Origin of the sequence: Flavobacterium gelidicaeli, from assembly GCF_013294005.1 — a bacterium.
GTDB lineage: Bacteria > Bacteroidota > Bacteroidia > Flavobacteriales > Flavobacteriaceae > Flavobacterium.
On record NZ_JABSNK010000010.1, the window covers coordinates 1 to 57,671 of the forward strand.

Annotated in this window: 41 protein-coding genes (1 of these 41 running past the window's edge); 31 read left to right on the forward strand and 10 right to left on the reverse strand. The window is 33.6% G+C overall.

What is annotated here, in order from left to right; translation table 11 throughout:
- Positions 1 to 381 precede the first annotated feature (381 nt).
- The 20 genes from HNP99_RS13750 to HNP99_RS13840 all read left to right on the forward strand — a co-directional run bounded on the left by HNP99_RS13750 (position 382) and on the right by HNP99_RS13840 (position 24,525).
- Positions 382 to 3,009, forward strand: coding sequence for a glycoside hydrolase family 3 C-terminal domain-containing protein (locus HNP99_RS13750; RefSeq protein WP_173853960.1), 2,628 nt, complete (start codon positions 382 to 384; stop codon positions 3,007 to 3,009).
- 10 nt (positions 3,010 to 3,019) lie between these two features.
- Complete coding sequence (locus HNP99_RS13755; RefSeq protein ID WP_217424422.1) at positions 3,020 to 4,135, forward strand: hypothetical protein; 1,116 nt, start codon at positions 3,020 to 3,022, stop codon at positions 4,133 to 4,135.
- 39 nt (positions 4,136 to 4,174) lie between these two features.
- A complete protein-coding gene (locus HNP99_RS13760) occupies positions 4,175 to 5,296 on the forward strand; it encodes an endo-1,4-beta-xylanase (RefSeq protein WP_173853962.1) in 1,122 nt (373 codons plus the stop codon).
- Between the two features lie 59 nt (positions 5,297 to 5,355).
- Positions 5,356 to 6,363, forward strand: a complete 1,008-nt coding sequence (locus HNP99_RS13765; protein ID WP_173853964.1) for a Kelch repeat-containing protein — start codon at positions 5,356 to 5,358, stop codon at positions 6,361 to 6,363.
- Positions 6,364 to 6,405: 42 nt separating this feature from the next.
- Positions 6,406 to 7,881 carry an MFS transporter gene (locus HNP99_RS13770; RefSeq protein ID WP_173853965.1) on the forward strand — a complete coding sequence of 492 codons (1,476 nt, stop codon included), beginning with the start codon at positions 6,406 to 6,408 and terminating at the stop codon, positions 7,879 to 7,881.
- Between the two features lie 6 nt (positions 7,882 to 7,887).
- Complete coding sequence (locus tag HNP99_RS13775; protein WP_173853967.1) at positions 7,888 to 8,907, forward strand: glycoside hydrolase family 43 protein; 1,020 nt, start codon at positions 7,888 to 7,890, stop codon at positions 8,905 to 8,907.
- Positions 8,908 to 9,333: 426 nt separating this feature from the next.
- Complete coding sequence (locus HNP99_RS13780; RefSeq protein ID WP_173853968.1) at positions 9,334 to 10,455, forward strand: alkaline phosphatase; 1,122 nt, start codon at positions 9,334 to 9,336, stop codon at positions 10,453 to 10,455.
- A gap of 118 nt (positions 10,456 to 10,573) precedes the next feature.
- Positions 10,574 to 10,996, forward strand: coding sequence for an SdiA-regulated/phytase-like domain-containing protein (locus tag HNP99_RS17640; protein ID WP_217424423.1), 423 nt, complete (start codon positions 10,574 to 10,576; stop codon positions 10,994 to 10,996).
- A 24-nt stretch (positions 10,997 to 11,020) separates the two neighbouring features.
- Positions 11,021 to 11,509 carry an NHL repeat-containing protein gene (locus HNP99_RS17645; RefSeq protein WP_217424424.1) on the forward strand — a complete coding sequence of 163 codons (489 nt, stop codon included), beginning with the start codon at positions 11,021 to 11,023 and terminating at the stop codon, positions 11,507 to 11,509.
- A gap of 65 nt (positions 11,510 to 11,574) precedes the next feature.
- Positions 11,575 to 12,828 (forward strand): hypothetical protein, encoded by a 1,254-nt coding sequence (locus HNP99_RS13790; protein WP_173853970.1) that lies wholly within the window; start codon positions 11,575 to 11,577, stop codon positions 12,826 to 12,828.
- A 5-nt stretch (positions 12,829 to 12,833) separates the two neighbouring features.
- Positions 12,834 to 13,949: an endo-1,4-beta-xylanase gene (locus tag HNP99_RS13795; RefSeq protein WP_173853972.1), complete on the forward strand. Its 1,116-nt coding sequence runs from the start codon at positions 12,834 to 12,836 to the stop codon at positions 13,947 to 13,949.
- A 1-nt stretch (position 13,950) separates the two neighbouring features.
- A complete protein-coding gene (locus HNP99_RS13800) occupies positions 13,951 to 14,964 on the forward strand; it encodes a glycoside hydrolase family 26 protein (RefSeq protein ID WP_173853973.1) in 1,014 nt (337 codons plus the stop codon).
- A 5-nt stretch (positions 14,965 to 14,969) separates the two neighbouring features.
- Complete coding sequence (locus HNP99_RS13805; RefSeq protein ID WP_173853974.1) at positions 14,970 to 16,250, forward strand: sugar phosphate isomerase/epimerase family protein; 1,281 nt, start codon at positions 14,970 to 14,972, stop codon at positions 16,248 to 16,250.
- 10 nt (positions 16,251 to 16,260) lie between these two features.
- A complete protein-coding gene (locus HNP99_RS13810) occupies positions 16,261 to 17,025 on the forward strand; it encodes a ThuA domain-containing protein (RefSeq protein WP_173853975.1) in 765 nt (254 codons plus the stop codon).
- A 14-nt stretch (positions 17,026 to 17,039) separates the two neighbouring features.
- Positions 17,040 to 17,978, forward strand: a complete 939-nt coding sequence (locus HNP99_RS13815) for an SMP-30/gluconolactonase/LRE family protein (RefSeq protein ID WP_173853976.1) — start codon at positions 17,040 to 17,042, stop codon at positions 17,976 to 17,978.
- A gap of 70 nt (positions 17,979 to 18,048) precedes the next feature.
- Positions 18,049 to 19,245 (forward strand): endo-1,4-beta-xylanase, encoded by a 1,197-nt coding sequence (locus HNP99_RS13820; protein WP_173853977.1) that lies wholly within the window; start codon positions 18,049 to 18,051, stop codon positions 19,243 to 19,245.
- A gap of 334 nt (positions 19,246 to 19,579) precedes the next feature.
- Positions 19,580 to 20,677 carry a Fic family protein gene (locus tag HNP99_RS13825; RefSeq protein ID WP_173853978.1) on the forward strand — a complete coding sequence of 366 codons (1,098 nt, stop codon included), beginning with the start codon at positions 19,580 to 19,582 and terminating at the stop codon, positions 20,675 to 20,677.
- Positions 20,678 to 20,744: 67 nt separating this feature from the next.
- On the forward strand, positions 20,745 to 21,131 hold the full coding sequence (locus HNP99_RS13830; protein WP_173853979.1) for a hypothetical protein: 387 nt from the start codon (positions 20,745 to 20,747) through the stop codon (positions 21,129 to 21,131).
- On the forward strand, positions 21,121 to 23,727 hold the full coding sequence (locus tag HNP99_RS13835) for a hypothetical protein (protein ID WP_173853980.1): 2,607 nt from the start codon (positions 21,121 to 21,123) through the stop codon (positions 23,725 to 23,727). The genes HNP99_RS13830 and HNP99_RS13835 overlap by 11 nt, the downstream gene beginning before the upstream one ends.
- Before the next feature lie 21 nt (positions 23,728 to 23,748).
- The gene (locus tag HNP99_RS13840; protein WP_371810475.1) at positions 23,749 to 24,525 is read left to right on the forward strand and encodes a PIN domain-containing protein; all 777 of its coding nucleotides are present in this window, start codon (positions 23,749 to 23,751) and stop codon (positions 24,523 to 24,525) included.
- 413 nt (positions 24,526 to 24,938) lie between these two features.
- Here HNP99_RS13840 and HNP99_RS13845 read toward each other — a convergent pair whose 3' ends face one another.
- The 5 genes from HNP99_RS13845 to HNP99_RS13865 form a co-directional block, all read right to left on the reverse strand.
- Entirely contained in the window at positions 24,939 to 25,493 is a 555-nt protein-coding gene (locus HNP99_RS13845) for a porin family protein (protein ID WP_173853983.1), read from the reverse strand.
- 87 nt (positions 25,494 to 25,580) lie between these two features.
- The gene (locus HNP99_RS13850; protein ID WP_173853984.1) at positions 25,581 to 26,717 is read right to left on the reverse strand and encodes a helix-turn-helix domain-containing protein; all 1,137 of its coding nucleotides are present in this window, start codon (positions 26,715 to 26,717) and stop codon (positions 25,581 to 25,583) included.
- A gap of 1,291 nt (positions 26,718 to 28,008) precedes the next feature.
- Positions 28,009 to 29,697 (reverse strand): hypothetical protein, encoded by a 1,689-nt coding sequence (locus HNP99_RS13855; RefSeq protein ID WP_254596865.1) that lies wholly within the window; start codon positions 29,695 to 29,697, stop codon positions 28,009 to 28,011.
- A 468-nt stretch (positions 29,698 to 30,165) separates the two neighbouring features.
- The gene (locus HNP99_RS13860; RefSeq protein WP_217424425.1) at positions 30,166 to 30,570 is read right to left on the reverse strand and encodes a hypothetical protein; all 405 of its coding nucleotides are present in this window, start codon (positions 30,568 to 30,570) and stop codon (positions 30,166 to 30,168) included.
- A 236-nt stretch (positions 30,571 to 30,806) separates the two neighbouring features.
- Positions 30,807 to 31,502 (reverse strand): hypothetical protein, encoded by a 696-nt coding sequence (locus HNP99_RS13865; protein WP_173853985.1) that lies wholly within the window; start codon positions 31,500 to 31,502, stop codon positions 30,807 to 30,809.
- Between the two features lie 89 nt (positions 31,503 to 31,591).
- On the opposite strand from HNP99_RS13865, the gene HNP99_RS13870 reads away from it, so the two are divergent.
- On the forward strand, positions 31,592 to 32,011 hold the full coding sequence (locus HNP99_RS13870; protein WP_173853987.1) for a winged helix-turn-helix transcriptional regulator: 420 nt from the start codon (positions 31,592 to 31,594) through the stop codon (positions 32,009 to 32,011).
- A gap of 397 nt (positions 32,012 to 32,408) precedes the next feature.
- On the opposite strand, the gene HNP99_RS13875 is transcribed toward HNP99_RS13870, so the two are convergent.
- The 5 genes from HNP99_RS13875 to HNP99_RS13895 form a co-directional block, all read right to left on the reverse strand.
- Positions 32,409 to 34,580: a TonB-dependent receptor gene (locus HNP99_RS13875; protein ID WP_173853988.1), complete on the reverse strand. Its 2,172-nt coding sequence runs from the start codon at positions 34,578 to 34,580 to the stop codon at positions 32,409 to 32,411.
- A 697-nt stretch (positions 34,581 to 35,277) separates the two neighbouring features.
- On the reverse strand, positions 35,278 to 35,658 hold the full coding sequence (locus HNP99_RS13880) for a MerC domain-containing protein (RefSeq protein ID WP_254596866.1): 381 nt from the start codon (positions 35,656 to 35,658) through the stop codon (positions 35,278 to 35,280).
- 339 nt (positions 35,659 to 35,997) lie between these two features.
- Positions 35,998 to 36,594, reverse strand: a complete 597-nt coding sequence (locus HNP99_RS13885) for a type 1 periplasmic binding fold superfamily protein (RefSeq protein WP_225738154.1) — start codon at positions 36,592 to 36,594, stop codon at positions 35,998 to 36,000.
- A 32-nt stretch (positions 36,595 to 36,626) separates the two neighbouring features.
- Positions 36,627 to 39,011: a TonB-dependent receptor gene (locus tag HNP99_RS13890; protein ID WP_173853990.1), complete on the reverse strand. Its 2,385-nt coding sequence runs from the start codon at positions 39,009 to 39,011 to the stop codon at positions 36,627 to 36,629.
- A gap of 65 nt (positions 39,012 to 39,076) precedes the next feature.
- Complete coding sequence (locus HNP99_RS13895; protein WP_173853991.1) at positions 39,077 to 39,424, reverse strand: hypothetical protein; 348 nt, start codon at positions 39,422 to 39,424, stop codon at positions 39,077 to 39,079.
- Positions 39,425 to 39,574: 150 nt separating this feature from the next.
- Here HNP99_RS13895 and HNP99_RS13900 point away from each other — a divergent pair, with 150 nt between their 5' ends.
- The 10 genes from HNP99_RS13900 to HNP99_RS13945 all read left to right on the forward strand — a co-directional run.
- Positions 39,575 to 39,973, forward strand: coding sequence for a Fur family transcriptional regulator (locus tag HNP99_RS13900; protein WP_173853993.1), 399 nt, complete (start codon positions 39,575 to 39,577; stop codon positions 39,971 to 39,973).
- A gap of 375 nt (positions 39,974 to 40,348) precedes the next feature.
- The gene (locus HNP99_RS13905) at positions 40,349 to 42,391 is read left to right on the forward strand and encodes a fibronectin type III domain-containing protein (protein WP_173853994.1); all 2,043 of its coding nucleotides are present in this window, start codon (positions 40,349 to 40,351) and stop codon (positions 42,389 to 42,391) included.
- Positions 42,392 to 42,394: 3 nt separating this feature from the next.
- The gene (locus HNP99_RS13910) at positions 42,395 to 47,572 is read left to right on the forward strand and encodes a T9SS type A sorting domain-containing protein (protein WP_173853995.1); all 5,178 of its coding nucleotides are present in this window, start codon (positions 42,395 to 42,397) and stop codon (positions 47,570 to 47,572) included.
- Position 47,573: 1 nt separating this feature from the next.
- Positions 47,574 to 52,247, forward strand: coding sequence for an AHH domain-containing protein (locus HNP99_RS13915; RefSeq protein WP_173853996.1), 4,674 nt, complete (start codon positions 47,574 to 47,576; stop codon positions 52,245 to 52,247).
- 5 nt (positions 52,248 to 52,252) lie between these two features.
- Positions 52,253 to 52,927 carry a hypothetical protein gene (locus HNP99_RS13920; protein ID WP_173853997.1) on the forward strand — a complete coding sequence of 225 codons (675 nt, stop codon included), beginning with the start codon at positions 52,253 to 52,255 and terminating at the stop codon, positions 52,925 to 52,927.
- 125 nt (positions 52,928 to 53,052) lie between these two features.
- Positions 53,053 to 53,601 (forward strand): REP-associated tyrosine transposase, encoded by a 549-nt coding sequence (locus HNP99_RS13925; RefSeq protein WP_173853998.1) that lies wholly within the window; start codon positions 53,053 to 53,055, stop codon positions 53,599 to 53,601.
- 186 nt (positions 53,602 to 53,787) lie between these two features.
- Entirely contained in the window at positions 53,788 to 54,246 is a 459-nt protein-coding gene (locus HNP99_RS13930; RefSeq protein ID WP_173853999.1) for a lipocalin family protein, read from the forward strand.
- A gap of 122 nt (positions 54,247 to 54,368) precedes the next feature.
- Entirely contained in the window at positions 54,369 to 55,211 is an 843-nt protein-coding gene (locus tag HNP99_RS13935) for a hypothetical protein (RefSeq protein WP_173854000.1), read from the forward strand.
- Between the two features lie 54 nt (positions 55,212 to 55,265).
- The gene (locus tag HNP99_RS13940) at positions 55,266 to 56,609 is read left to right on the forward strand and encodes a PKD domain-containing protein (protein ID WP_173854001.1); all 1,344 of its coding nucleotides are present in this window, start codon (positions 55,266 to 55,268) and stop codon (positions 56,607 to 56,609) included.
- 13 nt (positions 56,610 to 56,622) lie between these two features.
- Positions 56,623 to 57,671 carry the 5' portion of a TonB-dependent receptor gene (locus HNP99_RS13945; RefSeq protein ID WP_173854002.1) on the forward strand. Its footprint extends 1,411 nt past the window's final position, so 1,049 of the gene's 2,460 nt are visible here — the first part of the coding sequence; the start codon lies at positions 56,623 to 56,625; its stop codon lies off the right edge, out of view.

Below are 57,671 nucleotides of genomic sequence, written 5' to 3' on the forward strand. Positions count from 1 at the left end.
TCGAAAACAAGCTGAACTAGGTTAAAACCTCGTCAAGCCTTGCAAAATAAAGAAAAAATAACTTTCAAATTATTTTTACCGGACAACAATGATTTTTATTTTAAAACCACTCATTAACGCCTACAAATAGTGAAATACGCACGATTTGTTGTAGTTATAGCTTCAAAAGTGTCATTTGGCAACGGAACATCCTACTACTTTTACCAAACAGTTTTTACAATTACTAGTCAGTTTTATAACAGCTAATAATTTAAGAATAGTAAGTTCAAAATTGTATTGAAAATTCAGTTTTATACCCAAAAAAAACGGACTGTTTTCGAAATAAAAACAACTCCAAATAGTCAAACAAGATTTACCCAATTATAAATTAAAAAATACAATATGTCTCCATTAAAACAGATTTGTCTTTTCTTTTTACTTGCCATTACAACTTGTGGTGCACAGGTAGTAGTGCATAAAGATGCCTCAAAAACTTTTGAAGAACGCGCTTCTTTTTTGGTTTCGAAAATGACATTGGAAGAGAAGGTTTCTCAAATGACCTACAACTCTGTTGCAATAGATAGATTAGAAATTCCTGAAATGAACTGGTGGAACGAATGCTTACACGGAGTAGCTCGTGCAGGAATCGCCACTGTTTTTCCGCAAGGAATCGGAATGAGTGCCATGTTTGATAGAAAGCAAATGTTCGAAAATGCCAATGCAATCTCAGATGAAGCGAGAGCCAAACACCATGATTTTGTATCTAAAAACAAAAGAGGTATTCACCAAGGATTGACTTTCTGGACACCCAACATTAATATTTTTAGAGATCCAAGATGGGGTCGCGGAATGGAAACCTACGGAGAAGATCCTTATTTAACGGGAGAACTTGGGGTACAATTTATAAAAGGCCTACAAGGAAACGATCCTAAGTACTATAAACTGATTGCTACAGCCAAACATTTTGTGGTACACAGCGGACCAGAAGCGAGTCGTCATAGTTTTAATGTAGATCCTTCTGCTTTTGATATGTTGAATACGTACAGTCCACAATTCGAAAAAGTTGTGAAGGAATCGGGCGTATATTCTGTGATGTGTGCCTACAATAGTTACAAAGGCGTGCCTTGTTGTGGTAATAAGGAATTGAGTAGTTTATTGAGAAAAGATTGGGGCTTCAAAGGATATATCGTTTCTGACTGTTGGGCAGTAAAAGATTTTTATGACAAAGGAGCTCATGAAGTAGTACAAACTAAGGAAGAAGCATCGGCTATGGCTGTACAAGCGGGAACCGACTTGAATTGTGGGGATTCTTACCCTTCATTGGTGAAAGCCGTAGAACAAGGTTTGATTTCTGAAGATGAACTAACCGTTTCAGTAGAAAGATTGGTAGAAGCACGTTTAAAACTTGGCTTGTTTGCACCAAAAGGAGATGTGAAATATGAGGACATTCCGTATAGCGTAGTAGATTCAGAGGTACACCGTTTACTAGCATTACAATCCGCTAGGAAATCGATGGTTTTATTAAAAAACAACAACCAATTACCATTAAGCAAAAACTTGAAAAAAGTAGCTGTTATTGGTCCGAATGCAAATGATGTGGATGTGTTACTTGGCAATTACAACGGTTTTCCGTCACAACCAGTTACGCCTCTGCAAGGAATAAAAAATAAGTTGCCAAATGCTCAAGTGAGTTTTGCACAAGGGTGCAGGCTGGCTGATGGCTTACCAATATTAGAAGCGGTTCCTACTGCTGTCTTGTATTCGGATAGTAAATTAAAAAACAAGGGGTTAAAAGCGGAGTATTTTTCGAATACCACATTAAAAGGTAACCCATCACACAAGCAAATCGATGCAAATGTTGACTTTTTATGGGCAACAACGCCACCATTCTCAGTTATGAGTTATGATAAATATTCAGTTCGCTGGACGGGATATCTTTCGGTTCCCAAAGCAGGTCGCTATGCGATAGGAGGGCAATCTTATTCTGGAATGAAATTGTATGTTGATGATAAATTAATTGTCGAAAGTGATAATGTTTATGAGCCTAAAACAGAATACGAGTATTTAGACTTAGAAGCAAACAAAGCCTATAAAATTAAATTAGAATACAAGCAAGACAATTCAGAGCATGCTATAATGCGTTTTTTATGGGAAGCACCTAATGAAAATCTTGAAAAAGAAGCAATGGCGTTGGCTGAAGCATCTGATGTTGTCGTGTTTTGTATGGGATTGAGTCCGCTTTTAGAAGGGGAAGAAATGAAAGTGAAAGTAGACGGTTTTGCAGGTGGTGATCGTGTGGATATAAAACTACCAGCTTCTCAAACCAATTTAATGAAAAAAATAAGCACCCTAGGAAAACCAATGGTTTTGGTTTTGTTAAACGGTAGTGCGCTTGCCATCAATTGGGAAAATGACAATATTCCTGCTATTCTTGAAGCTTGGTATCCTGGACAAGCGGGAGGTACTGCAATTGCCGATATTTTATTTGGTGATTACAATCCGTCTGGGCGTTTGCCACTTACTTTTTATAAAGACATTAATGACATTCCAGCCTTTGATGATTACAACATGAAAGGCAAAACCTATCGTTATTTTCAAGGGAAGCCCTTGTATGAATTTGGTTTTGGTTTGAGTTATACCACATTTAAATACAGCAATCTGGTTTTAGACAAAGAACAAGCAACGAATAAAGAAATTCTACTTTCAATTGATGTTACCAATACTGGTAAAGTAGATGGTGACGAAGTAACGGAATTGTATATGAAAAGTGCCAAAGACGATTTTCAAAACACCATAAGGACATTGGTTGGTTTTGAAAGAACTTTTCTAAAAGCAGGTGAAACAAAGACTATTTCGTTTAAAGTGCAACCAAAACAATTGGCACAAATCAATGCTGATGTAAAAATGGAAGTAAGTCCAGGCGATTATATTTTTTCTGTAGGAGGTGCACAACCAAATGAGGAAAGAATAAAAGAAGCCAATGTAGTTGTTAGCACAGTTACTTTAAAAGGAAACCCATTCAAAATTTAATTAAAACATTATGAAAATAGTTTATAGTCTATCAATTACGGCATTATTTCTTTTTAGTATAGCGACCAATGGTCAAGTTAGTACTAAAAACACTAATGGACATACCGTTGTTTCTATCGAAAAAGATAATTTTTTAATCAATGGAAAAATAATTAATAAGGGCAAAACTTGGAAAGGGAAACCTATCGAAGGATTGTTGTTTAATTCCAGAATGGTGCAAGCGACTTTTGATGATGAGAATCCAGAAACAGCTGTTTTATGGAAATATCCCGACACTCAAAAATGGAGTGCCGATCGCAATACAGACGAGTTTGTTGCTGCCATGGCAGAATGGAAATCGTATGGATTAAATGCGATTACCGTGAATTTACAAGGCGGTAGTCCAACAGGCTATGGTAATAAAAACTGGATCAATTCGGCTTTTACTGCTGATGGTTCGATTAAACCAGCGTATTGGAACCGATTGACAAAAGTGCTTAAAAAGGCCGATGAATTAGAAATGGTCGTAATCATAGGATTATTTTATTTTGGACAAGACCAACTTTTAGCAGATGAAAATGCAGTAATCAATGCTGTTGATAATACTATAAACGGACTTCATGATAGTGGCTATAAAAACATCCTTATCGAAGTTGTGAATGAATGTGACTTACCGTATTACGACCACAAAATCTTAACGGAAAGTGGTATGGCAACATTGATTAATAGAGTAAAAAACAATAAAAGAGGAAACTTCAGGTATTTAGTATCCACTAGTTTTCAAGGTGCTTCGATTCCAACTTCAAGTGTCATAGAAGCGTCTGATTATATTCTACTTCATGCGAACGCTGTTGAAGATCCAAAAGGGGTGGCAATGATGATTGAAAAAACAAAACAAGTACCAGGTTACAGTCTAAAACCAATTGTTTTTAATGAAGATGATCATTATGAATTTGATAAAGAAGAAAACAATTTCAGAACAGCAATCGAAAATAAAGCTTCATGGGGTTTCTTTGATTTTAGAAGAGAAGGAGAAACAAATATTGAAGAAGGGTTTCAAAGTGTACCTGTAGATTGGAAAGTGAGTTCAGCTCGAAAGAAAGCATTTTTTGAGTACGTGAAAACCATTGTAAATAGTGCAGAATAAGTAGATAATAAAACTAAAAATTGATTTAAAAAACAGAATATGAAAATAGTAAATAGCAAAACGGCTACAATTATATTGGCAGGGGTTTTAATGATGAGTTGTCAGGCTAAAAAGGAAGCTGTAAGTACTGCACCAACATTAAAAAGCGCCTATAAACAAGATTTTTACATAGGTACCGCTCTTAGTGCGGACCAAATCAATGAAAAAGATGCTGATGTAAATAACTTGATCAAATCACAATTTAGTGCTATCTCTCCAGAGAATAATTTGAAATGCGAAATGATTCATCCAAAATGGGATGAGTACACTTTTGATGTAGCTGACAAATATGTGGCATATGGAAAAAAGAATAACATGTTTGTTGTAGGTCATGCACTTATTTGGCATGAGCAATTGTCTCCCTTTGTACTTGCAATAAAAAGCAAAGATTCATTGAGCATGTTTATGCAAAATCACATTAGTACTGTTGCCGGAAGATACAAAGGTAAAATTGATGGATGGGATGTTGTTAACGAGGCTTTAAACGAAGATGGAACATATAGAAAATCTATATTTTTCGAAAAATTAGGCGATGATTTCTTAGTAACCGCTTTCAAATTAGCCGAAAAAGCAGCTCCAAATACGGAATTGTATTATAATGATTTTAATATCGAGCAACCGGTAAAAAGAGAAGGTGCTATTCGATTATTAAAGAAAATAAAAGATAGTGGTGCTCGCATTGACGGAGTTGGAATTCAAGGGCACTGGAGCCTTGATGGTTTGCCATTAAAAGATATTGAAGAAAGTATAATTGCTTATTCTAAATTAGGATTGAAAGTGATGATTACGGAACTAGATATATCTGTTTTACCAGTTCCGGAGAAGTTAGTAGGTGCCAATGTAGATCAGAATTTTGAAGAAGATGCCAAAATGAATCCGTACACTAATGGAGTTCCAGACAGTATCCAAGTGAAACTTGCGCAACGATATGAAGATTTATTCAAAGTTTTCTTGAAGCATAAAGACAAAATTAGTCGTGTTACTTTCTGGGGAGTAAATGACAGTCAGTCGTGGTTAAACAATTGGCCTATCAAAAACAGAACAAACTATCCATTGCTTTTCGATCGAAATAATAAGACCAACAAAGCATACGATCAAGTAATGGCTTTGAAGAAAAAATAGCACTATTGTAAACTCTAGTACTGCAAACGGCTAAAAATTAAATAAAATTAAAAGAGATTATGATACGACTTTCTAGACTTTCGAAAATATTGGTTTTATCGTTGTTCACTTTATTTTGTCAACAAGGTATTGCACAATCTTTCGATAATTATAAATGGGAAACCTTGGCCTGTACAGGAGAACCTGCAGCACGACATGAAGCAGCATTTGCAGAAGTTGGCGGTAAATTTTACCTGCTTGGCGGTCGACGTATTCAAGAAGTGTCCATTTTTAATCCTGAAACAAATACATGGACCTCAGGTGCCAAACCGCCAATTGAATTGCACCATTTTCAAAGTTTTTCTTACAAAGGGAAAATTTATATCGTTGGCGCTGCTACTGGGCAATTCCCACACGAAACTCCAGTAGCTACAGCTTATGTTTATGATCCTGAAAAGGACAGTTGGGAAAAAGGATTTTCGATGCCAGAGAATAGATTAAGATCCTCTACAACCACCAATGTTTATAAGGACAAACTTTATATTTCGGGTGGTATTATTGACGGTCACTGGGATGGACACGTAAGCTGGTTTGATGTTTACGATTTCAAAACAGGAAAATGGGATAAACTTACTGATACACCTCGAGCTCGTGATCATGCTACCTCAGTAGTTTGTAAAGAAAAATTATATGTATTGGGAGGAAGGGTTTCATCAGGCGCTATCGACAAGGTTTTTGAATTAACAATTCCAGAGGTGGATGTCTTTGATTTCAAAACTGGACAATGGAGCACACTTGCCAATCCTGTTCCTACGCAGCGTGCTGGTATTGCATCAATTTGTATTGGTGATAAAATTTTAGTTACTGGTGGCGAAAATGCAGATCAATTACTAGCATATAATGAAGTTGAAGTTTTAGATACAAAAACCGGAATTTGGAGTACGCTACCCTCTTTGGAGCGAGGTAGACATGGTACTCAATTTATTTGGTACAAAAAAGAATTGTATATCGCTTCGGGCTGTGGCCAAAGAGGTGGCGAACCGGAGTTGAAAACGATCGAACGCTTTAGTGATAAAACGATTAAATAATAGGAAACGTTTAGAAAGAATAACCATAAATAAAATTACAAAATGAATAACACATCCCAAAAACTTTCGGTTTTAGAGAAAGTAGGTTACAGTTTAGGCGACTTTGCAGCCAATTTAATTTTCCAAACTTTGATGACCTTTTTGGCGTTTTTCTACACAGATGTGTATAAAATTCCAGCAGGTACAGCAAGTGCGATTATCTTTTTTGGAGGTTTTATTGGTGCCTTTTTTAATATTATAATGGGTGCTGTTGCCGATAGAACAAGAACCCGTTGGGGAAAATTTAGACCTTGGATTTTATGGACTTCTCTGCCATTTGGAATCATCGCTATTTTGGCTTTCTCAACACCAGATTTTGGTCCAGACGGAAAAGTAATTTACGCCTTAGTGACTTATTTCTTGTTGATATTAGTGTACTCGGCCAATAATTTACCATATTCAGCTCTAAGCGGAGTTTTGACAGGAGATATGGGACAACGTAACAGTTTGTCTTCGTATCGTTTTGTGGCGGTAATGTTTGCACAATTTATCATTCAAGGATTGTTATTGCCTTTGGTTTTAATATTGGGTCATGGCGACAAAGCAGCTGGTTTTAAAACAACTATGATGATTTTTGCAATAGCAGGAGTTATATGTTTTATAATCACATTTTTGACTACAAAAGAACGTATTGTTCCCAAGAAAGAACAAGAATCATCAGTAAAACAAGATTTACTCGATTTGTCTAAAAACAAGCCTTGGGTCATCATGCTTTTTGTTACTATTTTGATTTTTGTTACGCTTTCGCTAAAAGGCGGAATGTATATTTATTACTTTAAATATTACTTAGATCCTGTTGCTCAAGCGACGTTCTTGCAAGATATTGGATTCAATAATATGATTGCTGGATTAAATGATTCATTAATCGGAATGGGACTTACCGAGTTTCAGTGGCCAAAAGATGCCCCTACATCTGCCTTTAGTTTGTTTAATTCTGGTGGGATTTTGTTCATGATTTTCGGAATTATGTTTTCAAAAGGATTGGCTGATAAATTTGGAAAAAGAAACATTTTTATTGCCTTTATATTCCTATCTGCTTTAAGCTTAGTGCAGTTCAATTTTTATGCGCCTACTTCCATAACGTTAGTTTTTGTTACGCAGATCGTACATGGATTTTTGTACGGAATTACGATTCCGTTACTATGGGCAATGATTGCAGATGTAGCTGATTATAGCGAATGGAAAAACAACCGACGCGCTACTGCGATCATCTTTTCGGCTATGATATTTGGTCTAAAAGTAGGTTTGAGTATTGGTGGTGCACTAGGTGCTTTTTTATTGTCGAGATACGGCTATGTGGCTGAAGCAGCGAACCAAGCGCAATCAGCAATTGCTGGAATTAAATTAGCCGTAAGTGTTTATCCAGGATTATTTTTTATCGCAAGTGCCGGTTTGGTATGTTTTTATATGATCGATAAAAAAATGGAAGTACAGCTAGAAAGTGAATTAAAAGAAAGAAGAAGTAAAAATATAAATTAAATTATTATGCCAGAAGAAAATATCAGTCATATCAATTTTGACGAAATAAACAAAAAAGCAATTTCGCAACCGCTAATCAAACACATGTACACCGCAGATCCTTCGGCGCATGTTTTTAACGGAAAAATATATATTTATCCTTCACATGACATCGAAGCGGGAATTCCGTTTAATGACAACGGAGACCATTTTGGGATGGAAGATTACCACGTTATTTCTATGGATAGCCCAACAGGGGAAGCAAAAGATAACGGTTTAGCACTACACGTAAAAGATGTGCCTTGGGCCGAAAGACAAATGTGGGCACCAGATGCTGCTACTAAAGGTGGAAAATATTATTTGTATTTCCCAGCCAAAAGAGCCAACGGAATTTTCCAGATTGGTGTTGCGATTAGTGATTCTCCAGTAGGGCCATTTATTGCTGAACCAGAAGCAATTGAAGGAAGTTATTCTATCGATCCAGCTGTTTTTTGTGATGATGACGGTAGTTATTATATGTATTTTGGTGGAATTTGGGGTGGTCAATTGCAAAGCTATAGAAACAATAGTTATGATGTAAACCACAAAGAACCAGTAGGAGATGAGTTGGCTTTAAATCCAATTATGGCAAAGCTTTCTGCTGATATGAAAAGTTTTGACGAATCGGTAAAAGAGCTCGTAATCCTAGATGAAAACGGAAAACCGCTTTTAGCAGGAGACAATGATCGTCGCTTTTTTGAAGCTTCGTGGATGCACAAGTACAATGGTAAATATTATTTCTCATATTCAACAGGAGATACGCATTTTATCTGCTACGCTACGGGAGATAATCCTTATGGACCGTTTACGTATCAAGGTCGTATTTTAAATCCAGTAATTGGTTGGACTTCACACCATTCTATTTGTGAGTTCGAAGATAAATGGTATTTATTCTACCACGATTCTAGTTTATCTGAAGGAGTTACCCACTTAAGATCGGTAAAAGTAGCGGAAATCACTTATGATGAAAATGGTAAAATCCAGACTTTAGATCCATATTTGGAATAAAAGGTAAATATTAATGTTTCAACTTTTTAAGTTGGTCAATTTTTCAAACCTAGTTGCTGTACGCATCTTTTGGTTCGAATAAAACAATTTGGTTGGTACTGTCAGTATGCGTTGGGTTTTAATTCAGCAATACTGACAGTTTTTAATACGAAAGCTCAGGGCAAACCCATGAGTTTTAAAAAATAAAACAGCCAAGATCCTAGCGAAAGCGATGAGGATAAGCAACTACATAAATTTGGGCAAGTATACAATTGCACAAATCATCAAATTACTAAAAAATTAGTGTATTTGTAATTTAGATCCTCAATAATTGGGACTAATTAATGTAATTCGTAGCCAAAAATAACTACTGTTTTTGCTTATATGAAAGCTATTATAACTTGAATAGTTATTAAAAGGAGTACTAACCATAATAATTACAACGTTATGAATTATAAAAATATCTCGGCAGTTTTTATAGCATTTACACTATTTTCTTGCTCTACTACCAAAAAAACTACGCAGTCTCCAAAACCCAAAAATGTAATTCTACTAATTAGTGACGGAACAGGATTGTCGCAAATTTCGTCCGCATTTTTCTTCAAAGATTCAAAACCCAATTACACTCGATTTAAAAATATTGGACTGATAAAAACATCTTCTGCAGGTCAGGAGATAACCGATTCGGCCGCTGGTGCAACTGCATTTAGTTGTGGTGTCAAAACTTTTAATAGCGCGATAGGAGTTGCAAATGATTCTACAGCAGTACAAACAATTGTTGAATTGGCTTCGTCAAAAAATGTGAAGACGGGTTTAATAGCCTCTTCGGCAATTACGCATGCAACACCAGGAAGTTTTTTTGGTCACCAAATTAATCGCGGTATGGGGGACGAAATAGCAGTAGACTTATTAGGTGGTAAAGTTGACTTTTTTGCGGCAGGCGGATTAAAATATTTTACACAGCGAAAAGACAAACGAAATTTAGTAACCGAATTAACAGCGCTAAACTATAGAATTGACACTACAGCTTTAGGGAATTTTGCTCAAATTAAATCAAGACAAAAAGCGGGTTTTCTTTTAGCTAAAGATCAGTTGCCAAAAATGTCTCAAGGTAGAGGCGATTTTCTTTCGAATGCAACCGAATTGGGAATCCAATTTTTAAGTAAAGACAATGCACCCTTTTTTATAATGACAGAAGGTTCTCAAATTGATTGGGGCGGGCACGATAACGATGCTCCTTATTTGATTGCTGAATTATTAGACTTTGACAATCTAATTGGTAAAGTATTGGATTACGCCGAGAAAGAGGGTAATACTTTAGTCGTGGTTACTTCTGACCATGAAACAGGTGGGTTCACACTATCTGCAAAAAGAAAAAGGAAAGCAGACGGAACGGAATATGATGATTATAGCAAGGTAGGAACTTCATTTTCTACAGGCGGACACTCTGCTACTTTAATTCCGGTTTTTGCTTTTGGACCAGGATCAGAAGAGTTTAATGGTATTTATGAAAACAATGAAATTTTTTCGAAAATAGTAAAACTTACAGGTTGGAATTCTAAAAAGTAAACTAATAATACCAGTTATAATTAAGACGGTATAATAGGCATACGCTTGAATTCTTATTTTTCATTAAGCAATTTTGTTTAATAAAATGTTCACAAGGATTAATTTCAAAACACATAAAATGAAAAAATCTACAATTTTTATTAAACAAAGGGTAAAGCAAATTGTTATCTGTATATGTATAACGGCCATGTTTTCATTGTCTGGATATGCGCAACAAGCTGAAATTAAATTCCCTCTAAAAGTGGGGGTAAAACCAGAAAGTATTACAAAAGGTTTTAATGATAATTACTATGTTACCCTTATGAACGGGGCAGAGCAAGGTGATGGCGAAATAGTTGAAATCTCTAAAAATGGCGTAAAAGTTTTTGCAAAAGGTTTTGATGATCCCAAAGGTATTGTCTTTCTAAAAGGTCATTTGTATTTATCGGACCTAACTCGAATTTGGAAAGTCGATAGTGCTGGTCATGTAACTGTCTTTGTAAAAAAAGAGGATTTCCCCGAAGTAGTTTTGTATTTAAATGATGTTGCAGTTGATGCTTAAAGTAGAGGGGTTTACGTGGCTGACATGGGAGCAGTAAAATACATGCGTGACGAAAATAAAGTGCTTTGGCCGCTTGATAGTGAACAGGCAAAGCTGATTCCGCAATTGGGTCGAATTTATCATGTTGATTTGGATGGACATATATCCATAACGCAAGATACGTCTCCCTTGATGTTGAACCCAAATGGAGTAGGCGTGGACAACAAGGGCAATATTATGGTAGGTGCTTTTTTTCTTGGTAATTTTTTAGTGAAACGTGAGGGTAAATTAACTCCATTGAAAGGGCAATTCCGAGGTGCTGATGGAGTCGAACAAGATAGTAAAGGCAATTATTATGTTAGTAGTTGGACGTCAGGAACAGTTTGGAAAATTGATGGAAAAACCGAAAAAGCAACGGTATTAATTGAGGGTTTAAAATCGGCTGCAGACTTTTATTTAGAAGAGGACAAAGGGCGACTATTAGTTCCTGATATGCTAGCAGGGATTATATATGCCGTTAGTATTGAGAAATAAAAACTAATTATTTGGCTTTTTAATATCCGAATTGATTAATAAATCTAGTAACTAAACCGAATAATATGAAGTTGAAAAATAGTATTCTGATGGCGGGATTCCTGTCAATTTCTTTAAGTAGTACAGCACAGCAGTTCGAAAAAGCAACTGTAAACGAAAAAACGGTTTTCGAAGGAAATAAGGAAACAATTGCGGTAGAAGCAGAGCATTTTTATAAACAAAGCAAAAACGAAATCAGGCAGTGGTATCGAACATCATCAACAGAAGCTCCGAAAGTAGGTAGAGATGAAGATGAAAATCACAACCTTGGGGCGAGTAACAACGCTTATTTAGAAATCCTACCCGACACAAGAGTAACTGCTGAAGATGAACTTATTGTAGGCGAAAATTTTTCGAATGAAGCCGGTCAGATGGGGATTCTTCATTATAAAGTGAATATCAGTAGTCCCGGACGCTATTATGTTTGGGCGCGAATATTTAGTATGGGTGCAGAAGACAATGGACTACACGTAGGCATTGATGGTACTTGGCCAGAACACGGACAACGCATGCAATGGTGCGAAGGGAAGAATGAGTGGACTTGGGGAAGCGCACAACGTAAAGAGTTGATTCATTGTGGTGTTGCCAAAGAAATTTATTTGGATATCGAAAAGGCAGGGATACACGATATCCAGTTTAGTATGCGCGAAGATGGCGTCGAACTGGATAAATTTCTCCTAACGAAAGACATTGATTTTGTTCCAAATGGAGAAGGTCCCATAGAAATAAAAAAACAAATTACAGCTCTTTCTTATATTGACGAAATTGGAAAAACTGTGAATGGAACGAAAATCATGAAAGCTATTGATTTTCCTATTGAAAACACCAGTTTTTATGTCGATAATGCATGGCTGGCAATAAATCCTGAAAAACATAAAGAGGCTACGGTCACAACAGATTTTCCTTATGAAAATGGGGTATACGATATCATTTTTATAGGTGTTGGAGAAAATGATGGACAATCAGGTTTTCAAATGTTAGTAAACGGAAAAGAAGTGGGTAAGTATTCTGCTCCTTTGAGTAAGAATTCCTTCGAAGAAAGCATTGAATACAACAAATTATGGAAAAACATTGAACTCAAAAAAAGCGATAAAATAGCTGTAATTGCTACTGTAGGAACTGATGGTACAGAATTTACTCGTGGACGTTGGGGAGGAATTGTATTTGCTCCAAAGTCAAAGGGAAAAGATGTTCTTAAAAATTCAAAAGCATTTTCTATAAAGAAAAACGTCGGATCGGAAACTATTGTGAGTGGATCTGTAACTAATGTCAAAAAATAAAAAACATGGTACATAAAAAACAACGTTATCCTCAAATTGCTACGATTCTTTTCGTTTCAACGGTGTTTGCCTTTACAAGTTGTAAAAGTGTAAGCCAAAAAACTACGTCTGAGGCAGGTCTAAAAAATGTTTCAGAATTTCCAATTGGTACGGCAATTAATGTCAATAAGTTGATCAATGACCAAGCATTAATGGCTTTGCAAATTTCAAATTTCAATAGTATCACCGCTACTAGCGATATGAAAATGCAGTCGATTTTGCCTGCTGAAAACCAGTTTAATTGGAAAAAGGCCGATACTTTATTGTATTACGCTACCAAGCACAACCAACGTCTTTTTGGTCATAACCTTATTTGGCACAGCAGTACACCTAAATGGGTAGAAGAAAAAGGAGCCAAAGACAACATCTGGTTGGGTAAATTTATGAAAGAGTATATTCAAAAATATGTCGGCCGATACAAAGGAAAAGTAGCTGGATGGGATGTTGTTAACGAAGCTTTTGAATCTGCAGGAGGTGAGTATAGAAAAACGTTCTGGTACAACAATTTGGGTAAAGAATATATAGCAAATGCCTTTCGATATGCCCATGAAGCGGATCCTAATGCCGTGTTGTTTTATAATGATTTCAATATTGAGCGTGATACTACAAAATTAGATGCCGTTTTAAAAATGGTCGAAGATTTCAAAAAAGAAGGTGTACCCATTCATGGAATTGGTTTTCAAATGCACATTCGTATGGATACGCCAGATGAAGCTATTGCCTATTCTTTGAAAAAAGCGGCAGCAACAGGTTTGCAAATTCACTTATCGGAGGTCGATATTATTTTTAATTCGCACAATGACGAAAGATTGGGGGGTATCGAAAAATATACTTCGGTAACCGATGAAATGAAGCAAGCACAGGCTGAAAAATATAAAAATCTAGTTTTAATGTATCGTAGCATTGTTCCAAAAGAACAGCAATTCGGAATTACAGTTTGGGATTTTACAGATAGAGATTCTTGGATTAAAGGATTTTTCAATATGAAAGATTGGCCTACTATTTATGACGATAATTTAAAGCCAAAACCTGCTTATTATGGTTTTCTAGAAGGACTAAAAATGAAAATAGAAAACAAATAATATGACGTATATCAAAAATAATATTGTGAAGTTTTCGGCCCTAGTTTTTTTGCTATTGGTTGTAAAGTCTTATGGCCAAGAAAAAAAAGGTAACCGTGAGTTTTACCATGCCAAATACGAACCCGAAAACGGAATTTATCACGGTGCTGGTCAGGATAAAAAGGGTTTTAATGATTATGTAAATGCTGTTGGACACCATAAAACGCCAGCAATTTACATGACGTATGTCAATATAACGTCACCAGTAAAAAGGATTGAAAGTTGGGGGAAAGGTTTGAAACAAGTTTTAGATAGCTTGCCCAAAGGAATGATTCCTCAAATTGGTTTAGGATTTACGGGTGGAAAAGATACAGGAGCAGGTTTGGACAAAGAAGTTGCCAGCGGAAAATATGACAAACAATTACAAGCATTCTATAAAGTGCTTTTGGAACTAGACAGACCGTCTTTTACCAGAATCGGCTACGAGTTCGAAGGCGATTGGAATGGCTATTCACCTGAGAGTTATAAAAAAGTATTCATAACTATTTCAAAGGCATTTAAAGAAAAAAATATAAAATCGGCTACGGTTTGGTGCTCAGGCGGTGGCTCCGCAGATTTTATAAGTACAAAAAAGTTGATGGAATATTATCCTGGTGACCAATATGTAGATTGGTGGTGTATTGATATTTTTAGCCCTGAAGAATTTGATAACATTGGTTTGCAAAACTTTTTTGATGGTGCTCATAAACATAAAAAACCAGTGATGATAGGCGATTGTACACCACGTTTTGTGGGTGTAATGGATGGTGAAGTTTCTTGGGATAAATGGTTCAAACCTTTCTTCAAGATGCTATATGACAATCCAGGAATAAAAGCATTTTGCTACATCAATTGGGATTGGGAATATTGGTCGAATAGAAATGGTTTTCCGTGGCACGATTGGAAAGATGCCCGTATAGAAAAAAATCCTTTTGTATTAGAAGCGTATAAAAAAGAAATGGAAAGTCCCTTATTTATTCACCTTGATAAAAAATAAGAAAAATGAAAAGAGTTCTTTTTTTAGTTATTTTTCTAAAGTCATTCGTCAGTTTTGCTCAAGAAAACTACAGTATTTCTTCTCAAAAAGATAGACTCAGGCAATATTCGGGCCAATGGGTAAGTGCTATAAATCCTAGTTCTGATAGTGTTGCAAAACTTCCTGAGATAAAAATGAGTAGTTTGACTAATTTCAATAATCATTCGCTCACGGTTGAAGTTTTTCAAAAAGATAATACCAATCAATACAACCCAATATTGTTAGAAATTATTGGTTATGATTCGGTTACCGATGCTATTTTTGCTGCAGGTCATAATGCAAAAGGCGTATTTTTCACAGGAAAAGGCATGTTTTCTTCAGAAAACCTTTGGACGATGCAAGACAAAGACCTCAATGGGAATAAGACAATGAAGGTTGATTTTAACTTTCAAAATTTTACAGATGTTATATTGGAAGGATTTGATACTAATGAAAAGAGTTTATGGAAAACAAGATACATTAAAAACAATCCTAAAGATAAAAATATTGGTATTCAGCTCGTTTCTGTTCACAAAGAAATGCTTAAAAACCCAAAACAAACCTTAATTCAGTTAGGCAGAATGGGATATAGTTATGTGGAAACCTTTGTATATAAAGACGGAGGTTTTTACGGTCAAAGTCCAACGCAGTTTAAGGCTATGGTTGAAAAAGCAGGCATGAAATTTTTGGGTTCCATGACCTTTTTCGATCCCGAAGACAAAAATGATGATGCCGCAATCAATGCGTGGTGGAACAAAACGATACAAGACCATAAAATAGCTGGTGTTGAATACCTATCGACTTCAAATAGTAAATTAAAAGGAATTAAGACGATCAAAGAATTGCAAGAGTATTGCAATTATTATAATAAAGTTGGAAAACTCTGCAAGGAGAACGGACTCAAGTTTGTGTACCACAACCATGCAGATGAATTTTTAAAGGTCGAAGGCGAATCCATTTATGATTATTTTCTTAAAAACACCAATCCGGATTATGTCTATTTTCAATCTGATTTGTATTGGATGCATCGGGGAGGAGTTAATCCTATCGATTATTTCAAAACCTATCCCAACCGATTCATTAGTTGGCATGTAAAAGATTATAAAGAATTAGGCGAAAGTGGAAAAATAGATTTCAAGGATATTTTCAACTATCAAAAAATAGCTGGAGTGCAGTACATCTTGTCTGAAGTGGAGGACTATAACTTTCCACCTTTGTATAGTGTGGATTTGGCTTGGGAATATATTTATTATGAACTATTAAAATAAACGTTTGATTATGAGACTATTTAAAATGAAGTATCTTTTATTAACCCTATGCATTCTTACAATGATGAAAGCAAATGCGCAAGATCAGTTTCGTGTTTTATTGTTTACCCAGCATGATACCTGGCATTATAACACCATTCCTGTCGCTGTCGAAGCATTCAAAGAAATGGCAGCCGAAAACCAGTTTAAGTTTGATTGGACCCAACGTCCAGATGATCTTATAACAAAATTACCAGAATATGATGTCGTGATATTCATGAACGCCAATGCCAATTTTTTACTGCCAAAACATATGGATGCTTTAAAAGCATTTATGAAACGAGGCGGTGGCTTTGTAGGCATACACGGAACGGCAGATGGTGAAAACGATAACGCTTGGTTTGATGGTCTAGTAGGAGCGAAATTCGTAAATCATCCAAAATTACAAGCAGCCATTGTAAACGTTGCCAATCATGATTTTCCAGCAACATGGCATTTACCCAATAAATGGCTTCGTTCTGATGAATGGTATAACTTTAAAAATATGAATTTCGATAAACTACATATTCTATTGACGGTTGATGAAGCTTCTTATGATTTTACTGCCGGTTATGATGCGATCCCGTTAAAAGGCATGGGAAAGGCACATCCTATTGCATGGTATCAAGAGTATGAAGGAGGAAGATCGTTTTATACGGCTTTGGGTCATAAACCAGAATCGTTTAAAGACAAAAACTTTTTAAACCATATTTTTGGAGCTATTTATTGGGCTAAAGGCGATTCAATTAAAAAATAAACTAACAATACGATATGAATACTAAATCAAAAAAACAGATTTACAGCAATTGCCTAAATTTACTGAGCATCAGCTTGCTTTTGACCGTAAATATAGCTTGCAAGGCGCAGAAAGATTTAAACAAAACTATAATTGCCGATGGTGCGCAGCTTACTTTGGTTGCTGATGGATTCGAATTTACCGAAGGTCCTGCTGCAGACAAAAATGGCGATGTCTATTTTACAGATCAGCCCAATGACCGTATCCTGAAATGGAATGCCAGTGACAATACCGTTTCAGATTATATGAAACCATCTGGTCGTTCTAACGGATTGTATGTTGACAACCAAGGGAATTTGTTGGCCATTGCCGATGAAAAAAATGAGATTTGGTCTATTGATGCCAATAAAAAAGTGACCGTGATAGTTGCGAATTTTGAGGGTAAAAAATTTAATGGTCCCAATGATCTTTGGGTAGATGCCAAAGGGGGTATTTATTTTACGGATCCTTATTACCAACGTACGTGGTGGCAACATCAAGAGCCACAGCAAGCATCAAAAAGGGTGTATTATTTAGCACCAAACACAAAAATACCAACAATAGTAGCCGACGACAACTTCAATCAACCCAACGGAATTATAGGTACTCCCGATGGCAAAACCCTATATGTTGCAGACGAATCAGGTAAAAAAACCTACTCCTATACAATTGGTAAAAACGGCCAACTTTCCAATAAAAAATTGTTTGCCAATATGGGTTCGGATGGGATGACGATTGACAACCTAGGGAATGTGTATCTCACAGGAAAAGGCGTTACTGTGTTCAATAAAAAAGGAGAACAAATAGAACATATTGCCGTGCCTAAAGACTGGACTGCCAATGTCACTTTTGGCGGTAAAAAGCAAACCACACTTTTTATTACTGCCTTGGATTCGGTATATACCTTAGCCATGGCAGTACACGGAGTGCGATAAGTACAAATAAGTAACCAAAAATTTGAAGTATTTATTACAATACATTTTTCTATTAATAAACAAAAAAACCATGAAAAAACCAAAGTTCACAATAAATAAAATGGCCACAATTATGGGTGTTTTATCATTATCATTCACAGCTTGTACCGCTCAAAAAGTGAAAACTACCGCTGTTTCGAAAACAGTAACAACTACTGAAAATGTAACATTAAAAGACGCCTTTAAAAACTACTTTTTATTAGGTAGTGCTATAAATGATGATATCGTTTCGGGTAAGGATAACGCCTCACAAACTATTATAAAAAGGGAATTTAATACCGTAACCCCCGAAAACTGCATGAAAGCGGAAGTAGTATGTCCGTCACCAGGAGTTTATGATTTTACATTGGCTGATGCCTATGTTGCTTTCGCCAAAGAAAACAAGATGTTCGTTATGGGGCACACCTTGATATGGCACAATCAAACGCCTGCATGGTTTTTTACGAATGATAAAGGAGCGCCAAATTCGCAAGAAGAACAAAAAGAGCAATTACGTACCCACATCAAAGCGGTTGCTGGTCGCTATGCTGGAAAAGTACAAGCATGGGATGTAGTAAATGAGGTTATAGATGATAATGGCAAATACCGACCTACAACATGGGTAAACGGTATTGGCGATGGCGACGAAATGGTTCGATTGGCCTTCAAATATGCAAGTGAATATGCCCCTAACACCGAATTGTATTATAATGATTTCAATGCTTGGCGTCCAGAAAAAAGAGACGGAATAGTTCGCATGATCAAGATGCTTCAAGATGCAGGAATCAGAATTGATGGTGTTGGGATTCAAGCACATTGGGGTTTAAATTTCCCTAAGACGGAATACATTCAAGAAGCGATTGATGCTTATGCGGCATTAGGAATTAAAGTAATGATTACAGAATTGGATGTAGATGTATTGCCAATTACCAAAGAAGGTCAAATAACAGGTAAAAGTATGATGGAGCCTCAGTATCAATTAGAGGAGTTCGAAACCTTTTTAGATCCTTACAAAAGTGGTTTGCCACAATCTGTAGAAGTGCAATTAGCAAACCGTTACAAAGAATTCTTTGAAATTTTTGTAAAGAACAAAGATAAAATAAGCAGAGTCACTTTGTGGGGACTGCAAGATGGTATGTCTTGGAAAAATGACTACCCAATTCCTAATAGAACAAATTACCCACTTTTGTACAACAGAAATTTCGAACCTAAATTGGCGAGACAAGCTGTATTGGAGACTGTGAAATAAAATTTGATTGCTAGTTATAATTTTATAAAAAGTAATAAACGCTTCCTGAAAAGGGAGCGTTTTTTGTTTTGGGTGATTTTTGAAATCGAGTTAAAGTTTGAGAATTAGATGAACTACCACTGTTTTTAATTTAAAAATGTTTCTTCGTCTGTTCGAGTGTTTTATTGAAAAATGCTTGTTTGCCGACAGGCGGGTATCGAGAACTTTCCTCATAAAAGGATAAATAAACGAGGGTAAATTTTACCTTCATTAGTAAAACGAGAGTAAATTTTCACTATATTTACACTTGAATGATAAACAGAGGTAAAAAGTGCCCTTGTTCAAAAGTAGTAGGATGAACAGCAAAAAAAATTACAGTCCCGAAATACCGTATAATAATTTGCCTCCATTACCACCTCAGGCGGAAATGGAGAATATAGTAATTCTAAAAAAAACTATCAGTGCTAGTAGAGCGTTGTCTGAGCTTAAGGGAGCAATAACTAATCTACCAAATCCAACCCTTTTTATTGACACCATCAACTTACAAGAAGCACAAGCGAGTTCGGCAATTGAAAATATTATCACTACTCAAGACGAACTATTCAAAGCTTCTATTGCTGATAAAAAAAATGATAATCCAGCCACCAAAGAAGTAATGCATTATAAAGATGCCTTATGGTATGGTGTAGAGCAAATTGAAAAAAGACCTATTCTGACCACTAATTTGTTTATCTCCTTAGTGCAAATTATAAAAGAAAATCAAGCTGGTATTCGAAATGCACCAGGAACACAATTAAAAAATCCTCTAAGTAATACAGTTGTGTATACACCACCTGAAGGAGAGAATGTGATTAGAGAAAAACTAAAAAATTTAGAAGAATTCATTCATGCAGAAGACACAATAGATCCATTGGTAAAAATGGCAATTATTCATTATCAGTTCGAAGCGATTCACCCCTTTTTTGATGGGAATGGACGTGCCGGAAGAATTATCTTGTTGTTATACCTCAAAATGACAGGTCTATTAGATTTGCCAGCTTTATTTTTAAGCAATTATATTATAGAACACAAAGCAGAATATTATACCAATCTAAGAAAAGTAACCGAAGATGGCAATTGGGAAGACTGGATTATGTACATGCTAGATATGATAGAGCAAACGGCATTAAAAGGCAGAGATCAGATTGCAGCAATAGAAAAATTGATGAATGAGATGGCAACTGAAATACAACAAAAATTGCCCAAAATATATTCCAAAGATTTAATGGAAGAATTGTTTAGGTTACCCTATACCAAAAGAAACCAATTAGAAAAAGCAGGTTTAGGAACTATAAAAACAGTGGGGAACTACCTCAAAGAATTAGAAAATCAAGGCTTATTAAAAAGTGAACAACTAGGCAAAGAAAAACTATACCTAAATTTTAGATTGTTGGAAGTTTTGAAAAGGAAATAAATGAGTTACCAAGAAGTTTTTACAATAGGTTAATATCTCAATTTAAAAAATTAAAATAAAATTTAATATGCCAATAATTACAACCGTAGCAATAACATCTTTACTTTCTTCATTAGCTCAAAAAGGATTAGATAAAGCTTTTGAATCTGGAGTTGATAATATTTCAGGAGATGCTTATAATTGGATAAAATCATTATTTTACAATAATAATGAACCGAAGAAAATTTTGAAAGAATTACAGGGAGACCCTCAAAACTTAGAAAAATTTGGTAATGCTGTCGCAATTATTAATAATTCTATTGAAGACGATCCAAAATTCGAGGGTTATTTGAAAGAAATTCTTTTAAAACTGCCAAATATTGAAAATACTATTTCTAATAGTAAAAACGTGAATACAGGAAATGTGAACACAGAAGGAGGAGATTTTAGAATTGGAGATAATTATGGAAACTAAAAATTCAAATACTGGAACTATTCATGCTAATAATGTTGGCATTGGCGATCAATATGTAACAAACTTATTTGAAGGTTTATCTTTTCTTTTATCTGATTATCATGCACAGATAAAAACCATCTATAACTTGATTTTGGAATTCAAACCCAAAACAGCACTCCACTTACTTATTGATTTGGAAAAGCGTGTGAAGGAAAGTAATATTCCTAAGAACGACAAAATAGAAAGTAAAATACTCTTCTTTAAAGCGCTTTGTAAAAGAGAATTGGAAAATTTCACTAAAGAAGAATCTGCATTAGATTTCATTAAAGCTTTCAACTTAAACAATAAAGATGAGGAGTTAAAAATTAGAGCATGTATTGAATATCTCAATATTGCTGATAAAAGTAAAGCAATAGAATTAGCAGATGAAATTTTAACTTTAGATAATTATAATGCAACCGCTTGGTTTGTAAAATCAATATCATCTGATGATATTAAGTCTTTTTTTCTATCCATTCCTAAGATTTTTTTTGAAAGTTGCAATTTCCAGCACAGTATAATTTATAACCTATTTGGTAAACAATTAAAAAATCTAAACGATTTACAGCATTACAACCTTAAATTATCATTTGATTTTGATAAATATAAAGAAGTTACTTTTCAAAACAAACAAGCATGGATAATAGATCTCGATCTATTAATAAATACGATTATCAATAAAGCTACTGTTAAATTTATTTCGGGAAAAAACTTCATTATTGAAAATGACCCTGAATTAATTAAAGCAATAAGTCTATTGGAAGTTTATATAAAAAGTTTAGAATCAACAGAAATTTCGCATAGTACATTACATCAAAAATTTTATTTGAATTATCTGAAATATTTAAATTCAAATGATGAAGTAGCTTATAAATCTTTGGAGCAGCAGTACAATGAATTGGCTAAACCTTATTGGTTTTACACACTTTTTTATTGTCAATTAGCAAATCACAAAGAAGAGTTTCAAATATCATTAGATTGTCTATTGGAATACGAACAATTGAAAGGTGAATTGCATTCAGAATTCTATCTTTTTAAATCAGTTGTTCTTCATTTCCTTTCAAGGAACGATGAAATCGATACTCTTTTTGATGATTACCTAAAGTCAATTGATATAATCGATGAAAAACACTTGTTTAATTTGATAAATGCTTTTTTTAATATTCAGCAACATTTTAATGATGAAGATAAGTTTGTAATTCAACTTGGAAAAGTTTTAGATAAAAAATTTTCTTTTGATGATTTAAAAGTATTATTTAAAGTAACTATTGAATTAATATATATTAGAAAGTATGATAAAGAAGAAATTTTTTATTCCTTAAATTCTATTAAAAATAATAATCAATTTGATGTTATTTGTAAAAATTTAATCGCAAAAAATATAGATAAGCTTGACAAGCCACTTGATGCTTTAAATTTCATGGATACTTATATTGATAAAAATATCGTATCCGAATCACTTAAATTGTATATATTTTTTCTTCATAATTTATTACAAAATAAAAAAGATACTCCAAAAGGGAAAGCAAGTGAATTAATAGCATTATTGAAGTTTTGGAGAGTGAATAGCGATTATATAGATGAAAATTTATTACGTATTGAGCATGATTTATACGGAAAAATAAATGATTTAGATAATCTTGAAAAAATAGATGAATTACTATATTATAATTTTCCGGAGAATTTATATTATTTACATTTCTATCTCGCTGTATTGGAGAGAAAATCTAATTTTTATAAAATTAAAGAAATTTCCAAATCAATTCCTACTATATACGAGAATGAAAGTATTGGTATTGCTATTAGTGGTGTACTGTTAAGAAATAAAAACAATACTAAAAAAGGATTTGAAATATTATACAATCTAGCGATAGATCATAATAATACAGCAGCAAGACAAAATTATTTTGGTGGTTCTTTGTTGTTTAGTGAATATTTTAAACATTATGATTCAATTGAATTAGGTCATTGGGTAATCCATAATGTTGATGGGAAGAAAGAAAAGAGACAAATTGTAAAATCTGAAGGAATTCAAAAGGAATTTTTAGGTAAAAAAGCAGGTGATAAATTTACTAATGTTAGTTCATTGATGAAAAGACATAGTGTCATTGAAATAATCGAAATTTTCAATGATGCATTAAACCTATTTAGAGATATCGCAAATGAAGCTGATAATCCTATTAATGAGTTAGGATTTCAATCTTTACAACTACCTTCAGATATAAATGATTTTCCAAAATTTCTAGTTGAACAATTTGGTAGCAGTGGGACTGAAGAAAAACTCAGGATAGATAAACTTTTGGTGGAATATCACAATTATCAAATTGGTTTTATTACAATTGTAAATGCTGTATTCAGAAGTAAATTTATTGATGCTTACATGCATCTAACTGGAAATATTGGTAGTAGGTTCACCACTATACCAAATATATTTACGGCGGAAATAAATAAAGAAAATGATACAGTAAGATTTGTGTTGGATTTTAGTTCAATAATGCTCTTTTATTTTTTGGAAAAAGAATTGAATTTTAAATTCAAACATAAATTTATTATTTCACAAGACACAAAGTTTTAAATTGAAAGTGAAGTTGCTAAAATAACAAATTCCCCAGAATCTACTTTAAGTGTGAATATAACAACTGAGGGTGTTAAAAACCATATTTATCCTGAAGGTATCAATAAAAAGAAAATAGAATTTTTAAAATCAATAATTAATTGGTTAGAGAATAATTGTGAAATTGACTTAGTTGCAGAAAAATTAGATGTAATATTAAAGCTTTCTGAAAAAGAAGGAAAAATTGAAAGTGGTGTTATGAATAATTTGATTGATTCATTGTATCTTTCAATAAGAGAAAATCATAGATTCATTAGTAGTGACGTTTCTGTTTATTTGTTTGAGACTAATAAAATTAATAATAACTATTTAAATCCAGAAAAATATCTATTAGCCTACTATCCAGAAAAATGTAATTCTAGTTTATATAGATTCTTGTTGAAATCAAATTATTTAGGAATTGATATAGGTTTTCAAACCTTAAGAGATGAGTTCATTGCCTTCATAACAAATAGGGAGAATTACTATTCATTGGCTTTAGAAAATTTACAATTTTCGGTTAACAACAACCCTAATATAATTTTAACCTGCCTTAAATTTATTAATTATTTGTATTCTACTGCCTTACCGCTAGCTACAAAAAATAAATATGCTTTTGAAATATTTAGCAATTCATTACAAGGTATGGAATTTGATTTGATTAATGAATATCATTTTTTTCTAACAAAACAAAGCAAATTTTTAGAACCTAATCTCAGTAAAATTCTAAATATATTTTGCATTTGTATTAATTTAAAAACATACTCGACCGTCCAGTAATTCAAGAAGCTAGTTCGTTTATAATTTTGTGAATCTTACCTCGCTACCGCACGAATCCTTCTGTGTAGTAAGGATGGAAAAACGACTACCCAATTCCCAATAGAACAAACTACCCACTTTTGTACAATAGAAATTTTGAACCTAAATTGGCGAGACAGGCTGTATTGGAGACTGTGAAATAGAAGTTCTGGTTAGGATTTTTATCGAAATTTCTAGCGTCGTATTAATCAATATACGTTGAATTAATGATAATTACAGTTGTATAATTGTTTTAAAAATATAAAACCTCGAAAATCTTAGTGTTTTCGAGGTTTCTTAGTGTTTACATCTTTTTTCAGGATAATATTCATCATGAAACTATTGTTGAATTTTAACTCATAGTTCAGGATGTGAATTATTGGGATTATTGCAATTTAGAAAAAGAAATAACCAACAGATAATTGCAGTACTCCGTTTGTGTATTTATTTGACGAATTGTCAACTTTATTGATGTTAGATACCCCCATATTGTATCTTGCACCAAAATTAAGACCATTGTCTAGTTTATAACCTAGACCAAAATTAACGCCAAAATCAACAGACTTAAACGAATCTTTTACATTAATACTTTCGTTTTTAGCAGACAACAAATAGCCTATTTGCGGTCCAGCTTCCACACTGAATCCTTTTATTACATAATATTTCCCCATCAAAGGAACATTTAAATAGCCTAAAGCAACTGTATTATCATTGAAGCTATATCCCTGGCCAGAATATAACAACTCAGGTTGGAATGAAAATTTATCGGAAATTGGAATTTCTGATAAAACACCAAAATTGAACGATGTTACAGCATCAAAATTTTTGGTGTTATCTCCGCTGATATTTGCAAAGTTTAAACCTCCTTTAATACCAAAATTGATTTTTTGTGCATTAACATTTGTAAATCCTAAAACTGTAAGAACAGCTAGTGTCAAAATTTTTTTCATAAAATGTGATTTGAATTATTTTAAGCAAAATTGAAGCAAATAGAATAGCTAAAGGTCTCAAAAGCTTAAAAGTGTATAAATTGGTACTTATTTATTGGCGTTTTTATATTCATTTGGTGTTTGACTAGTCATTTTTTTAAAGGAATTGTAAAAAGTTGTCTTTGATGTAAAACCAGATTCCAATCCAATTGTCAACAAATTATAATTTTCATATTCAGAATTTGAGATCATTTCTTTGACCGCTTCAATCCGATAGTTATTGATATAATTGGCAAAGTTATCACCTGTTATGCTATTTATAATTTGGGAAAGATAACCTGGACTAATGCCTAGTTTTTCAGCAACTTTCTCTCGGTTTAATGTGCTGTCTGTGTAAATATGTTGCTCTTTGCAAAGTGATTCTAGTTTTTGATAATAAATATTGTCTGCAGTAATTGATTCTTTCTGTTCTTCGGGTCTATTATTTTTTATGATTGGAAGTTCGTGATCATAAAGCGTTAAATCGGTATTTAAAAAAGTAGTAACAGCATCTTTGTTTTTGGCCAATTTGTATTTGTAAATACCTATATAAGCTATCCAGTGAATTAAAAATGTAGCCACCAAGGCCAATGTACTCATGGAGTTAGAAATGTCATAGTTAAGAAGTAAACCGATTAGTGCAGCACTTAGCCATGCAAATAGTAGTAATGAGGCGATGGTTAATAAGGTGAGTATCCAATTTTTTTCTTGTGAATCTTTTAAATCTTTTATCTTGGAAAAAGAATAAATCGAAAGAAATGGGATGAATGTAACAGCTAATAAAAGATGAATCAGACTAAAAATTTGGATTACAAATATTCCTGTTTCAGAAAAAGTAACCGCTTCTACAATATGATCAAGACTGTATATTAAGGCAAGGGTTGCGGATAATGCAAACGGAATATAGTACAAATAACTTCGTTGTTTAACTTTTGAGGTTTTATCGATGCGATTGATTACAAACAAAAATAGAAAAACAGGTATCAAAAAAACCCACTCGATGTCGTCAATAAATTGCAGAATAGGGTAGGAGGTGAATACGTGTTGAATTTCACTAACATGTTTCAGTAATTCTATTGACAGCGTAAATAGCAAATAGGCTAAATATTTATTTGAGTTACTATTGAATAGTGAAGACTTTATTATAATAAATCCTAAGACAATTCCCTGAAAAATCGCAATATTTAAAAGTGCTATGTAGATCAATATTTCTAATATAAAAGTTCGATATAGATTTATTTTTGGTCAGTAATAATTTATTTGTTTTTAAACAAGGATAAATTAATCTGAATTGATAAGGCGAATTTATAGTAATAAGGATGGTATTTTTTATAGCTTAAGAAATGATTAACTAAAAAGAGAGTATATGGTTAAACAACTTTTAAGGGTGCTAGACCGAATAACACGGTTGTGGTCTGGATCTTAGAAGATTTTATGGAAGAATTGGAAATAAACAAAGCCTCCTATATCTATAAAGCTTTTTTAGTGGTCGGCAATAGCAGAGATTTATTTCCTCGGCCCCTTATTGTACCAATTCTTTCGAGTATTAAGTAGTACACGATTGAGTTTATTGGCAAATTATTATCGAAAAAGAACAAATCACTCACTTTGGTCCAGAAGAAATTCCGAACCTAAATTGGCGATTGAAGGAATTATGAAGACTATAAATAAATTTAGTTGCTAGTTATAATTTTATAAAAAGTAGTAGACGCTTCCTGAAAAGGGAGCGTTTTTGTTTTGGGTGGTTTTTTAAAATGAATTTCTTTTCGAGAAAGAGCTTAGCTTCTGAATATCGATTATTTTCGAATGGATAGCTTTTTACATAGATATCAAAGTCAATCGAGAAAGCATATCAAGAAATAAATAAACGAGGGTAATTTTTTGCTTTATTTACCTTCGTACATAATACGAGGGCGAAAAACGCCTTTGTTATTTAATGCGTTTTAGTTTCGTATTTACTATATCTTTCTAAACAAGATTAGACAGTAGCGCTATTTTTTGTACTTCTGATGGTGAAAGTACTTCTTTCCTATTAACATTATACTTTGGCTGATTTTTTAAAGCAGCCAATAGAACACAAAGAAACGCCACCTAGTTTGTCATTCTGAAAGAATCTCACACACGCATACACAACGAGTATCACAATCAGGGTCATTGCGACGAAGGAAGCAATCACGCACAGCATGTCACTTTTTATTGATTTGTAGATTTGATTTTAAACTATTATTGTAGGGGCTGCCGGTAGTTTAGTAACGGATGTGGGTTATGGACACAGACATCGCGAAGCTTCGGGTACGCGCTAACAAACCGTTGAGATATTGTCATATCCAAGTGGTCGGGTCATTTACGGAATACAATATGTATAAGCTACTGTAATTGTTAATAGGAATAGGCGCAAAGTCGGAGACATTTGCGCAGCGTTCATGATGTAGTTGCTGGTTGAAAATTGAATTAGGAATTATTTTTTGAGGAGCGGGGTTGTCATTATCACTTTCAGTTATAAAGGTAAATCTTCGTAACTGTCATTAAGTATCTTACTAAGTTCTTCGGCATTGACTTGGTCATTTCCATTGTATTCTGGAACCACATAAAATTTTTTTATGATCTTTATTTCTGTTTCAAATCCATATTTTTTTAATAAATCAAGTAGTGTTTGCCTCTCATAACCTGTTTCTAATTGAGTAGACTGATATTTACTACTATTCATTTTAGCAATAAACTCTCTCCCATCATCATAAAAATTCGCAGAGGTAATAAATACAGCTTTTGCTTGTTTACCTTTTGTAATTGTTTCTTTGTAATACTTTTCCGCAAATGGAAGTGATTTTCTGAAAAACCATTTAAGTGTAGAATGTTTATTACTATCACCCAAATTTATTGTAGCTCCGGCATTATATCCTTTAAGTTCAACAAAAATTAACTCCGGTGGATTACTGGACTCAATAATGTAATCATATTCATGGCGCTCTTTCTTACCGTCTTTATCTATTTTTAGTATCTTCCCTCTTTCAATAGCAGCATTGGGATATAATGTTTTAAGCAAAGGATACATTAAAAATTCAAATAAAGTTCCGCGTAACTCTTTGAGTGCTTCATCCTGTCCTGAATTATTGATATTTTTTAATACATTTTCTATCGTTGCTTCTACGCTATCAGTTCCTCTAAGTAATCCTGACAATTCTTTTATATCATTTAACACTTGATAAATTTTTGTTCCAAAGATGGCACTGATATCAAAACTAATAATTCCATTTTTTTTAATGGTATTGAAGGTTTTCTGAGAACATGATTTATAAATAATAATAGGAAGAGTTTTTCTTACTTCTTTTAATACAGATCTGCGATTTATTTGTATTCTCGCAATGAATGCGTCCAAATGTATAGAAGAATACTCATCTGCCAAAACAACGTCTAAAACAACTAGTGTCTGCTTATCAGTTGTTTCTGCGTTTGCACCTAAAATTGGATTTATTCCTGTTGCACGAGTATATGCAAAAGCATCCCATACTAAATTATTATGTTTAGCTCCTATATGTGGAGTTTTCTTATTTCTGTAAATGGTATTTGTATTATCAATTAAATTTGAATTCCCCAACCATCTTAGTATGTCAGGTAAAATGGTACAATCGGTTACCATATTTATGAAATGATTAGCCATCATCATTTCTACCTCTAAATCTGTTCTCTTTTCATTATCTTGTTTGTAAATAATATAAACCACATTATTATTGTCCTTTTCTTTATAGACAATATCAAGTTTCATTAAAAGAGTAATAATGTCATCAAGCGCCACGATTTTTGTTGAACTTTCTTCCAATGGCGATGCTGTAATTTTTAGTCCCTCATAATAGGAAATGATGCCACCGTTTTGATCCATTAGCTCTAATAGCCTATAAATAGGGGGGCGTGCTTTTTCTGCTATATCTTTTATCCCGTCCTTTCCAAAATCATATCCGTTGCAGATATATACATATTGTCCCTTACCGAATGTATAAGGAATGGAAGACTTTATGGCTTTTTGAGTTACAGCCCTGCCAACAATCTTTCTAGCATTTTCTGATGTAATAGAAAATTCACCTATTAAAATTTTATGAATTTCTATGGCAGACATAAATAATTTTTTATCCAATAAATCGGCTAAAAATTTATTATACTTATCCTGTACTTTTAATTTTTTTTCTTGCATTTGTCACGCTGCCCTTATAAATTTTATTTTTTAACGCTTATCGCACCATCATTTTTTATTTCAAGAATGTTTGAAAAAGTATTAAATGTCTCTAAATCAATTAATTGTATTTTAATATTTATCATAAAAAATGTCAAATTGATTAAAAACACCAATGAAGCTCTATATTAGTTGTCACAAGATACCATTATTAATGAACAATCTAATTTGAATGCTAAAAACTTATACCTAAAATAATTTATTTTCAGTAGATTTAAATATAATAACTTCCTGCATTCCAGCTCACGAATCCTTTTGTGTAGTTAAGGATGTAAAAATAACTATCAAATTCCCAATAAAACAAATCACCCACTTTTGCACAACAGTAATTCCGAATCAAAACTAGCGCCAAAAACAATATTGAAAACAGTAAACAAAAAATAAGATAGTACAAACTCACATTTGCGCTATCTTATTTTTTTATGTTCTCTAGTAAGCTACTTTCGCTTTATTTTCCAACTTAGGTTCTACAATAGGGTACAAGTTGTAGGTTGGATAGATTTCGGTTTTGAAAGCCTTCCAAGCGGTTCTTTCAATGGCTAGATTTACTGCGGCTAATTTAGAGGCGGGAAGTTCTAACACCACCATTTGCCCAATCCCCATAACCACATACCAGTTTACTACAGAAACTCCTTCGGGAGGAAAATTTTTATAAAAACCTTGATCGGTTCTAACCTTTTCAATCTCATTCAAATTCATGCTTTGATCGTGTTTAAGGAAAATGGTCAACAACAACTTGTCATCGGGTTTTGGAGTAGGAACTGTTTCTTTATTCGATTGTGAATAACCAAGGATTTGGACTAAAAAGAGTCCGATTACGAATGCGTATTTCATGTTTTAAATTTTTTTAGTTGTTGATTTTTATTTAGTTGTATTAGAATCAAAGATAAACAAAGCCTAATTGACTAGTGCGTTTATACGTTTCTAATATTATAATTATTTAGGAGTACCCGTACTAGATTACTAATTGTAAAAGCCACGCCGAATTCAGAAATTTTTACTAATGTGCTGAAATTTTCAAAATCTACTTGTCATTTTTCTACATACTAAAAGCGATAATCATATATTTATTAGTTAGTTGACTTAAATCTCGGTACAAAATAATTCAAACAGTAAAGCATCGCGCCATACGTCAAAATTAAGGTTGGCATATTGGTATTAAAACCCAAATCAAATTCTGGAATACCCAATAATTCTCTAAAAGAGTGTGTGGCGATGAGTAACATGAAGATCAATCCGTAGCCGAAAATAGCAATAATTGCTATTTTGTTGGTAGCAGTTCGGGTAACGCCATTTTTCGTTTCTTCAGTAAAGAAATACCAGAGTGCAACAGCACTAAAAATGGCTTCTATTAAAATCGCAATGTATGGCGAAGCGGCATACAAACCAAGACCTGCCTCAGTAGTGCCTGCGCCAAATAAATGATGCATATGACCAGAGAAGAAATCAAGAACAAAATGAATTCCGATTAGAAACATACTGACTATTCCTATTTGAGTGCTTTTGAATACTAATTTCCCTATGATGAAAACAATAGCCAACCAGAACAATAGTGGTACCAAATCGTGACTATACAACATGTCAACCGCCATATTGCTCAAGGTGGCATCAAAGGCATCACTTGGTGTTGTGGTTTCTAATCCTAGATAATGAAAGGTAAACCAGAGTAAATCCTGCAATTGTGATAGGATTAAAAAATATAATAAAGCTCCTTTTGGATACTTTTGCTTCGCTATTAATGCTGTTGTGAAATGTCCTGCTAACATATTTGTTGTTTAAATTTTGTATTTTTGCTATCGAATCGAAAGCAAAAGTAATAATTACTATCGAATCAATAGTAATAATTTTAAAAAAAATGGAAAAAGAATTTCGTTCAGGCTGTCCAATCTCTTCTACACTTGATGTTGTAGGCGATAAATGGTCTTTGTTAATTATAAGAGATATGCTCGTTAAACACAAAAAGACGTTCAAAGAAATATCAGATTCTGATGAGAAAATTGCACCCAGCATTTTATCTGCCCGACTAAAATTATTAGAAACCTATAAACTAATCTTCAAGATAAAACTTCCTGAAAATAAGAAAGAGAATATTTATTTGTTGACCCCAAAAGGCATTAGTTTAACGCCGATTATTGTAGAATTCAGTTTGTGGGGAACTGATAATATGCGAGAGTTCACTACCATTGATAATATAGACGGACTAAATTTAGACAAGTCGGATATTATAAGATCAGTGCAGGATGGTTATAGTTCTATGGTGAATACTCACTTTTAAAAGTATTCTCAGTTTATTCCGGAGTTTGTATGAAATTATTACTAATGATTAAATAAAAGTATTAAAATAGTCATAGTGCGATAAATAGTAAAATCCAGAAATATTGTTAGGTTTAATAAATTCCGAGATTTATTAAGCTTCCTCAATAGTACTCCTGGATATTGTAATTTATAAGAGCTGTTATCTTTTATTAAAACGTCAGGATATGTCAGTTCGAGAGGAGTAGAGAATCAGTACTTCATCTTGACTATACTCGATCTAACAAAGATCATTTTGGACTATATTTAAACTTCGTCTGGTATAACATTCTATTAGGATGTTATTTTCTGTATCAAGAAAAACCTCCTGTATCATCCGATATAGGAGGTTTTTTATTAATTTGAGACTGCTTAAAGATCTAGAGTTTAACTTTAATTCCGGCATTGACTACAAAGCCATCCAGCGGGGCAAAAATGTCTTTGAAAACAGGTTTTGAAAGTGTTCCAGTATAGATGCTACCAAAACGTGTTTGGCGGGTATCAGTGAAGTTTTCGAAATTAGCGTAAATCGAAAAGTTCTCCCATAGTTTCTCTATCATCACTCCAAAAATCCAGTAATCGCGTCCAGTTGTACCATCAGTTAATTGTTGTGGACTATAGTAATAGGCCTCTAAACCCACTTTCCATTTGTCTTCGACCTCGTACATCAATACATTGTTTAAGCGGTGTTTTGCTGTTAAAGGATTGCGAGATTTGTTGCCGTTGTTTTCGACTGTGGCGTCAGTGTAGGTGTACCCAATGAACAATTTAAAGTCTTCGTAACTGAATTTTAAATTGGTTTCGGTACCCTTAGTGTTTAGATTTCCGTCTATATTCAAGAACTGAAAAGTGTCGTTTGCAAGCGGTGTCAAAATTAAAGGATCGTTCACTTTTGTATAGAAAAACAACTGGTTTACCGATAGTGAAAGTGCATCAGTAAGATGTGTCTTGTAGTTTAAATCAAAGTTGAAACCATAACTTTTTTCCAGTTTGTTAGTATCGCTGTTTATAGGTAAAACGTTTTGATATTGCATCGATTCGCTTTCCTCAGTAAAAATTGTAGGCGTTTTATAACCTAATCCACCACCAAGTCTAGAGCTAAGCTTAGGGCTAATTCTAAACAATGCCGATGCACGAGGCAATAGTGAAAAACCATATTCATGCACATAATCACCTCTTAAGCCAGCTTCTAGATCCAACCAGTCAGTTGCTTTTACCGTGTTTTGAACAAAGGCGCCATAGGTGATTTGGTTATAATCTCTTACCGGAAATGTGTTGTTGTTTTTCTCTTTAAACTCATCAGTGTACAAATTTGCTCCGGCAACCCATTGCGAAATCTCCCCGTTATTAGCATACGTAAATTCGGAAAAAGTACTGGTTTGAACCCCATCAAAAAGGTAATCAGGGATGGTAATCACACGGCTGAAATTGTTGATACTGTTTTTTACCGTAATAGATTCTCTATCATTAAATTTATGAGAAAGAGTGAATTGCGTGCTCACTCTTTGGGTTTTATTTTTTTCGAAATAGCTGTCGGGGAAATCACTACGATTTTTAATATAATCAATGTTTCCACCTATTCTGTCTTCGAAAACGGTATTCACACCAAAGTTCAATTCGGTTTTATCGTTGAGGTATAAAAACAATTTAGGGTTGAAGTTATAACGTTCGAATTTAGGAATAGCGGTTAATTTATTATCAGCAGGATCGTAGGCGGCGTTGCGGTCATGAGAAGCAAAAACAGTCAAACCTACCTTACCAAAACGTTGTCCGTAAAATCCGTTTATGTCGAGACCACCAGCAGAAGTTCCGTTTAATAAAAAGCGTAATTCTCTTTCTTCTGTAGGCGTTTTAGACACTAAATTTACTAATCCAGCAATCGCTCCACCACCATACAATGTAGAGGCAGAACCTTTTATTATTTCGACCTGTTTCAAATCTAAAGGTGGTGTTTGCAACAAACCTAAACCGCTTGAAGCACCAGAATAAACTGGAAAACCATCCTTTAATATTTGGGTGTAGCGGCCGTCAAGACCTTGAATCCGAATAGAGGAATTTCCTGAAGTAGCCGATGTTTGCTGTGTTTGTATCCCAGTACTCTCATTCAGCATCATTCGGATATCACCAGGCTTCATGTTGGCTTTTTCTTCTAACTCTTCACCAGCGATAAACTCGACGCGGGTAGGTATATTGCTTATGGTTCTTGTTCCCCTAGTTGCTGTAATGACAATCTCGTCCATTTCTTCAGCGTTACTTTTCATGTAAATGATTACATCTGCTGCAGTGATTAGCGGGACTTGAATTGTTTTGTTTTCTAGCTCATATCCTTCCAGTTGAAAAGACAGTGCGTACACACCTTCGGCTAGGTTTTCAAAAGAGATAACTCCTTCATCGTTAGAATAAGCCGTTAAGGATTGTGCTTGTATGGTAGCTGTAACCGCATTCAGTGGCAAATTAGTATCGCTATCTTTAATATTGATTTTAAGGCTATGCTGTGCCTGAGCTGTGCCAATAGTTGCTATTGCCACAAAGAGTAAAATATATTTAAACATTTTTTATTTCTTAATATGAATAATTTTTCAGCTACGTCTTGTAGACAGCTGATAGTAAAGATTATAAATAAAAAGAAAATTTGGGTGGTTGCCAGATGGCACCGTTAAAGGAAGATTTTACAAGGGTAATAACAGCAATATCAAGTGATTTATTGCTACTTACAAGCGGTTGTTTTTGAGATTTAATCACAGTAGATGTGTTCATCGCAAAACCTACGCAGCTACCGCAAGAGTAGAAGGGAGAACATTTGCCAGTACACTCGTTACCGCATTTGTGAGAATCTTGTTCGCACTTTTTCTCTAGCGTACATTTAGATTTGGTTTCTAATGCGCTGCAGGGTACGGTTGATAGAAGTAGTACCAAAAATGATAAGAGTATGCTCCAGATTTTCACAAGGCAAATTTAAAAATAATATTTGCGAAATGATTATTAATTCGGTTCAAATTTTAATGAAAGGGAGGAATATTGTATCAATTGCAAGCGATAATTTTTAATGTTTTAATATTTGCCACAGATTAGCAGGATATAAAAGGATATTAAGCTGTGCTATTCTTTTTAAGCTGTGGCAAAATTTAATTTTTATACTACTTATAATTTTTAAACTGCTAGAATGAGGCATTAATGTTTTGTTTTCGAAATGACCTTTATTAATCGCAATTTGTCATTCGAAAAAAAATACGTTTTAAAGTAAAATCTTTAATGCGATTTAAAATTGATGAGGTGCCCGATGATCATTCCCAAGCCACCTATAGGAACCAAAGGAGAATTTACCTCTAGAAATGATTCTAAAATCACACCGACAATCACTATAATTATAGAGCAACTAAGCAACACTTTCACCAGTAGCGGACTCGAGCTAAAAATGATTTTCAGGACTACACAGAATGAGATAAAGGCAAAGAAAAGATCAAGATAATGGTTGCCAGTAAAACCTAGTGGTAGTACTGTTAATAGCGGAAAAACTAGGCAATGTACTAAGCACAAGGTTGCACTAGATATTCCTAAAAGATCAAAAACGATAGTTGCTTGTTTTTTCATGGCTGGATTATTATAAGCACGCGGCTTTATGTGCCGCATGCTCACTTTTTAAAGATTAATGTGCAACACTGTTTTCATGACCAATGATGGTGATGCTGTATGGTGTTGCCGAAGTTTGAATCTTCGTGGTATTAAATGTTGAAAGGTTTACTTGTAATAATTCAGCTGTTGCTAGAGATTTTAGGTATCAATCTTTCACTGAGTTACAAGAAGCAGTTTGTGCATTCGATAAAACAAAAAATACTAATTGAAAAGCTTTCTATCAAATGCGCTTTTTAGTAACAGCTTATTCCACGGATGAGCCGTATGTAACCGTTACTAAAATGCGCTAAAAGATTTTCAATAGCAGTAAGTCTGTTTTATTACTTGAGAGTTAATTTATAAAACAGTGATAGGGAAGCTAACTTCAGCATCTGTGCTTCCTGCAGCATTGGTGATATCTCCAGCTGCAACATTGCTAGCAGATTTACTTGGTTGGTGACGCAAAGTAATTGTTACTGTTCCTGTAGCGGCATCAGTAGTTGTAAATACAGATTGTAAACCTACAGGCAGTCCATTTGCATCAAGGTTACTAGCTGATGCACCGTAAGTAAAAGCGTTTAAATTCCCTGTTTTTTGATAAAATACTTGGTGATCAACCCCTTCTTCGATAATTTCGAGTGTAATATCATCCACAGGAGTAGCTAGTTCATTTTTAAAGGTAAGCACACCATTGTAGGTTTTATTTTTTTCGAAATTTCCAGAAACAGTAATCACAGGAGCATTGGCACCTTCGCCATCTAAATCTTTGTATTGCAGGGTAATTGCAGTTCCACCGTCCACAGGAGTATAAATTGCCGTTACCGTCGTAATCAACTCTTCCTCGTTTACAGGAGCATCAGTACTGTCATCATTACTACATGATGAGAAGGCTACAACTGTTGCCATGATAAGTGCATACGATTTCAACTTGTTTAATTTTTGCATTGTTTTCATTTTGTTTGAATTTAAATTAGTGTTTATAAAGTTTAATAATTGAATTTAAGTTGAATTTGGAAGCTTCGGCCTATTTCATCAGCAAAAAAGCGCTGACGGTTTAGGTAGTCTCGGTATGAAACATCCATAATATTTTGAACAGAAAACGCTACTGTTGTACTCACTTTTTTAAAGCTGTTGAATTTCATCTCTGAATAAAAATGGAGTAGGTGGTAAGCGGGTGGGGGCGTACTGATATCTACAATCACAGCTTGAAATTCATTGTTATTGATGATATTAGTACTAAAATTATTATCTGCGAACCTATTTTGTCTCGTTACGATCTCGCTCTTAATTTCTAGTAGTAGTTCGTGCCATTTTTTCTTAGAAAAGCTAATTTTATTGTACAAGTTAAGCGGCGGCATGTCAATTAAAGGTTGGTTTTCAGTGCGATCATCGCCCTTTACATACGCCATAGCAAAACTATGCTGCCATGAATCGTTGATTTTCCATTGTGTTTGAAGGTCTACGCCAAGTAGTTTAGCATTTGTTTGCTTGTATTCCCAGACTGGAAATGCGCCGCGAATTGTAGTCTCAAATCCCACAGGCTTTAGATAAATGTAATTTTGAATATAATTGATATACGGGTTTACTTCGATAGAAAACTGATTGATTTTTTTTCGAATAGTAAGCGATAATTTGGTTGACTGTTCCTTTTCTAAATTCAAATCGCCTAGTTCAATTACTCCTGTTGAGTGGTGCAATCCATCACTAAAATATTCAGAAGGGTTAGGATTTCTTGAAGCAAAACTCGCATTGGCAAAAAAGTGCCAGTTGGTAGCCGTTTTCTTTTGAATTCCAGCACTTGCGGATACATTGTAAAAAGTAAAACTCGGTTTTGTCAACCACTGCGTTCCAAAATCTTCAGTTATAAATTCGGGAAACGTGCTGTCATAACCGCGTTCTTCCCATCGTGACTTTTGGTAGTACTTAGTTGCATCAATTTTCGAAAAGTCATATCGCAAACCACCATCAATAGTGAAATCATTAGCCAAGTGGTAAGTTGCAATTCCGTAGGCACCTAAATCTATTTTATCATAATTAGGGATCAATGGTCGAATGCCAGTTGCGGGATTAGCATAGTTGTTTTGGAAACTACCTATAACACCCGTTTTTAAATTCCAGTCGTGTGCTTTCTTTTGGAAATCTAAAGAAAGTGTGCTTGTTTTTAAATCCAAATCTAAGGCCGCGGTATTATTATATTCGGCTCTACGTACATCAAATTCCAACCTTCGGTTATATTGATACGCATACTGAACAGCTAAGAAAGCCGATTCGTTGAAATAGTAATTGAAATTAATTTTGGCGATGTGGTGCGTTACATCCTGTTTTGGATTATTAATAGTATAAGAGAAATCATTGATGATCGCTGGGGTTTTATTGTTGATCGATTGGTACAGGTCATTCACATTTCCGGTATGGGAAGCGCTCAAAATTCCAATAACCGATTTGTAATAACTATACGATGCGCTCACATTGTACTTTATAGCATCGTATTTAATATCTCCCGAAAAACTTGCTCCACGATTAGCAGTATTCGATAAAATATAATCAGGAGCTGTTTTGTCCCCCATATATTTAAGAGTGGTTAGTGCGTTGTAACTCCAGCCGTTGCGATTGCCTTTATGAATACTCGAACTAATCGATCCCCCTTTTCCATTGGTGTCATAGTTTAGGATTGTTTTACCAAATAAAGTATCTTTTTTACTGCTAATAGGTTCAATTAGCACTAATCCACCTATTGCATCACCGCCATATTGTAAGGCCGAAGCTCCTTTAATTACCGTTATTTTATTGGCACTGTTAATGTCAAAATTGGGTGCGTGTTCAGATCCCCATTGTTGGTCCTCCAGTTTTACATTGTTGTTTAAAATGGCGACTCTACTGCCATATAAACCGTTAATTATTGGTTTTACAACTGCATTTCCAGTCTTTAGAGTAGAAACACCTGCCACTTCAGATAAGGCATCTCCTAGAGATTGATTGCTGTATTTTTCTATTGTTTGTAGGTTGACAAGCTGCGCAGGGTTTGAGCTGTTATCCGTTTTGGCTTTAGCTTGAACAACAACCTCGTTTAATTTAGTGGTATTGACTTGCAATTTAAAATCAAGAGTCAAGTTACTTTTTAAATTAACAATCGTATCGGTGTTTTGATAACCCAAGTAGGATATCGAGATAGCTGTTTTTACTGGAGCTAAATCGTCAATTACATAACTACCTGATACATCGGTTCGCGTAGTTTTGTTACCAATGTGCACATGGATATTTGAGGCATTTGATTGCCCTTGTAGTGTTATTTTTCCAGTGATGGAGTGTTGCGAATACATGGTATTGCAAAAAAGCATCAGCCAGAAAAAAATCGAAATTTTCTTTGACATTTGTTCGTTTTAAAATAGGTAAAAGCCGATCAACCTTGGTGTAAGGAGATTTGTTTTGTAATATTTTAAAAAGTTGGTGGTGCTCGTAAAGAGAAGAGACTTCCGGTGAAGAAGGAGAAATTTTGAGTTGAGACCACTGCATAAATGGTGCTGATAGTAGTAGTTTTAACAAACTGAAATAAGAAAAAATCAGAAGCAGTGAAGCAGCTAAACTGAAAATCACAGGCAGCACATTTTAAATCAATGGTATGACTGTGCGCCAGTTCAGATTTGTTTTTTGACAATTCTTGGTTTGCAATTTGCTCCGTATTAATTTCAGACTGGTGCACATAACAATGCACTGACTGAAACAGTACTGAAAACAATACTGTAAGTGAGAGTACAAAGTTAATTATGGCAATTTTCTGTTTCATTAATCGTAGTGCAATACTTTATTTGTGGCGATAGTAAGTGATGTTTTCTAACTACCTACTTTTACCGTATCTTTGCTTAATGCAATTGAGTTGCAAATATATAAATCTTATTCTTAAATGCAACCTTGTTGCGTTTAATTTTATATCCAAATGAAAAATACTAGAAACACTACAGCGAAAGCGGCAATTTTCGAATTAATAAAAAATTCAGAAGTCGCCTTGTCACACGCTGAAATACAGGAGCTAAACCATGATTCTTGTGACAGAGTAACGATTTATCGCATTTTAGACCGTTTGACTGCTGAGGATGTTATTCATAAAATTGTGACACCATCAGGTACGGTAAAATATGCTGCCTGCCATCATACTGACCATAAAGAACATCACCACATTCATAATCACGTGCATTTTAATTGCGAAGTATGCCAGTTAGTTACCTGCTTAGAAAACGTAGAGCCTACTTTTAAACTACCAAGCAATTACCAAATAAAACAAGTTAACTTCACCGTTACGGGTGTTTGTCCTTCTTGTGCTGTGGAAAAATTGTAATTATTTTAAGAGTATTTTTATAAATTATTTATAAAAATAATTTGAAGTTTAAAATGTAGTTGTAAAAAGTAATTTTTATTTATGAATAAGTGTAGGGTAGAACTATTTAAGCAACTTAAAGCATTTATGAACCCATAATACAACAAGTGATTTTTTAATTTAATACACTTTATGAGAGCTAAAGCTAAGTATATTAAGATATTATTTTTTATAATCAAATAACAAATACAGGCTTTTTTTTGTAGTATTATATTTAAATGTTAATAAATATAATTTTATAACAAACTATTTGTTAGTTCATTATAAATCTATATTTTTGTTTTTTTTAACAAAAAAATAATTACATACATAATGTTGAAAATAAATTTTCTTTTTTTGCTCTTTTTATTAAGTAGTATAGGGTATTCACAAAAAAATGATGTTCAAGTAATGATTACTGCTAGAGCTCAAAAAGATAAAATATTGCTTCGTTGGGCTATAAATTCACCAATTGAATGGCAAAAAGCAAATAAAAAAGGGTATTTGATAACTAGGACGACCTTAATTAAGGATGGAAATGTTATAAAAAATCCTGAGAAAGTAGTTTTGACTCCAAAACCTTTAGTACCAGAAAATTTAGATTCTTGGATTGACTATGTTCAAAAAGATAATAATGCAGCTATTGTTGCACAAGCTATTTATGGAGAAAGTTTTGAAATAAGTGGAGCAAAAGAAGGAGAACTTTCTAGAATTGTAAATATGGTTGATGAATTAAATCAACGGTACTCATTTGGTTTATATGCTGCTGATATGAATTTTGAAGCAGCCTTAAAAGCGGGTTGGGGGTTTGTAGATAAGGATGTTAAAGAAAATGAAGTTTATGCTTATCAAATAAGTGTTTATGATACGCCCAAAGTTAATTCGTCTTCTTATATGATAGGGTTAAGGGATTATTCAGCTTTGCCTGCTCCCACTGATTTTATTTCGGTTCCTGATGATAAACAAGTGATGCTCTCTTGGGATTATGAAACATTTAAGCATATTTATACCTCTTTTATAGTAGAAAAATCGGCTGACGGTGTGAATTTTAAATCTATTTCTAATACTCCTTTAGTCAATTTAAACGATAAAGACGATCACCCTTCAAAAAGAATGTATTATGTGGATACATTAAGTGTAAATGATAAAATGTATCACTATAGACTGTATGGTATTACCTCATTTGGAGAAAAAGGAGAAGTATCAAAACCTATTACAGCTACTGGAGTATCAGCTATAGTAACTGGTGCGAGATTAACTGATTATCATATACTCAACTCAAATGAAGTCAATCTTGAATGGGACTTTCCTGCAGCCTCTGAAGTTTTCATCAAAGGATATGAAATTAATTTGGCTGATAATGATCGCGGACCTTACTCCGTAGTTTTAAAAGACATTCCTCCCTCACAACGTAAATTAAATTTTAAAGATGGTTTATTTCCATCTAATTATTTTACAGTTACTGTGGTGGGAAAAAATAATCAAAGATTAACCTCTCAAAGTATGTTAGTACAACCAGTAGATTCTATAGCTCCACTTAAACCAGTAGGGCTAGAGGGTGTAATTGATTCTCTAGGTGTTGTTCAATTAAAATGGAAACCTAACATTGAAAAAGATCTGCGTGGTTACCGTATTTTAAAAGCGAACAATATAGATGAAGAGTTTGTAGATATTTACCATCAATCTTATGTTGGTACCACTTATAAAGATAATGTGAGTTTAACTATGACAAATAGAAAGGTATACTATCGAATAGCTGCTGAGGATATGCGTTTTAACATTTCTGAAGTTTCGGATATTTTAGTATTAGATAAACCAGATAAAATACCGCCAGCTGCACCTATATTTAAAGATTATGACAATAAAGACGGTAAAGTATATTTAAAATGGATACGCAGTTATAGTGATGATGTTGTAGGATATAGTTTAAGAAGGAGAGAGCAAGGTGTTGATAAATGGGAAGAAATCAAGCAAATTAATGATACTATTCAAGAATTTGTTGATGATAGAGTGGAGAACAAAAAAACCTATCAATATGCTATTTTAGCTAAAGATAAAGCAAATTTATGGTCCTCATTAGATCATTCTACAATAACAGTTACCGTTTTAGATTTTTCACCTTTAAAAGTGATTGGTTTTCTTCAAGGGGTAGCTGACAGAGTAAATAAAAAAATAGTACTGAGTTGGAATTACAACAAGTACAAAGATCAAGTACTAGGGGTGAGTGTTTATAAAAACGAAAAAGGAAGTGCTCCCACTTTATGGAAGGAATTAAATGCAACCGTTACAAGTCTTGAAGATCAAGCGCTAAAAATAAATGTAGAGTATGAGTATCATTTAATTCCAAATTTAATGAATGATAAACCAGCAAAACAAGAACAAACAACTGTTAATTACTAGTTTATGAAAAAGATTTATTTATTGTTGTTATTGTTGGTTTCTGGCTTTAGTTATGCGCAAGTTAATTTAAAAGGTGAAGCTTATTATAAATTGTCCATAATTGGGAAAGTAGGAGGAGGAGGATCAGGTAGTTGTGGTACTTTTAGGGGGTTGCAATGGATTTCTTCAGAATTTCAAGTAAATTCAAGGATTTTAAATCATTTTGGTACTTACAAATCCAATAGTCAGTCTTATATGAATCAATCGATCAATTACGATATAATTTATTATGAAAATGATCCAATAGTAAAATTACATTTTGGAACTGTAAACAGGAAAGGTAATCCAAAATGTACGTCTTATTATAATTCAGGTAATCCAGCTGTTACAAGAAGTTTTTCACGGATTTATAATTTTACTGAATTTGAAAATATTGATGCTGGTGATAGGCAGATTTCGGGTGAAGTGACTATAACATCCAACCCAGTAATAAACTTAAGTAACCCTGATACTAACAACAATATTATAGGAACTGAAAGTTCAATTAAAGTGCCAGCGATTACAGGTGTTAAGAATGAATATTTTAATTGGATGTATCACATTGATGGAGAAGGCTATTATAGAAACAGAACTTTCGGTGGTCGTGTTTGGGTAGATATATGGAGAGCCTTACCTGCTGATTACCAACAAAAAAACTCATTAGATATTAAATGTCAAGATTTTTTACCAATAGATGCAGTAGGTAAAAAGATTTGGTTAAGAGCAAATACAAATGGAAATACAGTTGAATTACTCTACGCTAAATCAGCTCCACTAATAGAGTCTGTTAACGCTTTACAAACTAGCTGTTTTGATAGTGAGGATGGTAGAATCATTCTTAAATTTAATTCAAAATTAATTACAGGAGAAACTTTAACTTGTTCAGTTTTAAGTTATGATCCATTAACAGGTGACGAGCAAGGTGTTTTTTATTCTACACAAGACGGACAATCTATAACAATAGGAGATGATCTTACTTATGAAATTCCTTATGATTTTTTAAAAGGAAAATATCATGTTAATTTACTTGGTTGGTACAAAGAGCCAAATAAAGTTGGAGCTAATACCTACGTGAAGGATTCTATGCATGAGGTGGATTTTATAATAACTTCACCTGCTCCAGTTGACTTTTCTATTAAGAAGAAAAATGATATTTATTGTTATGGAAATTCAGATGGTGTAATTGATATTGTTGGGTCAGGAGGTATTAGTAACGGTATATTTCAATATTCTACCGATGGAGGGAATATTTGGATAACATTTTTAGAAGGTGAAAAGACTTCTTTAAGTTCTTTGCCTTTAGGTGATTATTTTGTAAATGTTAGAAAGCTAAAAAATTCAGAGGACACAGTAGGTTGCATCGCTATGAATCCAGATGGAACTTATAAAATAGAAACCATAACCATATCACAACCCAAGGCTGCCCTAAAATTAGAATATACTCTAAAAGAAGATCCCACTTTTTTTGGAGCTGCAAACGGAAAAATTGTTGCTGCTATAACTGGAGGAACAATAAAAGACGATCATACTTATAATTTTGAATGGGAAGATAAAAACGGAAATCCAGTTGTAGCAAAAGGGGAATATAATGCAGCTGTTGAAACCTACTATATTACCTTAGACAATGCCAGTGATGGAGAATACACATTAACAGTAACAGATAAAAATTATAATGTAGCAACTGATAAAGCAGGTTGTTCGATTATCGAGTCTAAGCAAATACTTACGCAACCAGAAGAGATTGTAATCACGATAGATCAAACCCAAGCAATTTCTTGTAATAGCGCCAGTTTAAATCCATTAGGAAACGGAAATAAAATAGCAGACGCTATTTTAACTGCTCAGGTTAAAGGAGGAATTCCATTTACTGGTTCTGCCAATAACGGTTTACCCTATAAATTTATTTGGTCAAAATATAATGTTTTAACGGACTCTTGGGAAATTTTATCAGATAAAACTACAAAAGAAGCTAAAAATTTAACAGCGGGTAAATACTCCTTAAATGTTGAAGATGCGAAAGGCAATGTGCAAGGAACCTATAGTACCACACAATTAGAACTTGCAAATCCAACCGAATTTGAAATTATAGAACCTTTACCAATACTCATTACCTTTACCTCCAGTGATGTTTCTTGTTATCAAGGAAACAATGGTTTAGCTGTAGCTAATGTTGAAGGAGGTGCAGGAGGATACACTTATGAATGGTTTAATACAGCTGAAGGAATAATAAATGGTAATACAATTTCGCAATTAGTTGCGGGTACCTATACTGTTGAAGTTACTGATAAGAATGACTGTTTTGCTAAAGCATCTATTGTTATAATAGGACCACCTTCTTCTTTAAGTATCAATTATAAAGACATTATTACTCCTACATTTGCTGGAGCAACTAACGGAAAAATTACTGCCGAAGTTTCTGGAGGGACAGCAAAAAAGAATGCTTCGTACAATTATGTATGGACAAACTCGAATGGGATTGAACAAACTGCAGTTACAGCAATAATAGGTGGTGTATTTACCATTTCATTGGATAATTTAGGTGCCGATGATTATTTTTTAACGGTTAAAGATGAAAATTATGATGCCCTTAAAAATCAAATTATTAATTGTTCAGTATTAGAATCTAAAGTTACGCTAAACGAGCCAGAACCTTTAAAGGTGGTTTTTGAAGTTAGAAATACAATTTCATGTAACAGTGGTAATCAATTCGGAAATAATATAGATGTAACCCCTAATGATGGACAGCGTGACGAATCTCAAGACGGTATTTTAATTGCTCATGTTACGGGAGGAACACCTTTGGCAGCAGCCACTAATAATGGTTTGCTCTATTATTTTTATTGGAAAAAGCAACTAACTGACGGATCATGGGTAGCTTTGCCAGATATTAAAGGAGAAACAGCTTCAAATCTTTCTCATGGGAATTACGCACTAAATATAAAAGATAGGAACGGAATTGTATTGGGAACTTATGCCAATAATCTACTTACCCAAGAAATTGATGCAATACAATTCATGCAAGAACCTTCTAAATTATCAGTTACAATAACTAAAGACGATGTTTTTTGTAATGGTGGTAATGACGGTTGGGCTACAGCCAATGTAGTAGGAGGTACGCCGCCTTATAATTATAACTGGTCTAATGGCGTTTCGGTATTTGAAAATACCATATTAAAAGCTGGGAAATATGTAATTAATATTACAGACGCTAAAGGATGTGCTACTCAAAATGAAGTAACTATTATAGAACCTATAGCACCCATTATTGTCAAAGTCGAAAAAACAATTAACCCAAGTTTTTATCAAGCCACTAATGGTGAAATTACCGTTACAGTAAAAGGCGGAACACTATTAGCTGATAATAGTTATTGGTTTGAATGGAAGAATAGTAAAGGTGTAGTTCAAAATTTAACAACAACAACTTTTATAGATGGTATATACACTATCAAATTAAGCGATCTTCCTGAAGAAACCTACAATTTAACAATCAGAGATGCTAATTATAATTTAGCTACAAGTAAGATGGGATGTACTGTCCTAAATACTACAGTATCTCTTGAAGATCCAGATCCTCTTGAAGTTACTTTTGAAATTGTAAATACTATTTCTTGCCATGTTGATAATGAATTTGGTAATGAGAAAGACACAACGCCAGCAGATAGTCAAAGAGATGAATCACAAGACGGAATTTTAGTTGCTCATGTAAAAGGGGGAATTAAGTTAGAAGCAAGTCAAAACAACGGTTTACCTTATTTCTATACTTGGAAAAAGCAAAAAGGGGATGGTACATGGGGTATTTGGAACGATCAAGATGAAACAGCCCAAAATGTATCCGAAGGGACCTATGCTCTAAATATTGAAGATGCTAATGGTATAAAATTAGGTACCTACACTAATAATGTTTTAGTAAAGGAAATAGATGTTACTCAATACATGCAACAGCCTACTAAGCTAAACCTAACATTTACTAAATTTGATGTAGGCTGTACTGCTGCTGATGATGGATGGGCAGAGGCTCATGTAACAGGAGGAACAGCTCCTTATAGTTTTCAGTGGACGAACGAGGCTACTACGCAAAGAATTGATGATTTAACAACTAATAATTATTTTGTTCTTGTCACTGATGCAAAAGGCTGTAGTATTCAAGGAAGTATTTTTGTAGGAGATCCTGACGGAGTTATAGCAATAGAGACAATAAAAAATCCAACTTGTTTTCAAGGAAATGATGGATCCATCAATTTAGACGTTACTGGAGGAAATTCACCCTATACTTACAAATGGAGTACAGGAGCTACTACAAAAAATGTTCAAAATCTTGCTGCAGGAAATTATGAGGTAGAAATTATGTGTCCTGATTGCTGCGTTTATAAAAAGAAATTTGTCCTTAAAAATCCTGAACAAATTTTTGTAAATGTAGGTGAAGATAGAACCTTATGTATTGGGCAAACGTTAGATTTAGACGCCACTAATGGTGCTACAAATGCAACATACAGTTGGACTTCAACAAATGGATTTACATCAAATGAAGCAAAAGTTACTTTATCAAAAGCAGGAACTTATCGCATAAAAGTAACTTCGGCTTTAGGGTGTATAGGCGAAGATGAAATTACGATTAAAACAAGTCAAAACGCTATTAGTTCTGAGTTTTTATTGAGTTCACAAGCTTATTTAGACGAAGAGGTTATTTTAGTAAACACCAGTGATCCTTTTGGAGAAAGTAGTCAATGGGAAATACCTAGTGGAGTAACAATAGTAGAGCAAAAAGAAAAGTATATCACCTTAAAATTTGACGCTGTGGGCACCTATACCTTGGGGCTGCAACAAACTCAAGGAGATTGTTTTGCTACCTATACTAAAAATATTGTAGTCGAAGCAAGGACATCGACTGCTGACCCAAATTCAAATTCAAAATTTATTACTGGATTTATTGTAGCTCCTAACCCAAGTGATGGGAACTTCAAAGCCTATATCAATTTTGAAGAAACTAGCACAGTAAATTTAAGGTTGTTCTCTGGAAACGGACAATTCACGGCTATACAAAAGAAAGATTCGGGTAAGAAAAAGTATGAAATTGATTTTAATACTTCCTTATCAGCAGGAATATACATTTTAGTATTAGAAACAGAGCAACAAACACTTGTTAAAAAAATCATCATCTATTAAAATGAAGAATCATTTCAAAAATATTGTACTATTTGTATTGTTCTCTCTTTCAGGGATAGGTGGTTTTGGTATTTCGGCTTACGCTCAATTATACCCTGTACAACTGACGCCTATTTTTAATAGTCCGTATAGTGTAAAAATATCCGACTATGCCACTAGCATGGATACTAAAATGCAGTTGCTTATCAATCCTAATGATATTTCGATAAACAATAGGCAAGTACGACTTAAGTTATTTATTCAAGGCAATGGTATTAACATACAAAGTAGTGATTATGTTCAGGGATTGCCACCAATATATATTAATGGAGGCGAATTAAAAACGATAACCAATACTGATATTTCGGCTTTATTTAGATTAGAAAACCTACAAGGAATTTCGGCAACTCAGTATGCAAACCCTTTGCCAGAAGGGATGTACAGTTTCTGCTTTGAAATGTATGACTATGTAACCAATCAAAAAATTTCTAGAAAAAGTTGCGCCAATTTATACCTTATATTAAATGATCCTCCATTATTAAATACGCCACAAAATAAGGAGTTAATAGCGTATACAGAGTTTCCTAATATTTTGTTCACCTGGACACCAAGACAAATTAACGCTACTAATGTATCGTATCAATTTGAACTTAAGCAACTTTTTGATGATACCCTAGATCCTCAAATTGGTTTTCAAATGGCTCCTGTTTTACATCAGGAAACACTATTTGGTACGGCATTACTTTATAACTTAAGCAAACCTGTATTAGTTCCAGGAATGCGCTATGCTTGGCGTGTAAAAGCCATCTCTACAACAGGACTTTCAGAGAATGCGGTGTTTAAAAATGAGGGCTACAGCGAAATTTATTCCTTCAAGTACACCGCCGCATGTGTAGCTCCTAGTTTTGTATTAAGTGAATCACAAAGTACTAAAAGCGTAAAGATAATCTGGCAAGGTGTTCCTGAACACACGCGCTACCAAATTCAATATAGAAAACAAGGTGTGCGTAATGCCCAATGGTTTTCTAATTACAGCCAAAACACACAAAGCTTACTAACTGACTTAGAACCAGGTATTACCTATGAATTTAGAGTAGGATCTAGTTGCGAATCAGTAAATGATGGGGTGCAATCATTTACGTATTCAGGTATAAATACCTTTACCACAACTATAGATAATAAAGAGATAGCTTACAATTGTGGTATTGTTCCAGAAATAAGCATTACCAATCAAAAACCATTAACTAATTTAATACAAAGCGAAACCTTTACTGCAGGAGATTTTCCGGTAACTATTTTAGAATTAGTGGGTAAAAACAGCCCTTATTCAGGTAAGGGGTATATCATAGTTCCTTATTTAGCCGATACAAAAATAGCAGTAGAGTTCAATAGCATCGTTATTAATACAGATTACCAATTAATAAGCGGTGTTGTCGAGACAAGCTACAATCCAGAGTGGAAAAATGTTACTGATGTAGAAGATTTTACTGGCGAAGGTCAGGGCGGACAAATTGAAGAAACCGTTCCGTTTAAAATACAAGATATTGTAATTAATGCCAATGGTGATATTGTAGTTAACGGTACAGAAGGGGAACAAATTATAATTCCTGGGGGTAAAGACACTGTTATTAGCGAAGATTTAAAAGATGCCGATGGAAATAATGTACCAGGAAAAGTATACACCGTTGACAGTAAAGGTAATGGAAGTAACGAAGCAATTGCCGCTGCTCCTGATGGTAAACCAACCCCCGCAAATACTGATGGGGTAGATGCAAGCGGTCAAGCCAATGCCTTTACGGCCCAAGGTGCGAGTATAGCGTTTACGGTAAACAGCAGTAGTAAGTATGCCTTTGATGTTATGCCAAAAAATGCTACAGTTGCTTTACAAAAGTTGTATAAAAAAGTAGACGGCGTGGCACTACCTTACAAAGCAGTGGTCAATGGTTTTAGCGATACTCTTATAGCAACTTTAACGCTTACAGATACAATTGTAAAACCCGAGAATATTGTTTTCAAGACACAAAATGGAGCACTTATAAACGCTACTAGAAACGATAAAACATTTGAACTTACCGTAAAAGGAAACCTATCCTATGCCGAAGAGCAAATACTAGCCACTGTAAAACAAGGGGACAAATGGAAAGTAATAGGGGCATTTATGCTAGTGCATATTTCGCCAAAAGAGGTAAATGTAGCATTAGTTCCTACTGATAAAGTTTCTGAGGATAAGCTGGACGCTATCATTGTAGAAACTCAAAAGACCTACAATAAAGTAGGTATTAAAATAAATTTTAAGAAAGAAGGAATACTTAATATTAATTCAGTCGTATCCGGTAATACAATTACAACTGAAAAAAACACCATTACTTCTACTTATAGTGCAGAGCAACAGAAAATCAATGCTTTATATAAAAGTGATAGCTATGTATTATTTATTACTGATAAAACTTCAAGTACAGGACAACAAGGATACATGCGCCAGAATGGACAATATGGTTATGTATTTAACTCAGCAAATAGTAGTACACCAGCACATGAATTAGGCCATGGGATTTTTAAATTGGAGCACCCTTTTGAACAGTATAATACTACAGAAAAAAGCACTGATTTATTGATGGATTACAGTCAAGGTACCGTTTTAAACCACCAAGATTGGAAACAGATTAATGATCCTGCATTTAAATTTTATGGGTTTCAGAGTCAAAGTAGTGGGGCTTTGGCTGGAGGTGGGCTTGAAGATCTAATTATGGTTTTGAAAAACCTTGCTACAGACTCATTTATTAAGTGCACGGTTTGTGAGGAAAATAAATTTGAAGCAGTCGGAGGTTTTGATGGATCGAAAAGACAGTTTAGAAAGGTTTCTTACAATAATAAAACTTATATATGTTTATTAGCATCATTAAAAGAAGGTCATAAAATAGATCTTATAACTGATGACTTATTAAGTTATGCAGATAATATTGCAGAAACTCAGCCTGAATTTGCTCAACTTATTGAGGCTACTAAATCAACATTCAGTAATAAGAAAGATTTATTAGCTGTAATAAGTAATAATTCTCAATTAGTTTCATGCGATGTAATTTACCCTTTTAGCAATGACATTTGTGCAGGAGGAAAAATGGTAGATGATCAAACACTTTTAAATGTAAGTAAAGAATTAGAAAATTGTTACTATTCAGATTTTTTACCGAAACTAGTTGCTGGTTATTTAAAGGAAATCACTACCAATTCAAGAAAGAATCAAGGAATTGAATTTGTCAAAGACGGTAAAGTTTATAAATTAAATGGAGATGTAGTCGAAGAAGTTAAAACACCATTAACTGATGATGATATCAGAAATGGAAAATGGACTGACACAGCAACCGATGTTAAAATTAGAGTTACCCAAAATAAGGAAGGAGTTTTTCAATACCAAGCAATTGGAATACGAAGCTCGTTAACTGTGGCAAGTGGTAAAACTGCCAAGCTAAAAGATCTTGCGGCGTATATAGAAAATCAGGGCAACCTCTTCTTTCAAAAGTATAAAGTAACTGAAGCAGATTTAACTCCAATAAAAATGGGTGTTAGTTTGAATAATGATAGTGAAGTTTTTGCAGATGGTAAGAACATTGCTATAGATAATAATGCAACATTCTTCAAAATTTCATCTGAGGGAATAGGACTTTTAACGACGTTCTTACAAACGGCATTAATAGAAGAAACTGCTTATTTAAATAGTACCGAAAATAATACTACAATTCATGCACCTGGGCTTGTAACTGGATCTGTAGAAAGCGGGGCAACTGTTGTAACAGATGTGACGAGTCTTTGCTCAATGGTTTATGATTTGTCTACAGATGATAAAGCGAGAAGCGATATGTGGACTGGACTTATTAAGCTAAAAGACGCTGTCAAAGATGAGCCTTCTGGAGTAATACCAATCTTTGTTCAAATGCTAAGTGGCAATACAAATGATGAGTGGGCAGTAATTGCAGACAAACAGTCAGATGAAGGTAAGAAAGGGCATTTGTACTCAAGAGGTGTAGTGACTTCTGTAAAAAGCGTCCTTGTAGGTGGTGCGCTAATTACAAAACTACCAACTCTAGCAGAGGAATTAGTAGGCAAGATTGAAGATGTTTTAAAAGTTGGTAATAAGATATTTAAGTCAGCAGATGAACTTGCGAATGCATTATATAAAGCAAGGTCTGATATTAGAAAAGGTATTATTGATTTTACAGAGAGTAGAAATTTGGCTTTAGAATACTTTGAGCATATTAAGAAAACCGATTTAACTTTAAAAAACGTAAAATTTGATGATTGGTTTGAAAACACCTTTAAAAAATATGAAGCAGGAACACCAAATTTTGAAGCACATCATGTTATTCCAGCGGATTTATTAAAGACAAATCCAGATTTAAAAAAACTGCTATTTGATTTACAAAAAGCAGACCCTGATTTTAAATTTGATTTTAATGGTTTAGATAATGGTATAATGTTACAAAAGAAAAGTTTAAGTTTAGATATTAGTGGGCACACTTCACACAAAAAATATAATAATGCAATAGGAAAAAAAATAACGGAAATATGTAATGACTCTAATTTGGATAATTTTGAAAAATTTGAAGAAGTACAGGATCTAATTAAGAATACGAAAGAAAAACTTAAAAAAGAAGTTTTATTGGGAAATAAAGATGTAAATGATATAATAAATTTCTAATTATCATGAAATACTACAAAATTGATTATATAAGTATTTTTAATACTAAAGAAGAGGTTTTAGGTTATGCCAACGGTGAATTTGTTCATAACGGTAAAGAATATTTTGAAAAAATTGGTAATGGCGAAATAATTAAAGAAGCTCCTGTTTTTAATTACTTTTATTTGCAAACTTCTGGGGCTAAAAAGGAATGGGAATGGCGCTTGCAAGATGTGCATGGAGGAGCTTATGAATATCCTGCAGGGGGATATTGGTATATTTCAGATGATTTTAAACTTTTGTTAGAAAATTTTAAAATCGCTCCAGATTATCATTTTTATGAAACTAAGCTTTTGTATAAAGGCAATAAATTAAAATATTGGATCTTTCAGTCCCCTATAAATCCGTTTCAAAATATGGATTTTCAGAAATGTGAGTTCATCATTAAAGATAATATTAATACTTATATCTTTCATTCTAAAGAAGAGTATTTATTATTTTACAAAAAACATTATAGAGAAACAAAAACAAAACTACGAAGTAAAATAATATTTTTTAATGAGTATTATGATTATGTGGTAAATGCAAATACAGGAGATAAACTAGTTTCAGAAAATTTAAAAAATGCGATTGAAACCTTGAAGTTGGAGGGCTTAGAGTTTTTTGAAATTGATTATGAGGTAAGCGTGGCAAACTCTTAAAAAGTATTGAAGAAGTCCCCCGCTGGTTTGAGCGTATGCTAGCGCGAGCGTCTCCCCGCTGGCTTGAGCGTATGCTAGCGCGAGCGTCTCGCTCGTGCCCACAAAGTAAACACAATATTAATTAAATGAGTACAAAATATAAATTTGGAGAAAAAACAGGAGCTTATTTTGTGAGTTTCGCAACAATAAATTGGATTGACGTATTTACAAGAGATGCTTATTTTTGGATTATTATAGAATCATTGGATTTTTGTAGAAAAAATAAGGGGATGGAAATATATGGATATTGCATTATGCCAAGTCACGAACACTTAATTTTTCGTTCGGGAAATGGTGATCCATCAGGATTGATGCGAGATTTTAAAGGTTTTACTCCAAAAAAAATGCTTAAAACAATTGAAAAAAATGTTCAAGAGAGCCGAAGAGAATGGATGCTTTGGATGATGGATCGAGCAGGTAAAAAGAATAGTAATGTAGAGCATAGACAATTTTGGCAACAAGATAATCATCCAATAGAGATTTGGTCGTTAAAGGTTTTTGAGCAAAAGCTTAACTATATTCATCAAAATCCTGTTGAGTCAGGTTTTGTAACTGACCCAATAGATTGGAAATACAGCAGTGCTAGAAATTATGGAAATAATGACCAAACACTTTTAGAGATAGATGTGAATTGATTTATAATGTGGGCACGAGCGGGACGCTCGCGCTAGCGGGGGAATCCTTTTGTGTAATTCGTGAATAAAGAACAAAGCAAAGTAACAATACGTTAATAAAATTAATTAAAAGTAAATGTGTGGGCTTTTGATTAATTAAACAATAAATCACACAATAAAATAAATTAAAATTTAATTAGTAACAAAATGAAAACATTCAAAACAACAAAATCAATTATTTTAACAGCCTTAATGGTAGTAGGAACTTTATTTACATCATGCAGTAGTGATGATAATGATGCATCTATTGTAGGGGTATGGAAAAGAACAACTACTGTAAGCGAAACTTTTAAAGCAGGAGTTTCACAAAGCAAAACAACTTATGTAAGTGATGCTGAAAATTATTCAAAAATAACATTTAATGCTGATGGTACATATTCTGAATATGAAATATCTTCAAATGATTCTCCTTCTACAGATCCTGGTACATACACATTTACAAGTGATGTATTGACATTGAAATATGATGGTGAGGATACGGTTTTTGAAAAATTCCCATATACCTTATCAAATAACAATCTAGTTTTGATATATACTGAGGATTATGAATCGGAAGGCGGTGTTGCTGCAAAAAATGTAACGACTACTACATATACTAGACAATAACAACCTATTGAATTTAGTATGATGTAGTTAAATAAAATGTGTTGATTACGTTTATTAATTTTAATAAATTATTTAGGACTGTCCTCAGGGACAGTCTTAAAATAGATAAAATAATAATAATTATGAAAAAAATTGTAATAACGGTCTTAGTCGTATTAGTAAATTTTGGTGTTTTTGCACAAAAGTTAAAAGTTGATAAAGGAGAAATAAAATTGGATGAAAAAACGATTGGTTTTATTGAAGGAAAAAAACCCGTTTTTAAAATTTTTAGTCTAGATAAAACCTATGCTATAACTGCGGAGTTAAAGAGTAAGCCAGTCAACCCCAATGCCACTGTAATGGCGTTACCCTGGATTGTTCTTACCAATGATGCAACAGGAAAGTCAAACGAAATCGAATTTAAAAGCCGAAAATTTAGTGGTTTTAATTATGATAGAAGTGTGGCGTATGAACTTTTAGATCGTAATTATTTGACAATTGATGGTCTTAATATTGAGGAATTAGAGCGTTTTATCAATAGCGAACCAACAGGGATTTCGGTAAAATATTTAGGGGAGCAGCAAAACATAGATAATACAAATAAAATTGCAGATAGTTATCAATTAACAATTGATGATTACGGTAACATTTATAGTGTTAAAGCGCAAAACCAAGATCCTAAGGATAAGAAAATTGCAGTTATTAAGATGACTTCACCTGCTAAAAATGGGGAATTGATGTATGAGGTACTAGATGTAGACAATTATTTAATTGCTACTTGGTATGCTAAAGCAGCGATGGTATCAGGTTATGATAAATTTTTAAATCAAGAAATGATGACCCTTGATAAGAAAGTATTTAAAGCTGCATTTGATAATCGAGGGAATCCTACGGGGTATAAAATGAGCAAAGATATAACAGCTATGAATATTGTAAGGGTATTAGTAGGTAGTGGTTATACTTTAGGGCACCATAAAAATAATTAAGAAGCTATAAAAAACATTGCAAGTTTTAATTTGTAATGTTTTAAATAAATTAGAATGAAAAAAACTTTACTTGTATTAGTATTAATTGTTTTTACGGCTTGTTATCAAGAAACGGCAATAGTTATTGAAGGTGATTTTACAACCTCATTTGTTCGAGGCGATGAATCAGTTCCTGTAAACATATTGATCAGTAATAAAGTTACTGGAGCAGATGCCTATGAATGGACCTTTGAAGGAGGTAGTCCTAGCACATCATCTTCTAAAGATCCTGGAGAAATTTTATATGAAAAAGTAGGTACTTATTCTATAAAATTAACAGTGACAAATGTTGATGGCGAAACGAAAGAGTTTACTAAAACAATTGTTGTTAAAGACGGTATCGATATTCAATTTTCTAATGAAGTGCTAAAAAGTAATTATTCACCGGTTGAAGTTGTAGTAACAAATAATACCGTTGGTGAAGGATTCCTTTACAGCTGGGATTTTGAAGGAGGAACACCTACACAATTTATAGGTAAAACACCTCCTAATGTTATTTTTACTAGTCCGGGTGACCACAAGATTAGTTTAACGGTATCTAATGGTTTTGAGAACGAAACCCAGATTCAAACTATCAATGTAAACCCTTATTTGGTTAGTATGTTTACCTATGAGCCAGCAACTGAGGATGATGATTATGAAGCTCCGGTAAAGATAATGTTGACTAATTCATCAATTAGTGCAACATATTATAAATGGACCTTTCAAAACGGATTACCAGCGACCTCTACAGATGAAAATCCTACAGTAGTTTTTACAACTCCTGGAAGCCATGAAATAAGTCTAGAAGCGTTCAATGATAAAACAAGCCAAGTTTTCACCCGCATTATAGATGTAAAGGCAAATACTAACCTTCGTGTTTTTACAAATATTAAGTTAGGTACAAATGCAGCACATAATAACAATACTATTGGTGCTATGTTTTCTACAATTACTAGAACGGTTTATAAGGCTAATGAGATCACAAATGACAATAGTAATTTGATTGATATTGTATTTCAGGGTTTAAATAGCAATTTTACTTATAACAAGTTTATTTCACCAGATCAAGCAAGTAGCAATGGATTTTTGACTCTTAAAAATGCTCAAAACACAATTTTTGTTAATTCTCAAAGTGGTTGTAATTGCGGTTTAAACTTTACTGAAAGTCAATTTGATGCAATGGTAAATGATACTCCTTTAAAATCTTTAAATATAGAATATACTGCGGGTGGTTATCAAGAATTTGGTTTAACCTATCCAAGAATTATTTTGTTTAAAACACAAGAAGGTAAAAAAGGGGCTATTAAAATAAAAGATATGGTAAAAAACGGAACCAGTTCTTACATTTTGATTGATATAAAAATACAAAAGCAATAATTACTAGCGATAGATGAAAGGAGGTAGTTTGAAAAGTCTGTTTTGGTTGTTTGTCATTGTATTTTGTAGTATAGCTAATAAAAGTTATGCTCAAGCTATAGATTTAGAACATTTTTACGAGCCAAAGTTTAAAGTTACAGGTACGGTAAATGCAAATGGAATGTATTATCACTCTAGTGAACAAAATTCACGTGCGCCTTTTACTTATTTACTTTCAGGAAATATTAATATTAGTGCTTTTAGTTTTAATGTTCCGCTATTTTATAGTGTAACAAATCAAGGAGATAAATTGGGATATACAGCGCCATTTGATTTTAATAGGTTAAGCATCATGCCAAAATACAAATGGGTAAAAGCTTATATTGGAAATGCAAGTATGACTTTTTCACCCTATACTTTAAGTGGTTTTCCATTTAAGGGATTGGGGTTAGAGCTTACCCCTCAAAGTCCTTTTAAAATAAGTTTAATGGGAGGACAATTACTAAAAGCAGTTTCTGAGGACGAAGCTTTAGGAGGCGTACCTGTGTACCAAAGGTTTGGTTACGGAGCTAAAATAGGTTTTGAAAAAGAAAAATATAAAGTAGGATGGATAGGCTTTTATGCCAAAGATAATAGCAATTCTCTTGGTTTTTTGAATGAAGATAAAGGGGTTACACCAAAAGAGAATTTTGTAAATAGTTTTATTTTTAGCAGTTCTTTAGTGAAAAATTTGAATTTTAATGTTGAATATGCGTTATCCGTTCTTACAGATGATACTAGAGCTACAAAAATTTCGGGAGGAGGCTTTAAAGATAAAATATTTGGAGCTAAAGAGAGTACCAGTTTTTTAAATGCTTTAAATTTAAATTTTGATTATAGTATCCAAAAAAGTAAAATAGGTTTAACGTACGAAAGAGTTGATCCTAATTACAACACTTTAGGAGCATTATATTTTAATAATGATTTAGAAAATATTTCGTTGCGTTTTTCGCGACCTTTTTATCAAAATAAAATTAATGTTTCTAGTAGTTTAGGTTTTCAAAAAGATGATTTATCGAATACTAAAAAGCAAATGACAAAACG

Bases quoted from the DNA above. Each gene is read 5' to 3' on its own strand.
- HNP99_RS13750 (WP_173853960.1), top strand. From the start codon at position 382: ATGTCTCCATTAAAACAGATTTGTCTTTTCTTTTTACTTGCCATTACA.
- HNP99_RS13755 (WP_217424422.1), top strand. From the start codon at position 3,020: ATGAAAATAGTTTATAGTCTATCAATTACGGCATTATTTCTTTTTAGT.
- HNP99_RS13760 (WP_173853962.1), top strand. From the start codon at position 4,175: ATGAAAATAGTAAATAGCAAAACGGCTACAATTATATTGGCAGGGGTT.
- HNP99_RS13765 (WP_173853964.1), top strand. From the start codon at position 5,356: ATGATACGACTTTCTAGACTTTCGAAAATATTGGTTTTATCGTTGTTC.
- HNP99_RS13770 (WP_173853965.1), top strand. From the start codon at position 6,406: ATGAATAACACATCCCAAAAACTTTCGGTTTTAGAGAAAGTAGGTTAC.
- HNP99_RS13775 (WP_173853967.1), top strand. From the start codon at position 7,888: ATGCCAGAAGAAAATATCAGTCATATCAATTTTGACGAAATAAACAAA.
- HNP99_RS13780 (WP_173853968.1), top strand. From the start codon at position 9,334: ATGAATTATAAAAATATCTCGGCAGTTTTTATAGCATTTACACTATTT.
- HNP99_RS17640 (WP_217424423.1), top strand. From the start codon at position 10,574: ATGAAAAAATCTACAATTTTTATTAAACAAAGGGTAAAGCAAATTGTT.
- HNP99_RS17645 (WP_217424424.1), top strand. From the start codon at position 11,021: ATGGGAGCAGTAAAATACATGCGTGACGAAAATAAAGTGCTTTGGCCG.
- HNP99_RS13790 (WP_173853970.1), top strand. From the start codon at position 11,575: ATGAAGTTGAAAAATAGTATTCTGATGGCGGGATTCCTGTCAATTTCT.
- HNP99_RS13795 (WP_173853972.1), top strand. From the start codon at position 12,834: ATGGTACATAAAAAACAACGTTATCCTCAAATTGCTACGATTCTTTTC.
- HNP99_RS13800 (WP_173853973.1), top strand. From the start codon at position 13,951: ATGACGTATATCAAAAATAATATTGTGAAGTTTTCGGCCCTAGTTTTT.
- HNP99_RS13805 (WP_173853974.1), top strand. From the start codon at position 14,970: ATGAAAAGAGTTCTTTTTTTAGTTATTTTTCTAAAGTCATTCGTCAGT.
- HNP99_RS13810 (WP_173853975.1), top strand. From the start codon at position 16,261: ATGAGACTATTTAAAATGAAGTATCTTTTATTAACCCTATGCATTCTT.
- HNP99_RS13815 (WP_173853976.1), top strand. From the start codon at position 17,040: ATGAATACTAAATCAAAAAAACAGATTTACAGCAATTGCCTAAATTTA.
- HNP99_RS13820 (WP_173853977.1), top strand. From the start codon at position 18,049: ATGAAAAAACCAAAGTTCACAATAAATAAAATGGCCACAATTATGGGT.
- HNP99_RS13825 (WP_173853978.1), top strand. From the start codon at position 19,580: ATGAACAGCAAAAAAAATTACAGTCCCGAAATACCGTATAATAATTTG.
- HNP99_RS13830 (WP_173853979.1), top strand. From the start codon at position 20,745: ATGCCAATAATTACAACCGTAGCAATAACATCTTTACTTTCTTCATTA.
- HNP99_RS13835 (WP_173853980.1), top strand. From the start codon at position 21,121: ATGGAAACTAAAAATTCAAATACTGGAACTATTCATGCTAATAATGTT.
- HNP99_RS13845 (WP_173853983.1), bottom strand. From the start codon at position 25,493: ATGAAAAAAATTTTGACACTAGCTGTTCTTACAGTTTTAGGATTTACA.
- HNP99_RS13855 (WP_254596865.1), bottom strand. From the start codon at position 29,697: ATGCAAGAAAAAAAATTAAAAGTACAGGATAAGTATAATAAATTTTTA.
- HNP99_RS13860 (WP_217424425.1), bottom strand. From the start codon at position 30,570: ATGAAATACGCATTCGTAATCGGACTCTTTTTAGTCCAAATCCTTGGT.
- HNP99_RS13865 (WP_173853985.1), bottom strand. From the start codon at position 31,502: ATGTTAGCAGGACATTTCACAACAGCATTAATAGCGAAGCAAAAGTAT.
- HNP99_RS13870 (WP_173853987.1), top strand. From the start codon at position 31,592: ATGGAAAAAGAATTTCGTTCAGGCTGTCCAATCTCTTCTACACTTGAT.
- HNP99_RS13875 (WP_173853988.1), bottom strand. From the start codon at position 34,580: ATGTTTAAATATATTTTACTCTTTGTGGCAATAGCAACTATTGGCACA.
- HNP99_RS13880 (WP_254596866.1), bottom strand. From the start codon at position 35,658: ATGCGGCACATAAAGCCGCGTGCTTATAATAATCCAGCCATGAAAAAA.
- HNP99_RS13885 (WP_225738154.1), bottom strand. From the start codon at position 36,594: ATGAAAACAATGCAAAAATTAAACAAGTTGAAATCGTATGCACTTATC.
- HNP99_RS13890 (WP_173853990.1), bottom strand. From the start codon at position 39,011: ATGTCAAAGAAAATTTCGATTTTTTTCTGGCTGATGCTTTTTTGCAAT.
- HNP99_RS13895 (WP_173853991.1), bottom strand. From the start codon at position 39,424: ATGAAACAGAAAATTGCCATAATTAACTTTGTACTCTCACTTACAGTA.
- HNP99_RS13900 (WP_173853993.1), top strand. From the start codon at position 39,575: ATGAAAAATACTAGAAACACTACAGCGAAAGCGGCAATTTTCGAATTA.
- HNP99_RS13910 (WP_173853995.1), top strand. From the start codon at position 42,395: ATGAAAAAGATTTATTTATTGTTGTTATTGTTGGTTTCTGGCTTTAGT.
- HNP99_RS13915 (WP_173853996.1), top strand. From the start codon at position 47,574: ATGAAGAATCATTTCAAAAATATTGTACTATTTGTATTGTTCTCTCTT.
- HNP99_RS13920 (WP_173853997.1), top strand. From the start codon at position 52,253: ATGAAATACTACAAAATTGATTATATAAGTATTTTTAATACTAAAGAA.
- HNP99_RS13925 (WP_173853998.1), top strand. From the start codon at position 53,053: ATGAGTACAAAATATAAATTTGGAGAAAAAACAGGAGCTTATTTTGTG.
- HNP99_RS13930 (WP_173853999.1), top strand. From the start codon at position 53,788: ATGAAAACATTCAAAACAACAAAATCAATTATTTTAACAGCCTTAATG.
- HNP99_RS13935 (WP_173854000.1), top strand. From the start codon at position 54,369: ATGAAAAAAATTGTAATAACGGTCTTAGTCGTATTAGTAAATTTTGGT.
- HNP99_RS13940 (WP_173854001.1), top strand. From the start codon at position 55,266: ATGAAAAAAACTTTACTTGTATTAGTATTAATTGTTTTTACGGCTTGT.